The sequence below is a fragment of the Mycobacterium sp. NGS49 genome (assembly GCF_059812565.1).
Map to the genome: position 1 here is coordinate 57,479 of NZ_JCALCX010000018.1, position 57,671 is coordinate 115,149.

General features: G+C 68.1%; 43 protein-coding genes and 4 pseudogenes (2 of these 47 running past the window's edge). 22 read left to right on the top strand and 25 right to left on the bottom strand.

The window, feature by feature from the left end; all coding sequences use genetic code 11:
* Together AC5Y7D_RS19570 and nei2 are read left to right on the top strand one after the other, a co-directional pair.
* Positions 1–1,213 carry the final stretch of an ATP-dependent helicase gene (locus tag AC5Y7D_RS19570; RefSeq protein ID WP_499926852.1) on the top strand. It extends 3,344 nt beyond the left edge of the window, so 1,213 of the gene's 4,557 nt are visible here — the last part of the coding sequence; its start codon lies beyond the left edge, outside the window; the stop codon is at positions 1,211–1,213.
* Between the two features lie 3 nt (positions 1,214–1,216).
* Positions 1,217–1,966, top strand: coding sequence for an endonuclease VIII Nei2 (gene nei2 / locus AC5Y7D_RS19575; RefSeq protein ID WP_499926854.1), 750 nt, complete (start codon positions 1,217–1,219; stop codon positions 1,964–1,966).
* Positions 1,967–1,973: 7 nt separating this feature from the next.
* Here nei2 and AC5Y7D_RS19580 read toward each other — a convergent pair whose 3' ends face one another.
* The 4 genes from AC5Y7D_RS19580 to AC5Y7D_RS19595 form a co-directional block, all read right to left on the bottom strand.
* Positions 1,974–2,891 (bottom strand): extracellular catalytic domain type 1 short-chain-length polyhydroxyalkanoate depolymerase, encoded by a 918-nt coding sequence (locus AC5Y7D_RS19580; protein WP_499926856.1) that lies wholly within the window; start codon positions 2,889–2,891, stop codon positions 1,974–1,976.
* A 50-nt stretch (positions 2,892–2,941) separates the two neighbouring features.
* A complete protein-coding gene (locus AC5Y7D_RS19585) occupies positions 2,942–4,153 on the bottom strand; it encodes a PPE family protein (protein WP_499926858.1) in 1,212 nt (403 codons plus the stop codon).
* Between the two features lie 88 nt (positions 4,154–4,241).
* The gene (gene pstS, locus AC5Y7D_RS19590; protein WP_499926860.1) at positions 4,242–5,354 is read right to left on the bottom strand and encodes a phosphate ABC transporter substrate-binding protein PstS; all 1,113 of its coding nucleotides are present in this window, start codon (positions 5,352–5,354) and stop codon (positions 4,242–4,244) included.
* Positions 5,351–5,533, bottom strand: coding sequence for a hypothetical protein (locus AC5Y7D_RS19595; RefSeq protein WP_499926861.1), 183 nt, complete (start codon positions 5,531–5,533; stop codon positions 5,351–5,353). Before AC5Y7D_RS19595 ends, pstS begins: the two co-directional genes overlap by 4 nt.
* A 94-nt stretch (positions 5,534–5,627) precedes the next feature.
* On the opposite strand from AC5Y7D_RS19595, the gene AC5Y7D_RS19600 reads away from it, so the two are divergent.
* Positions 5,628–5,975, top strand: coding sequence for a DUF732 domain-containing protein (locus AC5Y7D_RS19600; protein ID WP_499926863.1), 348 nt, complete (start codon positions 5,628–5,630; stop codon positions 5,973–5,975).
* A gap of 80 nt (positions 5,976–6,055) precedes the next feature.
* Positions 6,056–6,265, top strand: coding sequence for a hypothetical protein (locus tag AC5Y7D_RS19605; RefSeq protein WP_499926864.1), 210 nt, complete (start codon positions 6,056–6,058; stop codon positions 6,263–6,265).
* Here AC5Y7D_RS19605 and AC5Y7D_RS19610 read toward each other — a convergent pair.
* Positions 6,262–9,165 carry a sulfatase-like hydrolase/transferase gene (locus tag AC5Y7D_RS19610; protein ID WP_499926866.1) on the bottom strand — a complete coding sequence of 968 codons (2,904 nt, stop codon included), beginning with the start codon at positions 9,163–9,165 and terminating at the stop codon, positions 6,262–6,264. The two genes, AC5Y7D_RS19605 and AC5Y7D_RS19610, sit on opposite strands and share 4 nt — an antisense overlap.
* Complete coding sequence (locus AC5Y7D_RS19615; protein ID WP_499926868.1) at positions 9,162–10,028, bottom strand: pseudouridine synthase; 867 nt, start codon at positions 10,026–10,028, stop codon at positions 9,162–9,164. The genes AC5Y7D_RS19610 and AC5Y7D_RS19615 overlap by 4 nt, the downstream gene beginning before the upstream one ends.
* Positions 10,029–10,340: 312 nt before the next feature.
* On the opposite strand from AC5Y7D_RS19615, the gene AC5Y7D_RS19620 reads away from it, so the two are divergent.
* Entirely contained in the window at positions 10,341–10,955 is a 615-nt protein-coding gene (locus tag AC5Y7D_RS19620; protein WP_499926870.1) for a DUF5994 family protein, read from the top strand.
* A 17-nt stretch (positions 10,956–10,972) separates the two neighbouring features.
* Here AC5Y7D_RS19620 and AC5Y7D_RS19625 read toward each other — a convergent pair whose 3' ends face one another.
* From AC5Y7D_RS19625 to AC5Y7D_RS19655, 7 genes and pseudogenes are all read right to left on the bottom strand, one after another.
* On the bottom strand, positions 10,973–13,537 hold the full coding sequence (locus AC5Y7D_RS19625; protein ID WP_499926872.1) for a PE family protein: 2,565 nt from the start codon (positions 13,535–13,537) through the stop codon (positions 10,973–10,975).
* 314 nt (positions 13,538–13,851) lie between these two features.
* The gene (locus AC5Y7D_RS19630) at positions 13,852–15,297 is read right to left on the bottom strand and encodes a gamma-aminobutyraldehyde dehydrogenase (RefSeq protein WP_499926874.1); all 1,446 of its coding nucleotides are present in this window, start codon (positions 15,295–15,297) and stop codon (positions 13,852–13,854) included.
* Between the two features lie 12 nt (positions 15,298–15,309).
* Positions 15,310–16,896: an APC family permease gene (locus tag AC5Y7D_RS19635; protein ID WP_499926876.1), complete on the bottom strand. Its 1,587-nt coding sequence runs from the start codon at positions 16,894–16,896 to the stop codon at positions 15,310–15,312.
* 17 nt (positions 16,897–16,913) lie between these two features.
* On the bottom strand, positions 16,914–18,860 hold the full coding sequence (locus AC5Y7D_RS19640; protein WP_499926944.1) for a primary-amine oxidase: 1,947 nt from the start codon (positions 18,858–18,860) through the stop codon (positions 16,914–16,916).
* A 1,080-nt stretch (positions 18,861–19,940) separates the two neighbouring features.
* Positions 19,941–21,461 (bottom strand): FMN-binding glutamate synthase family protein, encoded by a 1,521-nt coding sequence (locus AC5Y7D_RS19645; RefSeq protein WP_499926878.1) that lies wholly within the window; start codon positions 21,459–21,461, stop codon positions 19,941–19,943.
* A 78-nt stretch (positions 21,462–21,539) separates the two neighbouring features.
* The gene (locus tag AC5Y7D_RS19650) at positions 21,540–23,297 is read right to left on the bottom strand and encodes a glycerol-3-phosphate dehydrogenase/oxidase (RefSeq protein WP_499926880.1); all 1,758 of its coding nucleotides are present in this window, start codon (positions 23,295–23,297) and stop codon (positions 21,540–21,542) included.
* Between the two features lie 22 nt (positions 23,298–23,319).
* A pseudogene (locus AC5Y7D_RS19655) lies at positions 23,320–24,806 on the bottom strand (NAD(P)H-quinone dehydrogenase); the annotation flags it as partial.
* 58 nt (positions 24,807–24,864) lie between these two features.
* Here AC5Y7D_RS19655 and AC5Y7D_RS19660 point away from each other — a divergent pair.
* Entirely contained in the window at positions 24,865–25,350 is a 486-nt protein-coding gene (locus tag AC5Y7D_RS19660) for a gamma-glutamylcyclotransferase family protein (protein ID WP_499926882.1), read from the top strand.
* A gap of 92 nt (positions 25,351–25,442) precedes the next feature.
* Here AC5Y7D_RS19660 and AC5Y7D_RS19665 read toward each other — a convergent pair whose 3' ends face one another.
* From AC5Y7D_RS19665 to AC5Y7D_RS19680, 4 genes are all read right to left on the bottom strand, one after another.
* Positions 25,443–26,327, bottom strand: coding sequence for an endonuclease domain-containing protein (locus AC5Y7D_RS19665; RefSeq protein WP_499926884.1), 885 nt, complete (start codon positions 26,325–26,327; stop codon positions 25,443–25,445).
* Positions 26,328–26,450: 123 nt separating this feature from the next.
* Positions 26,451–27,620, bottom strand: coding sequence for a M20 family metallopeptidase (locus AC5Y7D_RS19670; protein WP_499926887.1), 1,170 nt, complete (start codon positions 27,618–27,620; stop codon positions 26,451–26,453).
* The gene (locus tag AC5Y7D_RS19675) at positions 27,617–28,801 is read right to left on the bottom strand and encodes a M20 family metallopeptidase (protein ID WP_499926889.1); all 1,185 of its coding nucleotides are present in this window, start codon (positions 28,799–28,801) and stop codon (positions 27,617–27,619) included. The genes AC5Y7D_RS19670 and AC5Y7D_RS19675 overlap by 4 nt, the downstream gene beginning before the upstream one ends.
* Before the next feature lie 22 nt (positions 28,802–28,823).
* On the bottom strand, positions 28,824–29,426 hold the full coding sequence (locus AC5Y7D_RS19680) for a cutinase family protein (RefSeq protein ID WP_499926945.1): 603 nt from the start codon (positions 29,424–29,426) through the stop codon (positions 28,824–28,826).
* Positions 29,427–29,555: 129 nt separating this feature from the next.
* Here AC5Y7D_RS19680 and AC5Y7D_RS19685 point away from each other — a divergent pair, with 129 nt between their 5' ends.
* Together AC5Y7D_RS19685 and AC5Y7D_RS19690 are read left to right on the top strand one after the other, a co-directional pair.
* On the top strand, positions 29,556–30,344 hold the full coding sequence (locus tag AC5Y7D_RS19685; protein ID WP_499926890.1) for a purine-nucleoside phosphorylase: 789 nt from the start codon (positions 29,556–29,558) through the stop codon (positions 30,342–30,344).
* A gap of 3 nt (positions 30,345–30,347) precedes the next feature.
* Positions 30,348–31,919 (top strand): phospho-sugar mutase, encoded by a 1,572-nt coding sequence (locus AC5Y7D_RS19690; protein WP_499926892.1) that lies wholly within the window; start codon positions 30,348–30,350, stop codon positions 31,917–31,919.
* A gap of 1 nt (position 31,920) precedes the next feature.
* Here AC5Y7D_RS19690 and upp read toward each other — a convergent pair whose 3' ends face one another.
* Positions 31,921–32,544, bottom strand: a complete 624-nt coding sequence (gene upp / locus AC5Y7D_RS19695; RefSeq protein WP_499926894.1) for a uracil phosphoribosyltransferase — start codon at positions 32,542–32,544, stop codon at positions 31,921–31,923.
* A 91-nt stretch (positions 32,545–32,635) separates the two neighbouring features.
* Between upp and AC5Y7D_RS19700 the strand changes: the two genes are divergently transcribed.
* The 5 genes and pseudogenes from AC5Y7D_RS19700 to AC5Y7D_RS19720 all read left to right on the top strand — a co-directional run bounded on the left by AC5Y7D_RS19700 (position 32,636) and on the right by AC5Y7D_RS19720 (position 38,686).
* Positions 32,636–33,499, top strand: coding sequence for an alkaline phosphatase family protein (locus AC5Y7D_RS19700; protein WP_499926896.1), 864 nt, complete (start codon positions 32,636–32,638; stop codon positions 33,497–33,499).
* Positions 33,500–33,532: 33 nt separating this feature from the next.
* Entirely contained in the window at positions 33,533–34,837 is a 1,305-nt protein-coding gene (gene satS / locus AC5Y7D_RS19705; RefSeq protein WP_499926898.1) for a protein export chaperone SatS, read from the top strand.
* Between the two features lie 448 nt (positions 34,838–35,285).
* Positions 35,286–35,756 (top strand): annotated as a pseudogene (locus AC5Y7D_RS19710) (PE family protein); the annotation flags it as partial.
* A 1,113-nt stretch (positions 35,757–36,869) separates the two neighbouring features.
* A pseudogene (locus tag AC5Y7D_RS19715) lies at positions 36,870–37,079 on the top strand (PGRS repeat-containing protein); the annotation flags it as partial.
* A gap of 1,136 nt (positions 37,080–38,215) precedes the next feature.
* Complete coding sequence (locus AC5Y7D_RS19720) at positions 38,216–38,686, top strand: PE family protein (RefSeq protein ID WP_499926900.1); 471 nt, start codon at positions 38,216–38,218, stop codon at positions 38,684–38,686.
* Here AC5Y7D_RS19720 and AC5Y7D_RS19725 read toward each other — a convergent pair.
* Together AC5Y7D_RS19725 and AC5Y7D_RS19730 are read right to left on the bottom strand one after the other, a co-directional pair.
* On the bottom strand, positions 38,683–39,573 hold the full coding sequence (locus AC5Y7D_RS19725; RefSeq protein ID WP_499926902.1) for an alpha/beta fold hydrolase: 891 nt from the start codon (positions 39,571–39,573) through the stop codon (positions 38,683–38,685). The genes AC5Y7D_RS19720 and AC5Y7D_RS19725 overlap by 4 nt on opposite strands.
* A 15-nt stretch (positions 39,574–39,588) precedes the next feature.
* Positions 39,589–39,738 carry a hypothetical protein gene (locus AC5Y7D_RS19730; RefSeq protein WP_499926904.1) on the bottom strand — a complete coding sequence of 50 codons (150 nt, stop codon included), beginning with the start codon at positions 39,736–39,738 and terminating at the stop codon, positions 39,589–39,591.
* Positions 39,739–39,981: 243 nt separating this feature from the next.
* On the opposite strand from AC5Y7D_RS19730, the gene AC5Y7D_RS19735 reads away from it, so the two are divergent.
* Both AC5Y7D_RS19735 and AC5Y7D_RS19740 read left to right on the top strand, forming a co-directional pair.
* Positions 39,982–43,224 (top strand): helix-turn-helix transcriptional regulator, encoded by a 3,243-nt coding sequence (locus tag AC5Y7D_RS19735; RefSeq protein WP_499926906.1) that lies wholly within the window; start codon positions 39,982–39,984, stop codon positions 43,222–43,224.
* Between the two features lie 67 nt (positions 43,225–43,291).
* On the top strand, positions 43,292–45,178 hold the full coding sequence (locus tag AC5Y7D_RS19740; RefSeq protein WP_499926907.1) for a PE family protein: 1,887 nt from the start codon (positions 43,292–43,294) through the stop codon (positions 45,176–45,178).
* 21 nt (positions 45,179–45,199) lie between these two features.
* Here AC5Y7D_RS19740 and AC5Y7D_RS19745 read toward each other — a convergent pair whose 3' ends face one another.
* Genes AC5Y7D_RS19745 through AC5Y7D_RS19755 form a run of 3 tightly spaced genes read right to left on the bottom strand, consistent with a single transcriptional unit; the run spans position 45,200 to position 47,975 of the window.
* On the bottom strand, positions 45,200–46,282 hold the full coding sequence (locus AC5Y7D_RS19745; RefSeq protein ID WP_499926908.1) for an adenosine deaminase: 1,083 nt from the start codon (positions 46,280–46,282) through the stop codon (positions 45,200–45,202).
* Entirely contained in the window at positions 46,279–47,565 is a 1,287-nt protein-coding gene (locus AC5Y7D_RS19750; RefSeq protein WP_499926910.1) for a thymidine phosphorylase, read from the bottom strand. Before AC5Y7D_RS19750 ends, AC5Y7D_RS19745 begins: the two co-directional genes overlap by 4 nt.
* Positions 47,562–47,975, bottom strand: a complete 414-nt coding sequence (locus AC5Y7D_RS19755; protein ID WP_499926911.1) for a cytidine deaminase — start codon at positions 47,973–47,975, stop codon at positions 47,562–47,564. The genes AC5Y7D_RS19750 and AC5Y7D_RS19755 overlap by 4 nt, the downstream gene beginning before the upstream one ends.
* A gap of 262 nt (positions 47,976–48,237) precedes the next feature.
* Here AC5Y7D_RS19755 and sdhC point away from each other — a divergent pair, with 262 nt between their 5' ends.
* From sdhC to AC5Y7D_RS19775, 4 genes are read left to right on the top strand one after another with little or no spacing between them, the layout of a single operon-like run.
* Positions 48,238–48,576 (top strand): succinate dehydrogenase, cytochrome b556 subunit, encoded by a 339-nt coding sequence (gene sdhC / locus AC5Y7D_RS19760; RefSeq protein WP_499926947.1) that lies wholly within the window; start codon positions 48,238–48,240, stop codon positions 48,574–48,576.
* On the top strand, positions 48,573–49,052 hold the full coding sequence (locus AC5Y7D_RS19765) for a succinate dehydrogenase hydrophobic membrane anchor subunit (protein WP_499926913.1): 480 nt from the start codon (positions 48,573–48,575) through the stop codon (positions 49,050–49,052). Before sdhC ends, AC5Y7D_RS19765 begins: the two co-directional genes overlap by 4 nt.
* An 11-nt stretch (positions 49,053–49,063) precedes the next feature.
* A complete protein-coding gene (gene sdhA / locus AC5Y7D_RS19770; RefSeq protein ID WP_499926914.1) occupies positions 49,064–50,818 on the top strand; it encodes a succinate dehydrogenase flavoprotein subunit in 1,755 nt (584 codons plus the stop codon).
* A complete protein-coding gene (locus tag AC5Y7D_RS19775) occupies positions 50,818–51,609 on the top strand; it encodes a succinate dehydrogenase iron-sulfur subunit (protein ID WP_499926915.1) in 792 nt (263 codons plus the stop codon). Before sdhA ends, AC5Y7D_RS19775 begins: the two co-directional genes overlap by 1 nt.
* 23 nt (positions 51,610–51,632) lie before the next feature.
* Here AC5Y7D_RS19775 and AC5Y7D_RS19780 read toward each other — a convergent pair whose 3' ends face one another.
* Positions 51,633–54,137 carry a serine/threonine-protein kinase PknD gene (locus AC5Y7D_RS19780; protein ID WP_499926916.1) on the bottom strand — a complete coding sequence of 835 codons (2,505 nt, stop codon included), beginning with the start codon at positions 54,135–54,137 and terminating at the stop codon, positions 51,633–51,635.
* 42 nt (positions 54,138–54,179) lie between these two features.
* Between AC5Y7D_RS19780 and AC5Y7D_RS19785 the strand changes: the two genes are divergently transcribed.
* Positions 54,180–55,046, top strand: coding sequence for an SCO6745 family protein (locus AC5Y7D_RS19785; RefSeq protein ID WP_499926918.1), 867 nt, complete (start codon positions 54,180–54,182; stop codon positions 55,044–55,046).
* Here the strand turns inward: AC5Y7D_RS19785 and AC5Y7D_RS19790 are convergent.
* Positions 54,952–55,509: a condensation domain-containing protein gene (locus AC5Y7D_RS19790; protein WP_499926919.1), complete on the bottom strand. Its 558-nt coding sequence runs from the start codon at positions 55,507–55,509 to the stop codon at positions 54,952–54,954. The two genes, AC5Y7D_RS19785 and AC5Y7D_RS19790, sit on opposite strands and share 95 nt — an antisense overlap.
* Positions 55,510–55,568: 59 nt before the next feature.
* Here AC5Y7D_RS19790 and AC5Y7D_RS19795 point away from each other — a divergent pair.
* Together AC5Y7D_RS19795 and AC5Y7D_RS19800 are read left to right on the top strand one after the other, a co-directional pair.
* A pseudogene (locus tag AC5Y7D_RS19795) lies at positions 55,569–56,186 on the top strand (carboxymuconolactone decarboxylase family protein); the annotation flags it as partial.
* Between the two features lie 107 nt (positions 56,187–56,293).
* Positions 56,294–57,671, top strand: partial view of a PE domain-containing protein gene (locus AC5Y7D_RS19800; protein ID WP_499926920.1) — the 5' portion only. Its footprint extends 44 nt past the window's final position; the window shows 1,378 of its 1,422 coding nt (coding positions 1–1,378); its start codon is at positions 56,294–56,296; the stop codon falls past the right edge of the window.

Genomic DNA, 57,671 nt, shown 5'->3' on the forward strand with positions numbered 1-57,671 from the left:
CGGGGTCGACCGGTTGGCGGCGGTCGTCGATCAGCTGGCCGGGGTGCGGATACCGGCGTCGGCGCTGGAACCGCTGGTCCTGGCACCACGTGTGCGCGACTACTCCCCCGCCATGCTTGACGAGTTGCTGGCCACCGGCGAAATCACCTGGTCGGGCGCGGGGTCGATCTCGGGCAGCGACGGCTGGATCGCGCTGCACCCAGCCGACTCCGCGCCGCTGACGCTGACACCGCCCGCAGAGATCGAGTTCACCGACGTGCACCGGGGCATCTTGGACGCCCTGTCCGGAGGCGGCGCGTACTTCTTCCGCCAGCTCGCCGGGGCCGGCGGCTCCGAGTCTGAGCTGAAAGCAGCCCTGTGGGAACTCGTCTGGGCCGGTTGGGTCACCGGCGACACCTTCGCCCCGGTGCGCGCGCTGCTGGGCGGCAGCACGGGACCGCGCAGGCGCTCGGCGCCGGCGCATCGCACGCAGCGGCCGCCGCGGCTGAGCCGCTACAGCGTCGCCCACGCTCAGGCACGTGCCGCCGATCCGAGCGTGGCCGGCCGGTGGTCGGCGCTGCCCGCGCCGGAGCCGGACTCCACGGTGCGAGCCCACTTCCAGGCCGAGTTGCTCTTGAACCGGCATGGGGTGCTGACCAAGGGGGCGGTGGCCGCCGAAGGCGTGCCCGGCGGTTTCGCCACGCTCTACAAAGTGCTGAGCGCGTTCGAAGACGCCGGCCGGTGCCAGCGCGGCTACTTCGTCGAGTCGCTGGGCGGCGCTCAGTTCGCGGTCGCCTCCACCGTGGATCGGCTGCGCAGCTACCTCGACGGCGTGGATCCGCAGCGGCCGGATTACCGCGCGATGGTGCTGGCCGCAACCGACCCGGCCAACCCGTACGGCGCAGCGCTGCCGTGGCCGGCCTCGGTGGTCGAAGGGTCGGCGCGTCCGGGCCGCAAGGCCGGTGCACTGGTGGTGCTGGTGGACGGGGAATTGTGCTGGTTCTCCGAACGCGGTGGACGCTCGCTACTGACATTCACCGACAACCCGGACGCCAGCCGCGCGGCGGCCGTCGCACTGGCCGAGCTGGTCGCCAGCCGGCGAGTGGCCTCGCTGCTGATCGAGCGGGCCAACGGGGTGTCGGTGCTGGCGCCGGACGGGCCGGCACCCGCGGCGCTGGGCGCGCTGGTCGATGCCGGCTTCTCCCGCACGCCACGCGGATTGCGGCTGCGATAGCCGATGCCCGAAGGCGACACCGTCTGGCACACCGCAGCCACGCTGCGAGAGCACCTGGCCGGCCGGACCCTGACGCGTTGCGATGTCCGGGTGCCCAAATACGCCACCGTCGACCTCACCGGCCAAGTGGTGGACGAGGTGATCAGCCGGGGCAAGCACCTGTTCATCAGGGTGGGGTCGGCAAGCATCCACTCCCATCTGAAAATGGACGGCAGCTGGCGGGTCGGTCCTCAGCGCGTGGATCACCGCGCCCGAATCATTCTGGAGGCCGGTGACGTGCGTGCCGTCGGCATCGATCTGGGCGTGCTGGAGATACTCGACCGCGAGCACGACGACACCGTCGTCGCGCATCTGGGACCCGATCTGCTGGGTGCGGACTGGGACGCGCACGTTGCGGCAGCCAACCTGGTGGCGGACCCGGACCGCCCGATCTCCGCCGCGCTGCTGGACCAGCGCGTGATGGCCGGCATCGGCAACGTGTACAGCAACGAGCTGTGCTTTGTCTTCGGCCATCTGCCGACCGCACCGGTAAGCGCCATCACCGATCCGTTACGAATCACCTCACGCGCCCGGGAGATGTTGTGGGCCAACCGGTCTCGCCGGAATCGCACCACCACCGGTGACACCCGGGCGGGCCGGCAGGTGTGGGTGTACGGGCGAGCCGGGCAGCCATGCCGGCGGTGCGGAACACCCATCGCCTACGACCAAGACGCGCAGCGGGTGCAGTACTGGTGCCCTTCCTGCCAGCGGTGAGCGGCGTTCAGTCGCGGCCGTGCGTGAGGAAGAACTCCGCGACCACCTGCGAGCCGTCGAACACCTGGGTGGTCGCCCCGATGACGGTCCGCGGCAGATACTGCTTGCCGCCCGGCCAGGTGTGCCCGCCCTTTTCGATCCGGTAGAGCACCACTTCAGTGTTTTCGGCACACGCTCCGGAGTCGTAGCGGCGTACCACGGTCCCGTCGTTGACAGGTGGCAGCTCCTCCACCGACGGCGGACCCTGACACCGATCGACCGCCCGCCACCGGTCGAGCAGGCTGCCTACCGAGATCGCGTGGCTGAGCCCGCCCCTGCCGCGGACGTCACCGCCGTTGTAGGGCACCACCGGATCGCCGGTGCCGTGCGCGTCCAGCACCGAGACCGGCTGGGACGGGTTGCACGCCACCCCGACGCCCAGCGTGCCGGAAATGGGTGCGATCGCCGCGAAAATGTCGGCGCGCTCGCAGGCGAGGCGGTTGGACATGAATCCACCATTGGACATGCCGGTGGCGAATACATGCCCGGGGGGAACCTTGTATTCGTCGCGCAGTTTGATCACCAGTGAGACCAGGAAACCTACGTCATCGAGACGTTTGCGGTCGGCCGGCGCCGCACCCCGCCCGTCGGCCCAACTCTTGTCATAGCCGTCGGGATAGACCACCAGCAAGCCGTTGGCGTCGGCGACGGAGTCGAACCCCGTCAGCCCGCGCTGGCCGGCGCCGGTCCCGCCGCCGCCGTGCAGGTTCAGTACCAGGCCGACGGGCGGGCCCGGCGGTAGGTGGACCAGGTAGGTCCGGTTCAGCCCGTTATAGGAGAAGGTTCCGGCCTGATCCCGCGCGCGTGCCGCCGCGATCTGCCGCTCGTTGCACCCGACCAGACAGACGAGCACAACGGCCAGCAAGAGCATTCGCGCCCACGGCATGCCGTCAAACGTACCGATAGCTCTGGCTTGATCGACCCCGGCGCCTGCGCTCACCCCGCTGAGGGCGGACGGGTCATGAAAGTGCCCTTCAGCTCAAGACCCATTGCGAGGTCTTCGTACTTCGGCTCCTTGCGCTTGCGCCAGCCGCTACCCGCCGAAATGGGTGGCGCCATCAGGGGCGGCAGCATCGGGAACCCGTCGCCAGCAACATCTGCCGCGGGCAGCGGCGACGCCGCCGACGCCAGTTGCACCGGCATGTGCGCGCCGGTCAGCACCGCGGTAGCGGCCGGCGGCGCCGACAGGTTTCCCATCGACACCGCAACACCCATCGCCGCTGCCGGTTCGGCCGCGCCCAGGCTCGCCGCGGTGTCCGACAGGCTGTCCGCTGCCGCTCCCAGCGCCGATTCGCCCTCCGAGAGCCCCGCGGCGATGTCGGGAGCCACGGACTGCAGCGCCTGGGCGGAACTGAACTGCGCGAAGTAGCTCAGCAGATTGATCGGGAAGCCCGACGAGATCCACTGGTTCATATAGGTGTTGGCCAACCCGAACCAACCCTGGTTGGGGTCGAAGGTGACGCCGATCGCCTGCAGGATCGTGTCGACCGGGGACACTGGTGGCGCAATGGCGTCAGCGGGTGCCGCCGCGGCGCCAGCATTGGCGAGCGCGGACGTCACGCCGGTCGACGTGGCCGAGGCCGACGCGGTGTGCACGGCTTCGGCCTGTGCCGCGGGTCCTTCCGGCGTGCTGATCAGCGGCGGCGACGTGAATGCCGGCAACTGCAGGGCCTGCGCCGACGCCGCCTGGTAGCGATACATCGCCGCGGCGTTACTCACCCACATGCGCTCGTACTGCGCCTCGGTTTCGGCGATCGCCCCGAGGTTCTTGCCCAGGCCGTTGCTGGCCAGCAGTCGCGCAAGCTGCAGCCGGTTGGCGCTGACCACCGACGGGTGCACCACCGCGGCCTGCACCGACCCGAAGGCTCCCGCGGCGGCGCGCGCCGACGAACCCATCGCCAGACACTGCTGCGCGGTAGCACCCAGCCAGGTCAGGTAGGTACCCACCGCCTGGACCATCGCGGTCGACGCCGGGCCGTGCCAGGCTTCGGTCACCGATGCCAGCACAGGCCGGTAGGCGCGAATAGACTCCTCGAGGTCGTACCCCAGTTGCTGCCAGGCGTACGAGGCCTCGATGAGTGGTTCCGCGCCGGGGCCCGAGTGGATCAGCGCGGAGCTGACCTCAGGTGGCAGGCCGATGAAATCCATGCCATACACAATGTCAACTCAGGTGAATTTTTGCGAAACGGCGCGTTGACGAGGAAGGGAAATACCCAGGAACATTGGGCGTCGGCGACTATGAGATCGCATTGACCGCGGTCGCCAGGCGCGACCGGAACTCGTCGGGCACCGACACGTAGCCGTTGTCGGCAAGACCGCTCTGACCCGCCCCGGTGGCGCTTTGCAGGAACGCCTTGACGGCGGCGCCGACCTGCGCATCCGGGTACTTCGAGCACACGATCTCATACGTGGCGAGCACGATCGGATAGGCGCCGGGCAGGTTCGGCCGATAGAACGAGATGGTGTCGAAGGCCAGGTCGTTGCCCTCCCTGGCGAACCAGGCGGCCGAGATCGTCTTGCCCACCGAGCCGGTGTCGATGCCGACCGGGTCCGGACCCGCCGATGTGACGACGTTGGCCACGTTCAGGCGCTGCGCCAGCGCGAAGGACCATTCCACATAGGTGACCGAGCCTTCTGCCCGGGAGACGGCCCCAGCCACTCCGTCACTGCCGGCCGCGCCCTCTCCGACGCCGCCGTTGAACACCTTTCCGGCGCCCCGGCCCCAGGCGTCACCGGCGGCGGTATCGAGATACCTCTGAAAGTTGTCCGACGTTCCGGACTGGTCGCTGCGGAACACCACCCGGATCGGCTCGGCGGGCAGCGCAACACCGGGATTCAGCGTCTGGATCGCGGGATCGTTCCAGCCGGTGATCGCGCCGTTGAAGACTTTGGCCGCGGTCGGAGCGTCCAGGTTCAGCGACGTCACTCCGCTGATGTGGTAGGCGATGGCGATCGGCCCGAAAACCACCGGAAGATTCCATACCGGTGACCCACAGCGCTGTTGCGCCCCGGCGTAATCGTTCTTGCCCAGCGGGGAATCCGATCCGGCGAAATCGGTTTGGCCGCCCAGGAATTCGCTGATTCCGGCGCCGGACCCGTTGGCGGTGTAGTTGAGCGTGTGGCCCGGGCAGGCTTGTTCGAACACCTTGACGAACCGGGCCATCGCGTTGGCCTGCGCGGTGGAACCGCTGGCCTTCAGGGTAGGCCGGCCAGGGCAGTCCGCCGTCGCCGCCGGGGTTGGGGAGGAGTCGCTCTTGGACGCGGAGCCATTGTCCCCGGCGCACGCCGACACCGTCGCGGCGACGACGGCCAGGATCGCCAAAGCGGCGCCGAACCGATTGTGAGTCAATTCAATTCCTTGACGGGTACCGCCGAAACCGCGGTCTGCTGCGCAATCATGCGGCATCGTAACAAGTTCGGATCGTCGGGATTTGTTGTCGACTGCGGCTCAACCTGTTCGGATTTGATGATTTCAACTGCAGTTTCCGCCGGGTTCACGGTCCGGACAGATCGCGCCACCAGCGTCACGCACTTGATAGGGATGCGCTTCGTACGGTGTCGTTACGTGCGATGATCCCCCGGTAAGCATCTTGTTACGTCTCGACCGCCAGGAGGTGCCGGCATGGCCAGCCGCTGCCTGCGTAAGCCCGGCCCGCGGACACCCGCGATCGGTGCCGGACTGGTGGTCGGGTTACTCGGCCTCATGACGGCGTTGCCGGCACCTGCGGCTTTCGCCGATGCCGTCGACAGCCAGTTCCTCAATGCCCTGCAGGCGCACAACATCAACTTCGGGTCGCCCAACGCCGCCATTCTCGCCGCCCACCAGGTCTGCAACGAACTCGACGGCGGCAGGCAGAAGGCCGATGTCGCCAACGACATCACCAGTAGCAGCAATCTGGACGGCTATCACGCGGGCTACTTCGTCGGCGTCAGCATCGCCGCGTACTGCCCCCGGCACCACTCCTCCTAGCCAACATTTACGGAGTCGTAACGCGGGTGCCGGCTTGGCCCGCATACACTTTCGGGACGCATATCACGGAGAGTGATTCATTGATCGCGAAAGTAGTGTTCGGCCTTGTGTTGGCGCTGAGTGCCTCGGTGTTCGCCGCCGCTCCGGCCGGCGCCGACCCCAACCCGTTCAGTGTCCTCAACTGCAATTGCGAGGGCGGCGCCATGTTCCAGCCCCGCGGCACCCCGCACGAACAGATCGATACGGGTATCCAGAACGGGCTGAGCGACCTGCTGGGCAGCCCGGGCTAACCGGCCGCCCCCTGCCCCACTGCCTGGATCGAGGCGTGTTCGTGTAACGCCTGCTCGGTTTCGATCGCGACGGGCATGAGGTCGAAGACGACTTCCCGGACGGTCCCGGTGAACGCATACGGCGCCTTGTCCTCGTAGTCGCGGTCGACGACGAGCCCGTTGTCGCGGCCGACGTCCAAGCCCGCGTAGGAGGTGAATGACAGGCTCACGGTCTGGGGCAGTTCCCCCTCGCCGATCTGGCGGTCACCGGCCCACAAGGTCACCCGGCCACCCGATCCGACGACGGGCTGTTCCGACTCGAACATCATCCTCACGGTGACCTCGCCGGTAGGGATCGGTTCGGTGGACACCTGGCGATAGGTCTCGACGCCCAGGAAGGAGTAGGTATGGCACAGCCGGCGCTGCTCGTCCACCCACAGGGCAAACCCGCCCATGAAATCGGCGTTGGCGACTACCACCCCCTGCGCATCCTCCGGGACACTGACCCGGGCCTCGATCGCATAGGAGCGGCCGTAGATGCGTGGGACCATGCCGCGCTGGATGTTCTGTACGCCGCCTTGGAAGGTGAACCGGGTGGTGGTGGGCAGCGGTGGCAGGTCGCCGAACATCACCGCGAGACCACCCAGCAGCGGCAGCACCCGGTTGCGCTCGGCTTCCTCCCACCACAGTTGCTGCAGTTCGGCGAGCTTGTCCGGGTGTTCGGCGGCAAGGTCTTTGGCCTGCGAGAAATCCTCGGGTAGGTAATAGAGCTCCCAGGTGTCCTGGTCCGGATCGTAGTTGCCGGGGGCGAAACGCTGCATGGTTTCCGGTGACAGATCCCACGGCGCCCGGTCCAGCCGGGCGGACGCCCACCACCCGTCCTGGTAGATGGCGCGGCTGCCGAACATCTCGAAATATTGCACGGTGCGGTGCTCTTCGGCCGCCGGGTCGTCGAATGTCTGCAGGAAACTCGTGCCGTCCATCGGCTCCTGCTCCACCCCGTCCACACTGGTCGGCACCGGTAATCCGATGGCTTCCAACACCGTTGGCGCGATGTCGATGCAGTGGGTGAACTGGGCGCGCGGCTTGCCGTCGGGCCGGATGCGGCTCGGCCAGGCGATGACCATCGGGTCACGGGTGCCGCCCAGGTGGCTGGCCATCTGCTTGCCCCACTGGAATGGGGTGTTGTTGGCATGTGCCCATCCCGAGGCGAAATGCGGCGCGGTGAACTCGTCGCCGAGTGCCTCGATCCCGCCGTATTGCTCGATCAGCGCCAACTGCTGGTCGGCGTCCAGGTCCAGTCCGTTGAGGAACGTCATCTCGTTGAACGAACCGGTGTTGGTGCCTTCCATACTGGCGCCGTTGTCACCCCAGATGTAGATGACCAGCGTGTTGTCGGACTCGCCGAGATCGTCGATCGCATCGAGCAGGCGGCCGACGTTGTAGTCGGCATTCTCGGAGAACCCGGCGAACACCTCCATCTGGCGCGCATAGAGCTTGCGCTGGCTGTCGGTGAGGCTGTCCCAGGCCGGGAACAGGTCCGGCCGCTCGGTGAGCTCCGCATCCGGCGGGATGATACCCAGCTGCTTCTGCCGTTCGAATGTCTTTTGCCGGTAGACATCCCAGCCTTCGTCGAACTGGCCCCGGTACTTGTCGGCCCACTCTTTGAACACGTGGTGCGGGGCGTGGGTGGCCCCGGTCGAGTAGTAGATCATCCACGGTTTGGTGGGGTTCTGGGCCCGCACCGTATGCAGCCATTCGACGGCCTTGTCGGTGAGGTCGTCGGGGAAGAAGTACGGCCGGTCGCCCGACGGAGCCTCCGGGATGCCGATGACCGTGTTGTCCTGCGTGATGATCGGGTCGTACTGTCCGGCGGCACCGCTCGGGAAGCCCCAGAAGTGGTCGAATCCCCACCCCAGCGGCCAGTTGTCGAACGGGCCGGCCGCACCTTGGACGTTATCCGGGGTCAGGTGCCACTTGCCGAAAGCCCCTGTCACATAACCGTTGTCGCGCAGGATGCGCGGCAACGCCGCGCAACTGCGGGGCAGGACCGTCGCATAGCCCGGGTACGGACCGGGAAACTCGCAAACGGACCCGAAGCCGACCCGGTGGTGGTTGCGCCCGGTCAACAGCGCCGCGCGGGTAGGCGAGCACACGGCGGTGACATGAAAACGGTTGTAGGCCAGGCCGTTCTCGGCCACCCGAGACAGTGCCGGGGTGCTGATGCCACCGCCGAAGGTGTCGGGACCGCCGAAACCGGCATCGTCGATCAGGACGATCAGCACGTTTGGCGCGTTGTCCGGCGCGGCGGCGCCCGGAACGATGGTCCAGTCCCCGACCGACTCGGCGACGGTGCGGCCGACGGTACCGCCGAAAGTGCGTTGCGGGATGGGCAGCCTGGTGCGATCGGGATTGAACTTGCCCATCGCCTCCTCCAGCGCCGAACCCAGCGCCCGCAGCGTCGAACGACTCAGCTCGGCAACCGATTTCATCGGTGACCCGGACAGCGTCTGTTCCACCGGAAGCCGGCCGGTTGCCGGCGTCACCGCGATGATCAATGCGCTGCCCGCCGACAGCGCCGCACCGATCTCGTCGGCAAGCCCGCTCTTGATCCGGTGATTGGCGAAGGTGCCGGCCAGCGCGCCGGCCATGGCCCCGAAGGCGGCGGTGGCCAGCAACGCCGGGGAGAACAGGCCCACGGCCAGGCCGGCGCCCGCGCCCCACGCAGCGCCGCGGCGACCTAGCTTGTTGCCGGTGTCCAACAGCACGCCGTTGCCCTCGGCGTCCTTGCCGACCAGCACCGCACCCTGCAACGGCAGGGTCTTGGCGTTGGCGCGGCCGGTGAGGTTCTCGAAGTCGCTACGCGCTGTCTCGATGTCCTGATACCCGGCGACGATGACGAGTGCGTTGTCTTCGGTCATGACCAGAATTCCTCTCGGCGGCTGATGAACTCACGGTGCGACCCGGTTACCGGGTCAGGGAACTCGATGCGCTGGGCCAGCAATTGCAGTGGCGTGCTGAAGTCGTGATCCGCGACGTCGATTACGTTGGGATACAACGGGTCTCCGGTGATCGGTACGCCGAGCGCGGCCATGTGCACCCGCAGTTGATGGGTGCGGCCGGTGCGCGGCGTCAGCCGGTAGAGGCCGTCGCGCGACAACAATTCCACCAACGTCTCGGCGTTGACCGGTCCGGGTTCTGTCACGGCCTGCAAACGCCCGCGTCGCTTGACTATTCGGCTCCGGATCACCTGCGGCAGCGCCAGCGCGGGGTCTACCGCAGCCCGGGCCAGATACGTCTTGCGCACCACCCCGCGTGCGAAAAGTGTTTGGTAGGAGCCCCTGAGCGCGCGGCGGGTGGTGAACAGCAACACCCCGGCGGTCAACCGGTCCAGGCGGTGGGCCGGACTCAGCTCGGGCAGGCCGAGATGGCAGCGCAACCGCACCAGCGCGGTTTGGGCCACGTGCCGGCCGCGCGGCATGGTGGCCAGAAAGTGCGGCTTGTCGACGACCACGATGTCGTCGTCGCGATAGAGCACCGGAATGTCGAAGGGCACCGGCACCTCGTCGGGCAGATCCCGGTAGAGGTAGACGCTCGAGCCGGCGGGCAACACCGTTGTGCGGTCGACCACCCCGCCGGCGGCGTCCACAACTTCACCGGCCAGCACCTTCGCACCGGCCCGGGGCCCGAACCGACCGACGAGTTCGGCCAGTACCGGTCCGCCATGCACGCGCACCCGCGCCGGCCCCAAGGCCTCACGAACGCTAATCAGTGCGGGCTCCATCGGGTGCAGACTATCCACCGCCAACCGCTTGCGGGCTGCTTTCACCAGACATGGTGGTGGCGGCGCACCGGGTGCGGCGGGCGATTGCACGAGTCGCCGCAAGTGCAGGCGGCCGCGGCAACGTGCTTTGCGGTCACCGGTGCGCGGATTGTCGACGACAACGCCGTAGGGTCGCGCGCCTTGCTCGACTTCTCAAGTGATGCAAGCGCTTAACCGAAAGTTCGCCCGTTGTTCGACCGCTGCGCTCGCGGGCTATTCGTGACAACCGTACCGTGGGGTCACTCAGGGCACTCACTGGACAGGCGGTAACCGATGCAACGCCCAACTCGGTTGAAAGTCAAGCCATTTCGGCCGGTTTCCGAGCACACCGACGGAGCCTGGTGGCCGCGCTCGACGCGGCTGGCCGACGAGCTACCGGGCCTGGTGGCGTCGCTGGCCGAACGGCTGGGGCCGATCGCGATGGTGGGCTACCACCACAACAGCTGGGACGACGCACCCCGCGTGCTCGAGGTGGCCGGGCACGCCGTCGAACTGCTGGGCTTCAGCGGTGACGAGCCGGACAGCGTCATCCTGATCGGAGAAGACGGTCATCACCTGACCCTGAACGTCATCTCACCGGACGCCAGCGACGAGGGCGGCCAACAGGCCCTCGAAGAGGCCCGCGCCGACGACGACGTCGCCGCCGCCGCGACCCGTTCCCTGGTCGCCCGATCGGTGGCCGACGTCGCAGAGAAATTGGCTCAGCACGAAGGCCGAGGCGACGAACAGCTCACTACCAGACTCCGGCCGCAGATCCTGCAGTGGTGTGAAGACGCCGCCCAACGGTTCGTGGACGCTCCCGTGCAGCAATTCGTCCCGATTCTCGTCGAGCACCTGGTGCGCAACCGCCTGCTGGAGTCGCGGGCGGCGGCTGGGTCGGGTCATTAAGGCGTCAGCACCGCGGCTCAGCCGCCGTCGGGTCCAGGGACGCCGTTGAGTCCGGACGCGCCGGCATTTCCCGGTCCCACCGGGCCGGCACTCGGTCCGCCGGCCCCGCCGGCGGCGCCCAGTCCGCCGGCTCCGCCGTCGCCGACGAGCCCGGCGGCCCCGCCGTTACCGCCGCTACCGCCGTTACCTCCGGAATGGCCGGCCTCATAGGAGTTGCCGCCGGTCCCGCCGGCCCCGCCGACGCCGCCGTTGTTGGGGCTGCCGCCGTTGCCGGCGGCACCGCCCGCGCCGCCGGGACCGCCGTCGCCGTACCCGCCTCCGGCCTCGCCACTGCCGCCCATGCCGCCCGCTCCACCGGCTCCGCCGGTCCCGAAGAGCAATGCCCCCAACCCGCCGGTGCCGCCGGTGCCGCCCGCCCCGCCGCTGACCAACCCGCTGACCCCCCCGGCCCCGCCGGGCCCGCCGTCGCCGCCCGGCCCGAACAACCCGGCCACACCTCCGACGCCGCCGGCACCGCCCACCCCGCCATGCAAACCGCCGGCGGTGGCATTACCGCCACCTCCGGCCCCACCTGCGCCACCGGCTCCCGAAATCCCATACAGCAACCCGGCACCGCCTCCGACGCCGCCGGCACCGCCACTGCCGCCGGCAACGCCGGTGACCAGTGTCGTGGCGTTCTGACCGCCGGCAGCTCCACCCTGGCCGCCCCGGCCGCCGGCCCCGCCGTCCCCGAACAGCCCGGCCCTGCCTCCGGCCCCACCGGTTCCGCCATTAGCCCCGTTGAAGCCCACCGCCCCCGGCGCGGCGATCCCGCCGGCCCCGCCCGCCCCGCCGGTGCCGAACAGGTAGCCGCCATGGCCACCCGCCCCACCGGCGCCACCCAACCAACCGGAGCCGCCGGCCCCGCCGGACCCGATCAATCCCGCCGCACCCCCCGCTCCACCGGCCCGACTCGTAGTGCCGCCGGTGAAGCTGAACCCTGCACCGCCATTGCCGTACAACAGCCCCCCGGGTTGCCCGTCGGGACTCGAGGCCGTCCCGGCGGCACCGTCACCGATCAACGGCCGCCCCAACAACGCCTCGGTCGGGGAGTTCAGCGCCCCCAGCACACCTTGTTGCAGCGAGGAACCGGAGGCGCGCCAGGTGCCGGCGAGCGCGGCGGGGTCGCCGAACGCCAGCCCGGTGGTTCCGGGGACGCCGTCGAGTCCACCCGCGCCGGCGTTTCCCTGTCCTACCAAGCCTGCGGCCGGTCCGCCGGCCCCGCCGGTGGCGCCCAGTCCACCGGGGCCGCCGGTGCCGATCAGCCTGGCGGCCCCACCGTTACCGCCGCTTCCGCCGTTACCTCCGGAATGGCCCGGTTCGTAGGAGTCGCCGCCGGTGCCGCCGGTCCCGCCGGCACCACCATTGCCATAGGACCAGCCCCCGGCCCCGCCAGCGCCTCCGGCGCCACCGGCCCCGCCATCGCCGGACCCGCCGATAACGCTGCCACTGCCGCCCGTGCCACCCACTCCGCCGGTCCCGCCGGTCCCGAACAGCAACGCCCCGGTTCCACCGGTGCCGCCCGTGCCGCCGGCTCCGCCACTCACCAGCCCACTGGCCCCGCCGGCCCCACCGGTGCCGCCGTCGCCGCCCGGCCCGACCAACAACCCGCCGACACCGCCCAGCCCGCCGACGCCGCCCGTCCCGCCATAGCGACCTCCGGCGGCGGCGTTACCGTCGCCCCCGCTCCCACCGGCGCCACCGGCTCCCGAAGCGCCATACAGAAACCCGCCGGCGCCACCGGTCCCGCCGGCACCGCCACTGCCGCCGGCCGTGCCGCTGACCAGTGTCGTGGCGTTCTGACCGCCCGCGGCCCCACCGTGGCCACCGCGCCCGCCGACCCCGCCGTCCCCGAACAACCCGGCCCGGCCCGCGGCCCCGCCGGTCCCGCCGTTGGCGCCGTTGAAACCCACCGCCCCCGGCGCTCCGCTCCCGCCGGCCCCACCGGCACCGCCGGTGCCGAACAGGTAACCGCCATGGCCCCCGGCGCCACCGGCGCCACCCAGCCAGCCGGCCCCGCCGGCCCCGCCGGCCCCGATCAGCCCCGCCGCACCCCCCGCACCACCGGTCTGAGTCGTGGTGCCGCCGGTATAGCTGAATCCCGCACCGCCGTTGCCGTACAACAACCCCCCGGGTTGCCCGTTGGGACTCGACGCCGTCCCGGCAGCACCATCACCGATCAACGGCCGCCCCAAGAACGCCTCGGCCGGAGCATTCAGCGCCCCCAACACGAATCGTTCTGCCGCCTGCAACGGCGAGGCGCCGGCGGACTCGGCAGCCGCATACGATGCCCCGGCGGCGGCCAGAGTCTGGACGAACTGCTGGTGGAACCGCGCGGCTTGCGCGCCGAACTGTTGATAGGCCTGCCCATAGGAGCCGAACAACGCGGCGATCGCCAGCGAAACCTCATCCTGGGCCGCGACAATCACGCTGGTGGTCGGTAGCGCCGCGGCGGCACGGGCCGCATTGATCGCCGAGCCGATGCCGGCCACATCCACCGCCGCACCCGCCAAGACTTCGGGCGCCGCAACTACCTGCGACATGTGCCTCCATCGGGTCTGGTACCGGACAGCGGGAGAACAGGTTCGGGCGGCGGGTTCCGGCTCGCGAGCCGAGTGGGCTCATCATAGCGATCGCCAGGTGACGTCGGCGTCGGTTCCGCGGCCTGGGCCGGCCGGGGTCCTGGAAGGCGTCTGCTGGCGACATCCACGTCTGCCGGCGCGGCCACCGTGCGCTCCGACGAGACCCGAGGCCACCCCGGACCCAACCGCATCCCGAAACCACCAACGCATCCGCCGAGCCGAGCGCCAAGGAGATAACACTCGACGTGACCTCGCAGGTGATGATCCGGGCCGGATCAGCCCGTAAATCCGTGATAGTGCATCACGTGTTTGATGCGGGTGTAGTCCTCGAAGCCGTACATCGAGAGGTCTTTCCCATAGCCGGAATGTTTGAATCCACCATGGGGCATCTCGGCCACCAGAGGTATGTGAGTGTTGAGCCACACACACCCGAAGTCCAGCTGGGCGGTCATCCGGGCCGCCGTATCGACATTGCTGGTCCACACCGAGGACGCCAGACCGTAAACCGTGCCGTTCGCGAACGCGACGGCCTGCTTCTCGTCGCAGAATCGCTGCGCCGTAACGACCGGTCCGAAAATCTCGGTCTGGATCAACTCGTCGTCCTGTTCCAGGTCGGCGATCAGGGTTGGTTCATAGAAGAAGCCGGCGCCGTCAATCGCTCGGCCGCCGGCCAAGATTCGCGCATGAGCCGGGGTGCGCGACACCAAGCCGGCAATATGTTGCATCTGATTATTGTTGTTGATCGGGCCGTAGAGAATATCGCTGTCGGCCGAATCGTATCCGGTCTTGGTGGTGGCCACCGACTCAGTCATCGCCGCCAGGAAGTCATCGTAGATGCCGTCCTGAATGATGATCCGGGTGGCAGCGGTGCAGTCCTGGCCACCATTGAAATATCCTGCCACCGTGAGCGCTTCGACGGCAGCCGGGATGTCGGCGTCATCGAAGATGATCACCGGCGCCTTGCCGCCAAGTTCCAGGTGGGGCCGTTTGATACCTTCCGCCGCCCGAGCTGCGACAGCCATGCCGGCCCTGGTCGACCCGGTGATCGAGACCATCTGCGGCACCGGGTGGGCAACTAATTCCGCACCGGTTTCGCGATCGCCGCATACCAGATTGCACACTCCAGGCGGAAAGATCTCCTGCATCTTGTTCACCATCCAAAAGGACGACGCCGGAGTGGTATCCGAGGGTTTGAGCACTACGGTGCAACCGGCAGCCAGCGCGGGAGCGAGCTTCCACACGGCCATCATCATCGGGTAGTTCCACGGCGCAACCTGGGCAACCGGACCGACCGGCTCGCGTCGAATCGAGGAAGTGTAGCCGCGCATGTACTCCCCCTGCGATCTACCCTCCAAAACCCTTGCGGCCCCGGCGAAAAACCGGATCTGATCGACCATGGCCGGTATCTCTTCGGACATGGTGAGACCGACTGGCTTTCCGGTGTTCTCGCTCTCGATCGCGACGAGTTCTGTGGCATGGTCCTCGATGGCGTCCGCGAGCTTGAGTAACGCGCGTTGCCGTTCGCCCGGCGTGGACCAGCGCCAGGTCTCGAACGCTTTCGCGGCGCAGGTGAAGGCATCATCCACGTCGCGCGCGGTGGAATTGGGCGCTGACGCGTAGACCTGTCCGGTCGACGGATTCACGATGTCCATAGCCTGGCCATCGGCGGCGGCCCTCACTTCGCCGTTGATGATGTTGAGGAATCTATTCTTGTCAGACATCTCGTCACCTCTTCAGTTGTCTTGCGATTCATCGTTTTTCCGGCCGAGACTGTCGCAGGGCCGAGACTCGGTGCCCCGTGTCAAAGTGCGGCCGAGGAAAAAATCGGGCTGACGGGCTCGCATCACGACCATCAGGGCGGCCCCGAGCAACAAGATGCCGCATCCCAGGAAGAACACCAGACCGATACCGTCGATCGAAGCACCGCTGCCGTGGCGGGGATCGGTGCTCTGGATGATCGAAATCACGAACACCAGAGCCAGCAGTGATCCGCCCAGCAGCGGGAACAGCAACTTGAACACGACATTGTGCAGACTGTCGAGCAGCACCGAGCGGAAGTACCAGACGCAGGCGAACGCGGTGATTCCGTAGTACCAGCACACCAGAATGCCCAGTGTCGCAATCGTATCCAGTAGCGTCCGCGCCGACAACAACCGCGCCAGTCCATAGAAGGCGCTGGTGGCAACACAGGCTACAACGGTGCCATGCAAGGGCACGGATCGGGAACTGACCTTGGCCAGCCGCTGCGGAAACGCTTTGTAAGCGCCCATAGCGAGCATGCAACGCGCCGCGGGCAGGAAGGTTGTCTGCAGACTGGCCGCCGAGGATGCCAGGATCGCCAGGAACAGCAGCTGGCTCCCCCAGCGACCGAGTACCGGCTCCGCGAGGGCGCCGAAAGCGTTGTCGGCGTTTGCCGGGTTCCCCAAGCCGAGCCCCTGTGACCCCACCCCGGCGTACATCATCATCGCCGTGCTGACCAGCAGGTAGGTCAGCAGGATTGTGATCACGCAGAGCATCCCGGCTCGGCCCGGCACCTCCTGCGGATCCTTGCATTCCTCGCCAAGGGTCAGACAGGTATCCCAACCCCAGAAGGCGAAGACAGAGCCGGTCACTCCCAGCGCCACGGCGCCGACACCGATGCCGCCGAACGGATTGAACCATTCGGCGCTGAAGTGAACGGCGACCGGCGCGTGTCCACGGTTGACGGACAGGCCGGCAGCGACCGCAAAGCCTAGAACCACGGCCATCTGGAAGCACACCAGCACCCACTGCAAGCGTTCGCTGGTTTCGATACCACGACACGACACCCACGCGGCCAACCCGAGCAGCGACACCGTGGTCGCGATGTCAACCCACTTGTTGGCCGCCAACGCGGTGAGGGCAGCATCATGAAACAAGGCGCCGAGAAACAAGTACAAGAAGTTCGCCGCCACCGCGGCCAGGTTGGACAACACGATGATCGTCGCAGTCACCATGCCCCAGCCGCACATCCACCCGACATAGGGCCCGAACGCTTTGGTGGACCAGGTGAACGAAGCACCACAGTCTGGGGTGTCCGCATTGAGTTCCCGGTACGCGAACGCAGTGAGGAACATCGGGATGAAGCCACCGATGAAGATGGCCGGCATCTTGAGCCCGACGGTGGCCACGATCAAGCCGATGCTGGCCGTCAGCGTGTAACCGGGTGCCACACAAGCGATTCCCAGGATCGCCCCGGAGAAGGTGCCCACGGTTCCTGAGGCGAGTCCTTTGCTATTGCAGCCCTCGGGCGACGCCGCGACCCCATCTTCGGAACCGGGCACGGCGACCTCTGCCGACATGATTCGGGTCGCCGGAATCACTGAACGCCGGGATGACACGACGCCGGTGACGTCGGCGCGACATCCAAGGCTGGATTGCGATCGAAGAATCCCACCGGCTTGAGCCAGAACGACACCACGTCGGCCGGCATGACAGGCCAGTCCTCCGGGCGCGGAATATGATGGATCCCGAAGGTATACCAGAGCACCACGTCGGTGTTGTCGATCGAGCGGTTGGTCGCCGTCCACTCGGGTAGGCCCCGACCGGGTCCACTCTGATTAACGAATTCTCCTGCGGGCCAACGCTCATCGGGTCGGTTCGGCGTCACCCAGACGGTGTGAGCGATTACTTCCGCGCGCCGCAACACCGCCGAATCGCGGTCAAACATCGACGGGATCACAGCGCCGGGGACCAGCTTGTACGACGGGTGTGTGCCAAGGCCGTTCATGACATTCTCATTGACCACCCGCCAGGCCCGCTGAGTCTCCCAGTTGTAATCCTGCTTGCCCTCCTCTTCGTTGCGCAAAGCGGTGTTTCGCTGCCGAAGTGACAAGCCGTACGGATTGTCCGGCCCGGTCGGCACCACCTCGGTTTCACTGACGTAGACGGTGTTCTCCGCTCCGTCAATGTCGAGATCCAGTCGCGCAGTGAGGAAATGCTGATGGTAGGGCGCGTAGGTCAACCGATCCACCAGAGTTCCATGCGGATGTGGCTCACCCTCGGCAAGATGAGTGGTCACCATAAGGCCGGTCGCCCGAACTTCGCACTCGATGCTGCCGTCCTGGTAGAAGCGCCAGTACACGAGGTATTCGTAATTGGCGACCGTGACGTGGAAAGAGACGGTCAAGCGGCGCATCCGCCTGACCTCGGAACCACTTTCGTGGTCGACGTGTTTCCACAGAACAGCGTTGTCTTCTTCGTGGATGCAGATGGCGTTCTTGATCGTGTACGGTTCGCCCTTGCTGTTGTGCAGAACCGCATCCAGATAACGGATCTCACCCAGGCAATCACAACCCAGCGCCAGTGAGGTCGTCATGAACCCCAGACCCCACTCGCCGATGTCGAACGCGGTACGCCGGTAGTGGTCGTCACTGTGGTCCCGGTACGGCACCACCATCTCAGCGAAAGACATACGGTGAGCAATGCGACGCACGCGGCCGTTGTCGTTGTAGGTGACCGTGTGCAGCGTCAAGCCCTCCCGATAGTTGAAACCGATTCGCAGAGACCAGTTTTGCCACTGCAGAAGGTTGCCGGCGAGGGTGAACGACGGTCCGTCCGGTTGAACTATCTCCAGCTTCTTCAATGATGTTCTCGCACTGGATACCAGTACCCGATCGGGAACATGTTCGGGCAGGTATTCACCCATGACTTCCGGGAACTCTAACGGCGTGCCTTCCTCAATCTTCAGTAGCTGCATGGCGTTCAGGTCGACGATGCAGTGGAAACCCCTGAGGTGGTGCGCGTAGTAATTCGCTCCACCGGGCGCTTTGACCCAAGTGTCGGACCAGGCGATGCGACGGTCACGGAAGGCTTCGGGAATCAGAGCCTCGCCATAGGTCCATATGTCCATCAGGACGCTGCTGACGTCAGTGACGCCGCGGCGGCCCAGAGCGGCCAGGACATCCGGGTGATTGAGGAGCAGCTGCCCTGCCTCGTTCCATTCATCAACGGTGCAGTTCGGCTGGACGCCGGGCAGATACGTCCACGACAGGACTGTGTCGTCGGACAGCGAGACGCGCGCCTTATACGTCTGGTTGGTCTCACGGTTGAATACAACGGCCACCGCGCGACGGTCGGGAGCATTCCCGCCGTCCTCGAACAACGCAAGTTCCTTCTTGCCGGGCTCGTCCAATTCGATCGAGGCGAATCTCCACCGCTGACCATCGACGTCCTGGTCGCGGCGCAGGACTGCTACGGTCCTGTCGAATTCGGTCTCATCGAGCGGGTCCAGCGGATGATGGATCTGTCTGTCCGTGTCGCTCATCGAGACTCCCGTCTTCACCGGGGCGCGCAGCCTCTTGCCGGCCAATCCGGTGCCAGCACCCCGGAACTAGTTTTCACCGTTTGCTGCCCTACCATTACCAACAACGACATCGACGGCAAATACGTTGCGCGGCACCTTTGCCTGGCAGCACGGCTGTGATGTGTCGGAAAGGTGGCTATGTTGCCACATCCGACTGAAAAGTGTATCCAACACGTACCACGTTGGGAGGGAAGGATCGAAGATTTGATCTGTTCGACACAAAGTCGAGCACGCCCGGCCAATGCAATTTTCGATATGGCCCTATAGTCGAAACGACTGATCTCTCGCTCAGTTGCCAACGTCGCCTCATTATGATCCGTGTCACACACCGGTGGCAGAGGCTGACGTTAGTTGGGTTGAAGCGGTGCCGCGTGACCGAGAAGCTGTGTGCAAACTCGTTTGAACAAGTGTTCTCATTCTGGACAAGCTCGTCAACGTCCAGGTTAGAGGCCCAATGCGCTGGCAGCGCTGCCTCCAAGACGGCTCCGCTGGTTGACTTCGCTACTTCTGCGTAGCCCAGTGAGTAGCGGGAAAGTCAAACAACAAAGCTGTTGCGTTGGAATCAAATGAGGCCGGCAATTATCGCCGCCGTGGGTTTGGCGAGGCTGCAAACCGACACTGATTTGAGTACTTATTACGGGGCCAGGTTCTGCTTCGGCGCGGTCGCCGTGTCCCGATAGCCGACCTCGTCGATCACCTGTGCAGGCCAGCGGTCAAGCGGCGGGAAATCGGGAACTCCCGTTCACACGTCTGATCGGCAGGAGATCCGACAGTCTGTAGCGATTCGCAGCGCGTCCCCCTTTCAGTATGGGACGAATATCCATCCTTGACGGGGTATTGCCCGGTGAACTATCGGAGAAGGGTCCGGAACCGATTCCTCGGGTGACAACAATCGAGCGGAAAATCACCGCCTGAAACTCCTCCCCGTCCACGGTACTTCACGCTGCTAATGCTGATGGAAGGCGTTGACGTCGCGGGTCCCTACCCTGAAGCCCGGTATCGCAAGCTGTTCACGCCGTCGATCTCGGCGCGCGGCGTGGATCAGCGCAGCCCGGTGTCGACCAAGCCGGACGGTCCGGGCAGACCCCAATCGGGCTGGTAGCCGAACAACACGTCTGCCCGGACCGACTGCAGGTCGACGTCAAGCATCTCGATGGCGTTCAGCGGAACCAGGGCGGGGTGCGGGTAACCGCACGCCCGGGCCAGGGACAACAGCTCGAAGCGCAAGGTGGCCAGATAGTTGGCGCAGCGCACCGACTTGAGCGCCGGATCAAGGCCGTGTTGCAGCCACGCCGACTGGGTGGCGACTCCGGTCGGGCAGCGCCCGGTGTGACAGCGCTGAGCCTGAATGCACCCGATGGCGAACATCGCGGTGCGGCCGACATTGACCATGTCGCAGCCCAGCGCCAGCGCCAGCAGGGCGTTCTCCGGGATTCCGAGCTTGCCCGAGCCGATGAACACCACGTCGTGGTGCAGGTCCTGTTCGGCGAAGGCCCGGTAGACCCGGGGGAACGCCCACTTGAACGGCAACGCGACGTGGTCGCTGAAAACCAGCGGCGCGGCGCCGGTGCCGCCCTCGCCCCCGTCGACGGTGACGAAGTCGACGCCCCTGCCGGTTTGCGCCATCCGCGCCGCCAACTCGGGCCAGAACGCGTCTTCTCCGACCGCCGACTTGATGCCCACCGGCAGCCCGGTGGCATCGGCGATGGTTTCGACGAACTCCAGCAGGCCGTCGACGTCACCGAACGCCGAGTGCCCGGCCGGGCTCTTGCAGTCGACCCCGACCGGGATGCCGCGGATCTGGGCGATCTCTTCGGTGACCTTGGCACCGGGCAGCATGCCGCCCAACCCCGGCTTGGCGCCCTGGCTCAGCTTGATCTCGATCGCCCGGATCGACGGGGTGGCGGCCACCCGGGCCACCAGTCGGGGCAGGCTGAAGGTGCCGTCGCCATTGCGGCAGCCGAAATACCCGGTGCCGATCTGCCAGATCAGGTCGCCACCGCACAGGTGATACGGCGACACCCCGCCCTCACCGGTGCTCTGCATGGCACCGGCCAGCGCCACGCCCTGGTTCAGCGCGGTGATGGCCGCGCCCCCGAGCGCCCCGAAGCTCATCCCCGACACGTTGATCAAGGACGACGGACGAAAAGCCTTGGCGCGCTTGCGCGCCCCCCCGAGCACCTTGGCCGCCGGCAACGGCAGCTTCGGATCGGGGTGGCTGGGCTCACCGTCCGGGGCCGAGACCGGGAACGCCGCATGCTTGATGATCGGGTAGTTGTGGACGCGTTCCAGATCGTTGTCGGTGCCGAAGCCGAAGTACCGGTTGCTCATCTTCGACGACGTGTACACCCAGCGACGCTGATCGCGGCTGAACGGCCGTTCGGCGTTGTTGTCGGTGACGATGTACTGCCGCAGCTCGGGCCCGACCGCCTCGAGGACGAAACGCAGGTGGCCCACGATCGGGTAGTTGCGCAGGATGGTGTGGCGGCGCTGCCATAGGTCCCAACCCGCCAAACCAGCCAGGCCCGATCCCAGGACAGCGCTCACGGAACGTCGTTTCACGCCCTCATGCTGACCCTGGCCACCGACCGACCGCTAGTGACCTCGGTCCTCGAAGGTCCTGGGAAGGTCCTCAATTGCTCAGTTGAGTGGCACCGGTTCGAGGATCTCGGCGCGCGCCTCGGGTGCACTGGCCCGCAACTCGTCGGCCGACACGTCGTCCGGCTGAGCCTGCGACAACACTTCGGCCTCGACCCGCGCCTTGTAGTTGGCGACCTCGCGGTCGATGTCGTCAGCGCTCCAGCCGAGCACCGGCGCCACCAGCTCGGCCACCTCGCGGGCACAGTCGACGCCGCGGTGTGAGTACTCGATGGAGATGCGCATCCGGCGGGCCAGGATGTCCTCGAGGTGCAGCGCACCCTCGGCCGCGGCGGCGTAAACGGCTTCCACCTTCAGATAGCCGGGCGCGTCCTTGATCGGGCCGAGCAGATCGGGATTGCCGGCTGCCATACCCAGCACACCGCCGATCAGCGAACCGTAGCGGTCCAGCAGATGGCGCACCCGGTAGGGGTGCAGCCCCTGCAGCGAACCGACATTCTCGGTCTGGTTGACCAGGGCGAAGTAGCCCTCGGCGCCCATCAGCGGCACCTTCTCGGTGATGGACGGCGCCACCCGCGCCGGGATGAATTCGGCCGCCGCGTCGATCGCGTCGGCTGCCATCACCCGGTACGTGGTGTATTTGCCGCCGGCGATGGCGACCAGACCGGCCGCCGGCACCGCCACCGCGTGCTCGCGCGACAGCTTGGAGGTGTCATCGCTTTCCCCCGCGAGCAACGGGCGCAGCCCGGCATAGACGCCGTCGATGTCGGCATGCGTCAACGGGGTGGCCAGCACCTCGTTGACGGTGGTGAGGATGTAGTCGATGTCAGCCTTGGTGGCGGCCGGGTGGGCCAAATCGAGATTCCAGTCGGTGTCGGTGGTGCCGATGATCCAGTGGTTGCCCCACGGGATGATGAACATCACCGACTTCTCGGTTCGCAGGATCATCGCGACGTCACTGACGATGCGGTCGCGGGGCACCACCACGTGCACGCCCTTGGATGCGCGCACCTTGAACCGCCCGCGCTGCTTGGACAACGCCTGAATCTCGTCGGTCCAGACTCCGGTCGCGTTGACCACCACGTGCCCACGGACTTCGGTCACCGACCCGTCCTCGGAGTCGCGCACCCGCACCCCGGTCACCCGGTCGCCCTCGCGCAGCAGTGCGACGACCTGGGTGGAACACCGCACCACGGCGCCGTAGTGTGCGGCGGTGCGCGCGACGGTCATGGTGTGGCGGGCGTCGTCGACCACGGTGTCGTAGTAGCGGATGCCGCCGATCAGGGAGCTGCGCTTGAGTCCGGGGCTCAGCCGCAGGGCACCGGCGCGGGTCAGATGCTTCTGCGCGGGAACCGATTTCGCTCCGCCGAGGGTGTCGTAGAGGAAGATTCCGGCCGCCATGTAGGGACGCTCCCACCAGCGCTTGGTCAGCGGGAACAGGAACGGCAACGGCTTGACCAGATGCGGTGCCAGCGTGGTCAGCGACAGCTCGCGTTCGAAGAGCGCCTCGCGCACCAGCCCGAACTCGAGTTGCTCGAGATAGCGCAGGCCCCCGTGGAACATCTTCGACGACCGGCTGGAGGTGCCCGACGCGAAGTCACGGGCTTCGACGAGCGCGACCTTGAGGCCGCGGGTGGCCGCGTCGAGCGCGCATCCGGAGCCCACCACACCGCCGCCGACCACCACCACGTCGAACTGCTCGGCACCCAGTCGCTCCCAGGCCAACGCACGTTGCTGAGGCCCCAGCGAGGAAGCCACCCAGGTCTGAGCGCTCTCCGGTGCTTGAATCGGGTTGCTCACGACGATGGACTCCTGTCGGTTTACTTGTCGGTGGGCGTTCGCCCAACCAGGCTAGTTCGTCGGCGGCTGTTGAGTCGGGCTTCAGTCCAGATCGTCATGCGCCATCAGGCGGCGGGCGGCCTCGGTGATCGAACCGGATAACGACGGGTAAACGGCAAGCGTCTGGGCCAACTCGTTGACCGTGATCCGGTTGGTCACGGCCACCGCGATCGGCAGGATCAGCTCTGAGGCGATGGGCGCGACCACCACGCCGCCGATCACCACGCCGGTGGACTTGCGACAGAAGATCTTGACGAAGCCCTGCCTCAGACCGGACATCTTCGCCCGGGCATTGGTGTGCAGCGGCAGCATGATGGTGCGCGCGCTGAACGAGCCGTCGTCGATGGCAGACTGCGGGACACCGACCGCGGCGATCTCGGGCCGGGTGAACACGGTCGCCGCCACCGTGCGCAGCCGGATCGGGTTCACGCCCTCGCCCAGAGCGTGGTACATCGCGATGCGGCCCTGCATGGCCGCCACCGAGGCCAGCAGCAGCAGGCCGGTGCAGTCCCCGGCCGCGTAGATGCCGGGCACCGACGTTCGCGAGACCCGGTCGACCTTGAGATAGTCGCCGGGCCCCAGGTCGATGCCGACGCGTTCCAGGCCCAGGCCGCCGGTGTTGGGCACCGAGCCGATGGTCATCAGCGCGTGGCTGCCCTCGATGGTGCGGCCGTCGGTCATCGTCACCAACACGCCTTGACCAGTCGCATTGCCGGTCCTGGTGACCGACTCGGCCCGTGCGTTCTTGACAAGATTGACGCCGCGTTCGGCGAACGACTCTTCCAGCACGGCGGCGGCGTCGGCGTCTTCGTAGGGCAGTACCCGGTCACGGCTGGCCGCCACCGTCACCGGCACTCCCAACTCGGTGTAGGCGTGTGCGAATTCGGCGCCGGTGACCCCGGAGCCGACCACGATGAGGTGCTCCGGCAACTCCTCGAGGTCGTAGAGCTGGCGCCAGGTGAGGATGCGCTCACCGTCGGGTTGCGCGGACGGCATGATCCGTGGGCTGGCACCGGTGGCGATGAGCACGAAGTCGGCGTCGTGCTCGGTGACGGTCCCGTCCGGAGCGGTCGCCCGCAGCCGGTGCCTGGCCAGGCCAGGAGTGGGATCGATGAGTTCGCCGCGTGCGTGAACCAACTGCACGCCCACCCTGCGCAGCTGGTCGGCAATGTCCGCCGACTGCTCCGCGGCAAGGTTGCGGACCCGGTCGTGGATCTGCGGCAGCAGGATCTTGGCGTCGTCGATGTCGATCTCGAAACCCAGCCGTGGCGCGCGACGCAGCTCGGTGCGCAGCCAGGTGGACGCGATGAAGGTCTTGGACGGCACACAGTCATCCAGCACGGCCGCGCCGCCGATGCCGTCGGAATCGATGATGGTGACATCCACCGAGCCGGGTTGCGCGTTGGCCGCCACCAGGGCCGCTTCGTAGCCGGCCGGGCCTCCACCGAGGATCACGATGCGGGTCACCACAGCCCATAACCTAGTCCGGCGGCGATGCTCTTTGCAGCGGGGCGTTTAAGCTTTCCCCGTGCCGCTCTACGCCGCCTACGGGTCGAACATGCATCCCGAGCAGATGCTCAAGCGTGCACCGCACTCGCCGATGGCCGGAACTGGCTGGTTGCCGGGGTGGCGGCTGACATTCGGCGGCGAGGACATCGGCTGGGAAGGCGCGCTGGCCACCATCGTCGAAGACCCGGGCTCGCGGGTGTTCGTCGTGCTCTACGACATGACACCGGCCGACGAGATGAACCTCGACCGGTGGGAGGGATCGGAGTTCGGCGTCCACAAGAAGATCCGCTGCCGGGTGGAGCGCGAATCGTCGGACACCGACATCGACCCGGTGCTCGCCTGGCTGTACGTACTGGACGGCTGGGAGGGTGGTCTCCCGTCGGCCCAGTATCTGGGTGTGATGGCCGACGCCGCCGAAATCGCCGGGGCGCCCGCCGATTACGTGCACGACCTGCGCACCCGGCCGGCCCGCAATATCGGCCCGGGGCCCAGCACCCAGGAGTAGTGCTGCTGCTCGCCTGCTCTCGCTCGCGAGCGTGCACAGTTGTACAGCGACACGCCGCCGCGACTGGCATTCTGCGCACGCTCGCGCTCAGGTTAAGCGGCTTTCGCGCGCTCGAGTCGCGACTCGATCCGGCGAACGAGTTGTGCGGGTTGATGCCTGACATCCGCGGCAATGATCGGGACGACTAACCAGCCCAGATCCTGCAGAGCCCCCGCACGCATGCGGTCTCGACGGAATGCGTCGGGGCTGCTGTGCCAGTCGACGCCGTCGTATTCGGCTGCGACGCAGAACTCGGGCCAGGCGAAATCCAGCCGCCAGACCCGGCGGTTCAGGTCCACGATTTCGTACTGCAGCACCGGCGGCGGCAATCCGCCGTCGAGCATGACCAACCGGGCCTCGCTCTCCATCGGCGACTCGGCCAATGGCGAAGCGAGAGCCAGCATTTCGCGGGCAGTGATGATGCCGCGACGGCCGCGTTGCAGGTCAAGGGTCCGGATCAGGCGCTGGCGGCTACAAGTCTTACTGCGCAGGGCGGCATCCAGGGTTGCGAGTGCCCGGGACCGGCGCAATCCGCGGGCTACCTCGATTGCCGTCCACTCGGGCGTCGTCGCCGGACGTCCCGCGAACACCGTCAGCGGCGCACCCTCGCGACGATGCACCACCAGGCCCTTGACCGATCGCAATTGTCGACCGTCGGGGTTGAGCACGTGCAGGTCCGCGGTCCGCTCGGTGTCGAAACCGTAGGCCGCCGCCGCGGTACCCATGCAGGCCGCTACGGTCGTGCCGGTGACCAAGTCCAGGCCGCGCAGACGGATGGCCGCGGTGTCGTCGCGGGCGTAGATTCCGTACCAAAGCCGCTGCAGTGCACCGCCCTTCAGGTGCGTGTCGAGCCCGCGGCGGGTAAGAAGCGTCAACGCCTGAGCAGCAGTCACGACGCCACCCTGCGCCTCCAGCAGGCGGTCGAGTTCGGTACTCATGCGAGTTATCGTCAGGGTGCCACCGGTCGGGCACAATTCAGTTGCCGAGGGCGCGCAAAGTGCCAGCCAGCGCCGCGTGTCGCCGTACAACTGTGCACGTTCGCGGCGGGGTCGGCCCGCGGCTCAGAAAGCCGCGGACTGCTCGATGATGTTGACCATCACCCGCACGCCGATGGCCAGCGCGCGCTCGTCGAGGTCGAACGTCGGCTGGTGCAGGTCAAGTTGCGGCCCGTCGCCCGACCACACGCCCAGCCGTGCCATCGCCCCGGGCACTTCTTCGAGGTACCAGGAGAAGTCCTCGCCGCCACCGGACTGCCGGGTATCGGCCAGCACATCGGGGCCGACGGCTTCGATGGCGTGAGTGAGGATGCGGGTCGAGACGTCCTCGTTGACCACCGGCGGCACCCCACGCCGGTACTGCAGCGTGTGCTCGATGGCCAGCGGCGCCAACAGGCCGGCGACGGCTTCCCGAATGATTGCCTCCAGGTCGATCCAGGTCTGCCGACTGGCCGTGCGCACGGTGCCGGCCAGCACACCGGACTGCGGAATCGCGTTGGGTGCCACGCCCGCATTGACCGCGCCCCACACCAGCACCGTGCTGTTGCGGGGGTCGATGCGACGGGACAGCACACCGGGCAGCCCGGTGATCACGGTGCCCAGCCCGTAGACCAGATCCGCGGTCAGGTGCGGGCGTGAGGTGTGCCCGCCGGGGGAATACAGCGTGATCTCGAGCTGGTCGGCCGCCGAGGTGATGGGCCCCAGCCGCACGGCAACCTTGCCGACCTCGAGCCGGGGATCGCAGTGCAGTGCGAAGATCCGCGACACCCCGGTGAGCGCGCCGGCCGCGATCGCGTCGATCGCACCGCCGGGCATCAGCTCCTCGGCAGCCTGGAAGATCAACCGCACCCCGACCGGCAGTTCGGGCACCGACGCCAGTGCCAGCGCGGTTCCCAACAGGATCGCGGTGTGCGCATCGTGACCGCAGGCGTGGGCGATGTTGGGCATCGTCGAGGCGTACGGCGCGCCGGTCCGCTCGGCCATCGGCAGCGCGTCCATGTCGGCACGCAACGCAATGCGCGGCTGATGCTCGGGGCCGAAATCGCAGGTCAGTCCCGTTCCTCCGGGTAGCACCTTCGGGTTCAGCCCGGCATCGGCCAGCCGCTCGGCGACGAACTGGGTGGTGGCGAACTCCTGACGCCCCAGCTCGGGATAACGGTGGATGTGCCGGCGCCAGTCGACGAGGTCGTCGTAGTGGGCGGCCAGCCACGATTCAGCGCTGTCGACCAGGCTCACGATGCGGCCACCCTGCGCTGCGCAGCCGCCAGCACCCGGTCCCGCTCACCCGGATCAGCGGCGAGCGCGACCACCGTGCGGGCCAGCATGATCGCTCCCTCGACCACCGCCCGGTCGGCGCTGGGCCCCGCCGCCGCGGCCGCGAAGGCGCGCTGGTGCACGGTCGCGCCACCGGCGTCGACCCCGATCACCGGATGGATACCGGGCAGCACGTGGGTCACGTTACCCATGTCGGTGCTGCCCAACGGCAGCGCCGCCTCCACCGCGGCCGGCACCGGTTCACGTCCGAGCCTGCGCATCTCCTCGCGGCACACGTCGGCCAGCCATTGGTCGGGCCGCAGCTCCGCGTACGGGGGCCCGGCCTCCTCGATCTCGTACTCGCAGCCGGCGGCCAGCGCGCCCGCGGAGAAGCAGGCATACATCCTGCCCTCCAGCTCGCGCAGCGAGTCGGACTCAACCGCGCGCATCGCGTACTTCAGCGCCGCCTGCCCCGGAATGACGTTGACCGCCTGGCCGCCCTCGGTGACGATGCCGTGCGTCATCTGCCCGGGCGCCAGGTGCTGACGCAGCAGTCCGATGGCCACCTGCGCGACCGTCACCGCGTCGGCGGCGTTGCGGCCCAGGTGCGGTGCAACCGCGGCGTGCGACTCCTTGCCCCGGTAGCGCACGTTGACTTCCGACAGCGCCAGCGACCGGGCCCCGGCGATGTCGGTGGGCCCCGGGTGCACCATCACGGCCACCGCGACGTCGTCGAACGTTCCGGCCCGCAGCATCAGCGCTTTGCCGCCGCCGGATTCCTCGGCGGGAGTGCCCAGCAGGGCCACGGTCAGCCCCAGTTCGTCGGCCACCTCGGCCAGCGCCAGGGCGGTTCCCACCGCCGCGGCCGCGATGATGTTGTGGCCGCAGGCGTGGCCGATCTCGGGCAGCGCGTCGTATTCGGCACATATGCCGACGACCAGCGGCCCGCTGCCGAAGTCGGCGCGGAACGCGGTCTCCAGACCGGCGACCGGGGACAGCTCGAAACCGCGTTGCGTAACAAGCTCTTTCGTCTTGGCGCAGCTGCGATATTCGCCGAATGCCAGCTCGGGATGCGCGTGGATGGCGTGGGACAGCTCGACCAGGTCACCACCGCGGCGCCGTGCTGTTGCCTCGACGCTGTCCAGTGGGCTGAGGGCGGGCATCCACGCAGTATCTCACCGCGGGTCAAACCCGTCCGGCGATGAACCCGGCCGCCTGTCCGGGGTACGGCGGCTCCTCGTAATCCCGGTGCGCAAGCCGGTCGCGGCCGCCGACGGTGCAGACCGGGTCACCGGGGCTGCACAGGTCGATCGCGCGGCCGGCGAACTGGCCGGTCGACGACAAGGGGACACCGAAGCGGATGCCGGGATTCCCGAACACCGCGACCGCGGCGATTCTGTCCGCGAGCACCGGATCGAGCTGCGGCGCCGACCCGAAGTCACCGACGCTGTTGCCCAGCGGCGGCACCCCTGCCAGCATCGATACCGCGGCGGCGCCCTGCGAGAAGCCGCCCAGCACGATCCGTGTTTTCGGGCACTGGTCGGCCATCCAGCCGATGTGGTCGCGCGCGTCGTTGGCCGCGTCGGCGGTGGTCAGGAAGTTGTAACTGGCCGCATAGTTCACCGGGTACACGCCCAGGCTGCGGGCGCCCAGGGCCGGCCGCAGCGCGGCCTCCAGCGCGTCGCCGACCCGGCCCATACCGGGCGGTTCAGCGGTTCCGCGAGCGAAGACGAGCTCGACATTGGGACAATCGTCTGCCTGCGCCTTCGGCATCGGCCCGCCGAGCATCGCGGCGGCCGCCAGCACGCCGGCCAAGACGGCAGCCGCGCCGGAAAGGAAAGGCGATTTGTAGTGCCGCACAGCGCAGATCATCACACACGCCGGGCGGCGCCGCCCCGGCAAGTAGTCTCGCCCAGTGTGACCAGCGACCTCGCAGCCCAGGCGGCCGGTGTCATCGCCGAACGCACCGGAATCGCCGAGCACGACGTCGCGGTGGTGCTGGGGTCGGGGTGGTCACCGGCCGTCGCCGCGCTGGGTTCCCCGACCGCCGTGTTGCCCCAGGCCGAGGTCCCCGGGTTCGCACCACCCAGGGCGGCGGGGCATGCCGGGGAGATCTTGTCGGTGCCGGCCGGCGGTCACCGGGTGCTGGTGCTGGCCGGGCGCATCCACGCCTACGAGGGGCATGACCTGCAGCACGTGGTGCACCCGGTCCGGGCGGCCTGCGCGGCCGGGGCACGCATCGTCGTGCTCACCAACGCCGCGGGCGGCCTGCGCACCGACATGCAGGTCGGACAACCGGTGCTGATCAGTGACCACCTGAACCTGACGGCCCGGTCGCCGCTGGTGGGAGCGCAGTTCGTCGACCTGACCGACGCGTACGCGCCGCGCCTGCGCGCGCTGGCCCGCGCCTGCGACCCGGGGCTGGCCGAAGGCGTGTACGCCGGCCTGCCGGGACCGCATTACGAGACGCCCGCCGAGATCCGGATGCTGCGTGTGTTGGGCGCCGACCTGGTGGGCATGTCGACGGTGCACGAGACCATCGCCGCGCGGGCCGCCGGCGCCGAGGTGCTGGGGGTATCGCTGGTGACCAACCTGGCGGCCGGCATGACCGGTGAACCGCTGAGCCATGCCGAGGTGCTGGCCGCCGGCGCCGCATCCGCCGCCCGGATGGGCTCGCTGCTGGCCGACGTGATCGCCCGGTTCTGATCCGTGGATCCGCAGGACTGGATCGCCCACGACCCCGATCCACAGACGGCCGCCGAACTCGCCGCGCTGGATCCCGCTGAACTCGCGGCCCGGTTCGCGCGCCCACTGACGTTCGGCACCGCGGGCCTGCGCGGCCCGGTGCGCGGCGGGCCGGACGCGATGAACCTGGCCGTGGTGTTGCGGGCCAGCTGGGCGCTGGGCCGGGTACTGGGGCCCCCCGCGGCGGTGATCGTGGGTCGCGACGCCCGCCACGGCTCAACCGAATTCGCGACGGCTACGGCAGAAGTGCTTGTTGCACAGGGGTTTTCGGTGACATTCCTGCCCGATCCGGTGCCCACGCCGGTGCTCGCCTTCGCGGTGCGCGCCACCGGGGCGGCGGCGGGCGTACAGATCACCGCGTCGCACAATCCCGCGATCGACAACGGTTACAAGGTGTATCTCGACGGCGGCATCCAGATCGTCTCGCCCACCGACCGCCAGATCGAGGCCGCCATGAAGACCGCTCCCCCGGCCGACCAGATTCCCCGGACCGCCATCGCACCGGCCGACACCGATCTGGTCGAGCGGTACATCCGCCGCGCGGCGGGGGTGCGGCGCGGCGCCGGTTCGGTCCGGGTGGCCCTGACGGCGATGCACGGCGTGGGCGGCGCGATAGCTTTCGAGACCTTGCACCGGGCCGGATTCGACGACGTGCACGTGGTCGGCGCGCAGTTCGCGCCGGACCCCGACTTCCCGACCGTCGCATTCCCCAATCCCGAGGAACCCGGCGCCGCCGACGCGCTGCTCGCCCTGGCCGCCGACGTCGGCGCCGATGTCGCCATCGCGCTGGATCCCGACGCCGACCGGTGCGCGGTGGGGATACCGACCGCATCGGGCTGGCGAATGTTATCGGGCGACGAAACCGGTTGGCTGCTGGGCGATTACATCCTGTCGCAGGCGCGGGGCGGGCCACCGGCCCGCAACAGAATCGTGGCCAGCACGGTGGTGTCCTCCCGCATGCTGGCCGCGATCGCCGCGCACCACGGCGCGGTGCACGTCGAGACCCTCACCGGGTTCAAATGGCTGGCGCGCGCGGACGCAGAGCGTCCCGGGACATTGGTCTACGCCTACGAGGAAGCGATCGGGCACTGTGTCGACCCGCAGGCGGTGCGGGACAAGGACGGCATCAGCGCCGCGGTGTTGGTGTGTGACCTGGTGGCCTCGCTGGACAGCGGTTCGGTGCCTGAGCTGCTGGACGAACTGGCCCGGCGTTACGGCGTGCACGAGGTTGCCGCGGTACCGCGCCGCGTCGCCGACGCGGAGGAGGCGGCGGCCGTGCTGCGCCGGTTGCGCCGGGCGCCGCCGGATCGGCTGGCCGGTTTCGCCGCCACCCAGGCCGACATCGCCGACGCCCTGATCCTCACCGGCGGTGACGACGACACGACGGTGCGCGTGGTCGTGCGACCCTCGGGCACCGAACCAAAGGTGAAGTGCTACGTGGAGGTTCGGTGCGCGGTGCACGAAGGTTTGGCTGCCGCCCGGCAGCGGGCCGCAGCGCTGCGCGCGGAGCTGGTCACGACGATTCGACAGTGGTGAGTCAGCGCGGCCCGAACTGACGGTCGCCCGCGTCGCCCAGCCCGGGCACGATGAAGGCGGTCTCGTTGAGTCCGTCGTCGATCGCCGCGGTGTAGAGCCGCGCGTTCGGCGCCACCTTCTCTACGGCGGCGATGCCTTCCGGCGCCACGCACACACACAGCAGGATGATGTCGGTGGCCCCCCGGGCCACCAGCAGACCGATCGTGTAGACCATCGACCCGCCGGTGGCCAGCATCGGGTCCAGAATCATCACCGGCAGATCGGCGAGGTCGTCGGGCAGCGACTCGAGATACGGCACGGGCTGATGCGTCTTCTCGTCGCGGGCCACGCCGACAAAGCCGACGTGCGCCTCTGGCAGCGCCGCGTGCGCCTCGTTGACCATGCCGAGCCCGGCCCGCAGCACCGGCACCAACAGCGGCGGCTTGGCGAGGCGCACCCCGGCGGTCTCGCCGACGGGCGTGCGAATCGCGACCGGCACGGTGGGCGCATCACCGGTGGCTTCGTAGAGCAGTACCAGCGTCAGCTCTCGCAACGCGGCCCGGAAGGCGGCGTTGTCGGTGCGCTCATCACGCAGCACGGTCAGCCGCGCCGCTGCCAAGGGATGGTCGATGACGTGGATGTCCACTGGGTGACTCTATATAACAATCGGATCCAGTCCTGCTGACACGCGCCTTTCGGCGGCGCCGGCGGGTCCGGACCACCCATATACTCCCGGCATGCGGGGGCTCGGACGGCATCTGACCAGGCTGTTTTGCGCCTTGGCGGCATTGTGCACGGCGCTGGCGCCGGCTCCCCGCGTGACGCCGGCCGCGGCGGCGCTGCCGGCGTATACGCACGTGGTGGTAGTGGTGGAGGAGAACCGCTCGCAGGCCAACATCATCGGCAACAAGGCGGCGCCGTTCATCAACGCACTGGCCGCCGGCGGCGCCATGATGGCGCAGTCGTTCGCCGAGACGCATCCGAGCGAACCGAACTATCTGGCCCTGTTCGCCGGCAACACCTTCGGGCTGACCAACGACAGTTGCCCGGTCAACGTCGGCGCCCAACCGAACCTGGCTTCAGAGCTGCTGGCCACCGGCCATACCTTCGGCGGCTACTCCGAGGACCTGCCTGCGGTCGGCTCGACGGCCTGCAGCGCCGGAAAGTACGCACGCAAGCATGTGCCCTGGGTCAACTTCAGCAACGTCCCCCCTACGGTTTCGGTGCCGTTCTCCGCCTTCCCGCAGCCGAACAATTACCCGAGCCTGCCGACCGTGTCATTCGTCATCCCCAACAACGACAACAACATGCACGACGGCTCGATCGCCCAGGGCGACGCCTGGCTGAACAGCCGGATGTCGGCATACGCGACCTGGGCGAAGGCCAACAACAGCCTGCTGATCGTCACGTGGGACGAGGACGACGGCGGCCCGCGCAATCAGATCCCCACGGTGTTCTACGGTGCGCACGTGCGGCCCGGCAGCTCGAACGAAACCATCAGCCACTACAACGTGCTTTCGACGCTGGAGGAGATGTACGGGCTGCCCAAAACGGGCTACGCAGCGAATGCTCCGGTGATCGCAAGTATTTGGGGCGGGTAAGCACCGACAGGCCGGGTCGCTATTGTGTGCCGCATGGCTGCTGACCTCGTGCCCATCCGCCTGAGCCTGTCCGAAGGTGACCGCTACACGTTGTGGGCGCCGCGCTGGCGCGACTCCGGGGACGAGTGGGAGGCGTTCCTGGGCAAGGACGAAGACCTGTACGTCTTCGACAGTGTTGCGGACCTGGTCGCGTTCGTCCGCAGCGATGACGACAACGATCTGGTCGACCACCCCAGCTGGAAGGACATCAAGGAGGCGCACGCACACAAACTGGACCCGGCGCAGGACAGACTGTTCGATCTGGTGGCCGTCGAGGAGCTGGTGGCCGAAAAACCCAACGAGGAGTCGGTGACCGCGCTGGCCGGGACGCTGGCGATCGTGTCGTCCATCGGGTCGGTGTGCGAGCTGCCGGCGGTATCGAAGTTCTTCAACGGCAACCCCACCCTGGGCACCGTGTCCGGCGGTATCGAGCACTTCACCGGCAGGGCCGGGCAGAAACGGTGGGATGCCATCGCCGAGATCATCGGACGCAGCTGGGATGACGTGCTCAAGGCCATCGACGACGTGGTCAGCACGCCCGAGGTGGACGAGAAGCTGTCCGAGCGCGCCGCCGAAGAGCTCGAGGAGGAAGTCGAGCAAGACGAGGTCGAGGAGACCGACGAGGCCGAAGACAGCGCTGAGGAGTCCGCCGAGGAAGCGGACGACAGCGAGGGAGACGACGAAGAAGACGAGGACGCGGAAGACGAGGAAGAGGACCGCGCCGAGGGCGACACCGTCGTGCTGGGCACTGACGAAGACTTCTGGGCGCAGGTGGGCATCGACCCGATCCGGATCATGACCGGCGCCGGCACCTTCTACACGCTGCGCTGCTACCTCGACGACCGTCCGATCTTCCTCGGCCGCAACGGCCGCATCAGCGTGTTCACCTCCGAGCGGGCACTTGCCCGCTACCTTGCCGACGAGCACGACCACGACCTGTCGGATCTGGCGACCTACGACGACATCCGCACCGCCGCCACTGACGGCTCGCTCAAGATCGACATCACCGACGAGAATGTCTACGTGCTCAGCGGGCTGGCCGACGACTTCGCCGACGGCCCCGAGGCGGTTGACCGCGAGCAGCTCGAACTGGCCGTCGAACTGCTGCGCGACATCGGCGACTATTCCGAGGAGAGCACCGTCGAGAAGTCGCTGGACAAGGGCAAGCCGCTGGGCAAGCTGATCACCTACGTGCTCGAGCCCGACTCGGTGAGCAAGCCCGCGGGGCCATACGCCTCGGCGGTGCGGGCCTGGGAGAAGCTGGAAAGCTTTGTGGAGTCGCGGCTCAGGCGCGAATAGCGCGCGAGCCGGCTGCGAGCCGCGGATTGACCACGACGGACCCGTGACCGGGCTGCCGCTGCTGCCATCCCGTCGCTGGACCAGATTTTCAACTCCGCGACGGACAACCTGACTCCCTGCGGTAGAAGTCACGCGCTTCGTTACCTCGTTTTTGTGCTGCTTCCGATCACGAGGCACTCACGATTCATCTGCCATTCACATTGGGTGCGATATTCGGCGCCTCGCCGACTCACACGCCACACCCGCTAGAATCGCGTTGCAATCTTCCGATATTGAATATGGTCGGCGATAACATCCCCCATTGGGCGGAAATTCCATTCCTTGGCAATGAGTCTGCCCAATTGAGCAACGCACCAGGCGACGCAGCTATACGATTCGCCTCGGCCTTTTCGCGGGTACTCAAGAAATGCGAGGCACGATGCACTTTGTGATCACCGCGCCAGAGTTTATGGCGGACGCTGCTGTTGATCTGGCGGAACTAGGAGCGACGATCAACGGTGCCAATGCCGCAGCGGTCGCCCCGACGACGAAATTGGCAGCCGCGGCAGCCGATGAGGTTTCCACCCAGATCGCCGCGCTTTTTGCCGCACACTCGAGGCAATACCAGTCGCTCAGCGCGCGGGCGGCGGCATTTCATGTCGAGTTCGTGCAGGCCTTGGCCGCGGGGGCCCGCTCTTATGCCGGCGCCGAGGCGGCCAACGTCACGCCGCTGCAGCCGGTGCTCGACATCGTCAACGCGCCCACGCAGACATTATTGGGACGTCCACTCATCGGCAACGGCGCAGACGGCACAGCACCGGGCCAGGCCGGCGGCGCCGGCGGGTTGTTGTACGGCAATGGCGGCAATGGCGCGGCCGGCGTCAATCCCGGCGTGGCGGGCGGTGCCGGAGGCGCCGCCGGCCTGATCGGCAACGGCGGATGGGGCGGTGTCGGCGGGCCGGGGGCAGCCGGCGGAGCCGGCGGAGCCGGGGGTTGGCTGTACGGCAATGGCGGTGCCGGGGCGGCCGGCGGGAACGGCGCCGCAGGCCTGCCGGGCTTCAACGGCTCCAACGGCGGCAACGGTGGCAGTGGTGGGGCTGCCGGCTGGTGGGGCATCGGCGGGGCGGGCGGGGCCGGGGGCACCGGGGGCACCGCCGGTGGAGACCCCGGCGCTACCGGGGTCATCGGCCTGAACGGCGGCACCGGCGGCATTGGCGGAAGCGGCGGGGCCGGCGGGTGGCTCTTCGGCGACGCCGGATCCGGTGGTCACGGCGGGTTAGGCGGCGACGGCAATTTTGCGAATGGCGGCGGGTGGAGTGGCCGCGGTGGCGACGGTGGTTCCGGTGGTGCTGCCGGGCTGTTCGGTGCCGGCGGGGCGGGCGGGACGGGTGGCGCCGGCGGCCCCAGCGGCGCCCAGGGTGGGGGTGACGGCGGTAATGGCGGCAACGGCGGCCGCGGTGGCTGGCTGAGCGGAGTCGCGGGTACCGGCGGCGACGCCGGAATCGGTGGCGGCGCCGACAGTGCCTCGTATGGCTTTTTCCCCGGCAGCGGCGGGACTGGCGGCAACGGCGGTGCCGCCGGTTTGTTCGGTAACGGCGCGGCCGGTGGTGCCGGCGGAGCGGGTGCAGCAACCTATTTCTACACGAGCCGAGGTGGTGCCGGCGGTGCCGGCGGGGCCGGCGGATGGTTAATCGGCAACGGCGGAGTGGGCGGGCACGGCGGAGACGCCGGCGTCTCCCTCGGCACCTCGGTGGGACCGGGCAACGGAGGCAATGGCGGTTCCGGCGGTATCGGTGGTGGCATCTTCGGCAACGGCGGAGCGGGTGGCGCCGGCGGCGCGGGGGGTGCAGCTACCGGTGGTAGCTACACCGGCGGCAATGGCGGCCAGGGCGGCAATGGCGGATCAGCCCAGCTGATCGGCGCCGGCGGTATCGGCGGAACTGGCGGGACTGCCGGTTCCAACACGTTCGGTGGGCTGCCCGGATGGGCTGGCGGCGCCGGCAGCGCGGGCGCCGGTGGGCGGCTGTATGGCGGTGGCCCCGTTCCAGACATTCTCGGCCGCCCACTGATCGGTGACGGAGCCGCTGGGGCGCCGGGCACCGGCCAGGACGGCGGCGACGGCGGATGGTTGTTCGGCAACGGTGGCGCCGGTGGGTCCGGCGCACCGGGGCAGGCTGGTGGTGCCGGTGGTGCTGCCGGACTGATCGGCAACGGCGGAGTCGGCGGAGCCGGCGGCGTGGGGGCCAATGGCGGAACCGGCGGTGCCGGCGGGTGGTGGTACGGCAACGGCGGGGCGGGCGGCAACGGCGGCGCCGGCGCACCGGGCGTCCCGGGCACCAACGGGACCAACGGCGGCAACGGGGGGGCCGGAGGCGCCGCCAGGTTCTGGGGCACCGGAGGGGTCGGCGGACAAGGCGGGACCGGCGGACCGGGCGGCGGGTCCAACACGACGGACCCGAATCTATTCGGTTTCAACGGCGGCAACGGCGGCACGGGCGGTGACGGCGGGGCCGGCGGCTGGCTGTTCGGCAACGCGGGCGGTGGCGGACAAGGCGGACTCGGCGGAGACGCGAGTGACGCGACGTTCGGTTACTACGCCGGTGCCGGCGGTGCCGGCGGCCACGGTGGCGCAGCCGGGCTGTTCGGCGCAGGCGGGGCGGGTGCGGTCGGCGGCATCGGCGGCGAAGGCTACCTGAACGGCGGCTACGGCGGCAGGGGCGGCAATGGCGGATCTGGCGGGTGGTTCACCGGCGCCGCGGGAGTGAGCGGGGTCGGCGGGACCGGTGGCTATGGAGGCTACATCGGCGGCTACGGCGGCAGCGGGGGCACGGGCGGCATCGTCGCGTTGATCGGTGATGGCCAGGCCGGCGGGGCCGGCGGCGCCGGCGGCGGAAGCCTCTACTACATCGGCGGTACCGGCGGCAGCGGAGGCACCGGGAGCGCCGGCGGATTGCTCATCGGTAGCGGCGGGGCTGGCGGGAGTGGAGGGATTGGCGGTACCACGACGTCACCCGGCGGGTTCACTGGCGGCACCGGCGGAGCCGGCGGCAGCGGCGGAGCGGCCGGCTGGCTCTACGGGACCGGCGGTAATGGCGGCGGCGGTGGTGCAGGCAACCCCGGCTATGCCGGCGGCGCATCCGGCGGCAACGGCGGCAACGGCGGCTACGGCGGCGCCGCGGCGCTGATCGGCGCCGCCGGATCCGGTGGCACCGGCGGGGTCGGCGGTGCCGCGGGTACGGATGGGTTGCTATAGCGGCAGTACAGCGGGCTACAAGGCCGACAACCCCCGGCGTCTCGAAGAGATGTCGATTGGACCACGACTGAGCGGCGCACAGGTGCTGCACTTGCCCCGATCGGCTCGGCACTGTTTGCATGATCGCCATGTCCGCGGTAGTCGCCGTGCCGGACCTGCTCGCCCAGGCCGCAACCCAGGTGGCGACCATTGGTCACGCGCTCGGCGCGGCGAACGAGACGACAGCCGCCGCCACCCAAGCGGTGCTGCCCGCGGCCGCCGATGAGGTGTCAGCGTCCGTCGCGCAGCTGTTTTCCCGCTTCGGCCAGGACTATCAAACTGCGGCCGGGCAAGCCGCGGCTTACCAGCAACAGTTCGTCCAGCATCTCACCGCGGCAGCGAATTCGTACGCCGCCGCCGATGCCGCCAACGCGTCGTTGTTGCAGCCCGCGACCGCCGCCGCAATCCCCTCATTCGACCAATTGCTCTCATCGCTGATCGACACGGTGACGGGGTTGTTCTGGCAAACGTTGGCCTTTCTCTATTATTTGGGTTTTCTGCTGCTCATCCCGATTTATGCCGCGCTGGCGTTGTGGCTGCCGGTCGCCTTTGTGGGTTCGCTTTTCGGACTGACCTAGATCTCGGCCGCGCAGGCGGCAAGAATCGCGTCCCCGTCCTCGATGTTGAAATGGCCCTTCCCTTCGGCCCAGTGCAGATCCACGTTGGGGATGGCCTGCTCGAGGTAATGCCCCATCGCACGCGGAATGAAGGAGTCGCGGTCACCCTGCCAGATATGGGTGGGCACGGCGATCTCGCCGACCCCGAAGTTCCACGGCCGGTACTCGAGGAACGATTCGTAGGCAGCGCCGCGACCGCCTTGCCGGAACGCTTCGAGTTGGACGGCGCGGAAGTGCCTCAGGAAGAGTTCGTCTTGCAGGCGCTGCCTGTCCACCTCGGGCAGCGACGCCGTCACCAGCCGGCAGAACAACCCTGGCCAGTACTTGGCGCACCAGCCCAGCGGGGCGAATGCCGCGTTGAACGTCCAGGATCCGCGCCGCGCGAGGTAGCTGTAGCAGCGGTCGGCCGTGTTGAGGGCGCTCACGATCTCGGGCGTTGCCAGTGGCCCCCACGGCCCGAGCGCGCCGACGAACCGCAGCCGCGACGGCGGGATCAGTGCACCGCAGGCGAACAAGTGCGGTCCGGCGCCCGAGTGCCCGACGACACCGAATTCGTCCGTCCCGAGGGCATCAGCCAGCGCGCACACGTCGGCCGGCCAATCGGCGAAGGTGCGTCCCCGCTGGAATGTCGAACGCCCGAATCCGGGGCGGTCGACCGCGATCAGCCGGAAGCCGGTGCGCTGCGCGGCGCGGTCGGCGAACGCACCTTCGAGTCGAGAGCTGGGCGTGCCGTGGAAGTAGAACGCGGGATACCCGGTGGCGTCGCCCCACTCCAGGTAGGCCAGCTCACGGCCGTCGGGCAGAAGATGCAGTTGTGCCTCGCCGGTGCGAATGCGCTCGGGCAGCACACCGACGATGATATTTCAGAAACGGTCCATCGCGCGGGACATGCTCGAGGACTCGAGGAACGCGTAACGCTTCGGCTGGGACTGCCGCTTGGCGGCGCGCCTCGGGGTCGGGCCCTCACCGTCGAGACCGAGGATGGCGGTGGCGCGGGTGCGGATCTTGCTCACTGGTGTTTCCTTCGTTGGTCGGCTCGAATGGCTCGAAAGGTTCGATGAACCAACTGTCGCGTGTGCGAACCGTCCACAGCATCGGCTGTTCTACGTATTTCGGTTTGCGGGGGTCGTAGGTTTTGCGGGGGTGCGAGCCCGCCATACGTACTTCCGCTCAGATCTGGTGCCCGGAGCGGTCCAACCTGGCTACCATGAGCGGGACCCACTCTCTCCGCGACGGGCCAACGGGAGCGTGACGAGTTGCTGACCGGTACGGTGACGCTGCTGGTAGCCGATATTCAGGGTGCGACGCGGGCGCAACCGGGGCAGCCTGCCCAGGCAATGCGCGCCTTCGAGCTGCTGGACCGCACCCTGACGGAGCTGATCACCACCTACGGCGCCGCCCGGCCGATCGGGCATTGCGAAGATCACCGCTTCGTAGTCGCCTTCGGGCGAGCCGGCGACGCGGTGGCCTGCGCGCTGCAGTTGCAGTTGACGGAGCTGGACCCGATTCGGTTGCATATCGGCCTGCACACCGGCGATGCGCAGTTGAGCGAGGACGCCACCGGTTATGTCGGCACCACCCTCACCCGGGCCGGCCGGCTGCGGGACCTGGCCCACGGTGGGCAAACGCTGCTGTCGTCCATCACCGCCGACATGGTCGCCGAACAGCTTCCGGCCAAGGCCTGGCTGCGCGACTGCGGCGCACACCAGCTGCGCGACCTGGCCGCCGCGGAACCGGTCCACCAGCTGTGCCATCCGGACCTGCACAACGACTTCCCGCCGCTGTGCACGGCGCACAGCGGCGGGCCGGCCCCACTTCCGGTGCACCTGACCAACTTCGTTGGCCGCAACCGCGAGACGGCCGAGGTGACCGCGATCCTGCAGAACAGCCGGCTGGTGACCCTGATCGGCGCGGGCGGCATCGGCAAGAGCCGCCTTGCCGTCCAGGTCGCTGCCCAGTCGGCGTCGGCGTTCCCCGACGGCATGTACTACGTCGACCTCGAGCCGGTAGCCAGTCTGGACTTTGCACCGGCCGCGGTGACGCGAGCTCTTGGAGTCCCGGACCAGTCCGGTCGCTCGGTGGACGAAGCGGTGCTAAGTCACCTTGGCCAGCGCCGGGTGTTGATTGTCTTGGACAATTGCGAGCACCTGCTCGACAGCGCCGCCCGGCGGATCGGAGGGCTGCTGCGCTCCTGCACCGGGGTGACGATGCTCGCCACCAGCCGCGAGCCACTGGCGGTGGCCGGCGAAGTGATATGGCGGGTACCGCCGCTGTCCTACGACGACAGCATCGCCTTCTTCGCCGACCGGGCACGCATCGCCCGGCCCGAATTCGTCATCACCGACGACGACGCAGCCCTGGTCGGCGAGATCTGCCGGAGGCTGGACGGAATACCGCTGGGGATCGAGCTCGCGGCCGCGCGGGTGCGCTCACTTTCCCTCCCCGAGATCGTATCGGGCCTCGAGGACAAGATCCGGCTGCTCACCGGTGGTGCGCGCACCGGGCTGCGTCGCCACCAGACGTTGCGGGCGTCGATAGCCTGGTCGCACGGACTGTGCAGCGATGCCGAACAAGTGCTGTTTCGTCGGCTGGGGGTTTTCGGCGGCACCTTCGACCTCGATGCGGCGCACGCCGTCGCCGGCTCGCCGGACATGTCGCGTTATCAGGTGCTCGACGGCTTGTCATCGTTGGTCGACAAGTCGCTAATTGCGGCGGAGAGTTCGCCCGGCCGCACCCGTTACCGGCGGTTCGAGGGAATCGGTCAGTTCGCGATGGAGCGGCTCGCCGAGGCAGGAGAAGTCGAAGCCACGCGTACGCGTCACGCCGCGCACTACCTATCCATGGCGGTGGTGCTCGACAGTCCCGGACGCAGCGACTACCTGGGCCTGCTGCACGGCATCGAGACCGAAATCGACAACCTGCGTGCCGCGCTGGCCTGGTATCGGGACAGTTCCGAAATCGAATCGGCGTTCATGCTGGCGTCGGCCCTGCAGCCGTGGTGGCTTGCCGGGGGGCGCATCGCAGAGGGTCGTCAATGGTTCGAATCCCTTATGGCACAGGCAGATACGGACGGCATCGAGGTGGCTGCCGCGGTGCGGGCCCGCGCGCTGGCCGACAAGGCCGTTCTGGGCATGTTCGCGGACGCCCCCGCCAGCATCGTGGAGGCTCAACAATCGCTGAAGATCGCCCGCGAACTCGACGACGCGGCGTTGACCGCCCGTGCCCTCACGGCGTGCGGCCTGACCGCCGGCTTCAACTACCAAACCGATTCGGTCCAGACCTATTTCGGCGAGGCGGCCCGCGTCGCTCGCCTCCTGGGAGACCGCTGGCGGCTCAGCCAGATCCTGAGCTGGCAAAGCAGCGCGGCGATCGTCGCCGGCGACGCCAACGCGGCGCACGCGCTGGGCAGCGAGGGGCGGGATCTGGGTGACCTGATCGGGGATCGGATCGGGTCGCGTCAGTGTCGCTTGGCGGTGGCCTATGCACAGTTGTGGCAGGGCGACCTAGCCGGAGCGGCCGCACAGTTCGGCGACCTCGTCGAAGACGGCCCCGAGGCGGACGTTTTCACCTCGCTGAGCCTCAAAGGCCTGGGCGATGCCCTGGCCTACCAGGGCGACGTGAGTGGCGCCCGGGCGGCCAGCGAGGCCGCCATCGATGCAGCCGCCGAACTCGGCGAATACTTTGTGGGACTCGGCTATTCGACGCTGGCGCTGGCCGCTCTGGCCAGTGGCGACGTGGGCACGGCGAGCGAGGCGGACAACAAGACCTGGCAGAACCTCAACGTTCAACCCCAAACCGCAAACTTCTGGCGCGCCATCCGGGCCGAGGTCCAACTGGCATGCGGAGACATCGCGGCCGCCCGCCAGTGTGTTGACGAGGGCGTGGCAACAACCTCGGGCTGGCACCTGTCGTTGGCGCTGACGACACGCTGCCGCGTAGCGATGGCACAGAATGAACCCGACCAGGCCCGGCGCGACGCGTACGACGCACTGTCGCGCGCCGCCGAATCCGGGGCCCACAACTGTGTTCCGGCAATCCTCGAGTGCCTGGCGCGTCTGGCCCTCGACGACGCCGACCACCGCGAGGCGGCCCGCCTGTTCGGTGCGGCCGACGCGCATCGGCGGCGTACCGGTTCGCTGCGTCTGAAGATCTACGACGGCGACTACGAGTCGTCGCTGGATGCCCTGCGAGCCGCCCTGGGCGACGACGAGATGGCCGGCGCCTGGGCTGAAGGGGCTGAGCTGTCCACTTCCGACGCGATCACCCACGCGCAACGCGGCCGGAGTGAACGCAGGCGAGCAACCAGTGGCTGGCCATCATTGACCCGCGCCGAGTTGGACGTGATACACCTTGTCAAGGAAGGGCTTTCGAACCGGGACATTGCCGAGCGGCTCTTCGTTTCACCACGTACCGTGCAGACCCACCTCACCCACGTCTACACCAAGCTCGGTTTCAGCTCCCGGGTCCAGCTCGCCCAGGAGGCGGTCCGGCAGTCCTGACGGCGGGCGGCCGTGCTGTACGATTCCGGTTCTTCTGATGCTCACCGTCGGGGGTGGGAGGTAGGCCATGTCTTTTGTGCTCGCCGCTGCTGAGGGTCTGACCGCAGCGGTTTCCGATTTCGCCGGCATCGGTTCGATGATCAACTCGGCCAACGCCGCAGTGGCCGTGCCAACGCAGGTGATCGCAGCTGCGGAGGACGACGTGTCCCGGCAGATCGCTGCTCTGTTCAGCGCGCACTCGCAGGCCTACCAATCGCTCAGTGTCGAAGCCGCGGCGTTTCATGCGCACTTCGTGCGCACGCTGACAGCAGGCGCCGCGGCGTACGCCGCCGCGGAGGCCGCGAACGCTTCGCCGCTACAGATCGTCCGGCAGCAAGTGCTCGACGCCGTCAACGCACCCACGCAGACCCTGCTGGGTCGCCCCTTGATCGGCGACGGCGCAAACGGCCAGACGGTCAACGGAATCGGTCAACCCGGCGGCGCCGGCGGCATCTTGTACGGCAACGGCGGCAACGGCGGTACCAGTACTGCCGCCGGGGTGGGAGGCGGCGCCGGAGGGGCCGCCGGCCTGTGGGGCCACGGTGGCTCGGGCGGAACCGGCGGAGCCGGCTCAGCGGGCGGCAGCGGCGGAACGGGCGGGTGGCTCTACGGCAATGGCGGCGCCGGGGGCGCCGGTGGGGCCGCAGCGGGTGGCATTAACGGCGGCAACGCCGGGATCGGCGGTAACGGCGGTGCTGCCGTGGGACTGTTCGGCAATGGCGGGGCCGGGGGGATCGGTGGCACCGGCCTGAACGGGGCAAACGCCGTCAACCCCACGCCCGGTCCTACCGCTGGAACCGGTGCCCATGGCCAAGATCAGATCGCCCAGAGCGGCTATGTGATCGGCGGCGACGGCGGCGACGGCGCCAACGCGGGGGCCGCCGAAACTGGCGGGACAGGCGGTAAGGGCGGCATCGGCGGCATCAGCGACCTGGTCGGCAAAGGGTACGCCGTCGGCGGTGCCGGCGGCGACGGGGGCACCGGCGGCACCGGCGGCGCGGGCGGTGCCGGCGGTTTGGGTTCCAGCGCCAGCGGCACCGGGGTCGGTGGCGCAGGCGGTCACGGGGCTGACGGCGGAGTTCCCGGTGGCGCCGGCGGCCCCGGTGGCCATGGCGGGCCCGCCTTTGGCAACGATGTCGCTATCGGCGGGGTGGGCGGTAATGGCGGTGACGGCGCGTCCGGCGCGTCGGGCGGTCCCGGCGGTGCCGGCGGTGCCGGCGGCAATGGCGGATCCGGAGGGCTGCTGGCGGGCAACGGCGGTGCTGGCGGCGCTGGCGGTGCGGGCGGTGCGGGCGGCACGGGCGGCTCCGGCGGCAGCGGTGGCGCGGGCGGGGGCCAACACGTCCCGGATACCGCGACCAGCGACGGCGGAAGCTACAGTCTGGGCACTACCGGCGGTGCCGGCGGTGCCGGCGACGACGGCGGTGGCGGCGGTGCGGGTGGTCGCGGTGGTGCCGGTGGCGCTGGCGGTGCTGCCTCACGGCTCTTCGGCACCGGCGGCGACGGCGGCGTCGGCGGCAATGCCGGCACCGGCGGCGACGGGGGAAGCGGCGGCTCCGGCGGCGCGGGTGGGACGGGCGGCGGCGCAAAAACCGGTGCGTTGTCGACGGCACCCGTTGCCGGCGGCGACGGCGGTGACGGCGGTGACGGCGGCAACGGAGGCGGCGGCGGTGACGGCGGTGCGGGAGGCGACGGCGGTGCCGGTGGAGCCGGAGGGTTGTTGGCGGGCCAGGCGGGTAACCGCGGCGCTACCGGCACCGGCGGAGGCGGCGGCGCTGGCGGCAGCGCCGGCACCGGCGGCAGCGGCGGCGCTGGCGGCCACGCTCTGGTGAACGGCTTCGGACCGCATGTGGACGGGTCGCACGGCGTCAGCGGGGAAGACGGCGCACCGGGCACCGACGGCGCACCGGGTTAGCCTGGATCAGCCCCTTGGGTGCTACCCGATCAGCACCGCATACCGCGGCTTGATCACCTCGTCGATGATGGCCAGCCGCTCGTCGAAGTGAATGAAGGCCGACTTCATCGCGTTGATGGTGAAGCGCTGCAGGTCGGCCCAGCCGTAGCCGAACGCCTCCACCAGCCGGTGCATCTCCTGACTCATGGTGGTGTCGCTCATCAACCGGTTGTCGGTGTTGACGGTCACCCGAAAACGGCTGCGCGCCAAAAGATCGAATGGATGCTCGGCGATGCTGGCCACAGCGCCGGTCTGCACATTGGAACTCGGGCACATCTCCAGCGGAACCCGCTTGTCCCGCAGGATGGCCGCCAGTCTGCCCAGCGCGACGGCACCGTCCGGGCCCACCTCGATGTCGTCGACGATGCGCACCCCGTGACCGAGCCGGTCGGCGCCGCAGAACGCGATCGCCTCGTGGATGGACGGCAGGCCGAACGCCTCGCCCGCGTGAATCGTGAAGCGCGCGTTGTGATCTCGCATATACTCGAAGGCGTCCAGGTGCCGGGTCGGCGGGTATCCGGCCTCGGCGCCGGCGATGTCGAATCCCACCACGCCCTTGTCCCGGAACCGGATTGCCAGCTCGGCGATCTCCCGCGACATGGCGGCGTGGCGCATCGCGGTCACCAGGCAGCGGACCTTGGTCGGAGTTCCGTCGGCGGCACAGGCCTTCTCCCCCGCCGCGAAACCGGCCAGCACCGCGTCGACCACCTCGTCGAACGACAGGCCACGGTTGATGTGCAACTCAGGCGCGAACCGGATCTCGGCGTATACCACCGCATCGGCCGCCAGGTCCTGCACGCACTCGTAGGCCACCCGGTACAGCGCGTCGGAAGTCTGCATCACCGCCACCGTGTGCGAAAACGGCTCGAGGTAGCGCTCCAGCGAACCGCTGTGCGAGCGGGTGCGGAACCAGGTGGCCAGTTCCTCGGCATCGGTGGCGGGCAACTCGTCGTAGCCGATATCCCCGGCGATCTCCAGCACGGTGGCCGGGCGCAGCCCGCCGTCCAGGTGATCGTGCAGCAGCGCCTTGGGCGCCTGCCGGATCTGCTCGAGGGTCAGGTTCATCGCATGATCCGATCGATGATCAACGGCCGGGGCGCGGGCGGCTGGTCTCCCACGCTGAAGGCACCGTCCAACTCCGCCAGCGCGGGTCCGAAGCGCTCCGGGGTCTCGGTGTAGAGCGTGAACAACGTCTCGCCCGCCGCGACCGGCTCGCCCGGACGCCGATGGATTCTGATGCCGGCGCCGTGTTGCACCCGCGCCCCCGGCCGGGATCTGCCCGCACCGAGGCGCCACGCCGCCAGCCCCACCGCCATCGCGTCAATGTCGCCCATTGTGCCGCCCCGGGTGGCTGTGACGGTTTCCGAATGCCCACCAATCGGCAACGGTTTCGACAAATCCCCGCCCTGGGCGGCCACCAGCCGGGTGAACCGGTCCATCGCGGTGCCGTCGCGCAAAGTCTGCGCGGGGTCCACGCCGTCGATCCCGGCCAGCTCCAGCATCTCGGCGGCCAGCCGCAGGGTCAGCTCCACGACGTCGGGCGGTCCACCGCCGGCCAGCACCTCCAGCGCCTCCTGCACCTCGACCGAGTTTCCGACGGTCGCGCCCAGCGGGCACTGCATGTCGGTGAGCAGTGCGCGCGTCGGCACCCCGTGCGCGGTGCCCAGCTCGACCATGGTCTCGGCCAGTTCCCGGGATCGCGATTCCGGCTTCAGGTAAGCCCCGGACCCGACTTTGACGTCGAGCACCAGCGCAGCGGCCCCTTCGGCCAGCTTCTTGCTCATGATCGAACTGGCAATCAACGGCAGCGACTCGACGGTGCCGGTGATGTCGCGCAGCGCGTAGAGCTTGGCGTCGGCCGGCGCCAGCTCGCCGGCCGCGAAGATGGCCGCGCCGATGTCGCAAAGTTGCTGCCGCACCTGGTGATTGGACAGATTTGCGGTGAACCCCGGGATGGCTTCGAGTTTGTCCAGGGTACCCCCGGCGTGCCCCAGTCCGCGCCCGGCCGCTTGCGGTACCGCCGCACCGCAAGCCGCGACCACGGGCACCAACGGCAGCGTGATCTTGTCGCCGACACCGCCGGTGGAGTGCTTGTCGACGGTCTTGGCGGCCAGGTCGGTGAAATCCATCCGGGGGCCGGAGGCCAGCATCGCGGCCGTCCAGCGGGCGATCTCGGCCCTATCCATGCCACGCAGGAAGATCGCCATCAACAGGGCCGACATCTGTTCGGGTGCGACCGCCCCCTCGGTGTAGGCCGCGATCACCCAGTCGATGGCCGCATCGGACAGCCGGCCACCGTCCCGCTTGGTGCGGATCACGGTCGGCGCATCGAACACGATGTCGGTCAAGAGTTTTCCCCGCTTTGCTGCCCGGCCAGGTCGTCGGGGCCGAACGCATCCGGCAGCAGGTCTCCGAGCGCCCGCGCGCCGGCCGGGTGGTCGATCAACATCCCGGGACCGCCGTGTTCGAGCAGCACCTGACGACACCTGCCGCACGGCATCAACGGCGACCCGTTCCCGTCCACGCACGCCAGCGCGACCAGCCGGCCGCCACCGGTGGAATACAGCGCACACACCACGCCGCATTCGGCGCAGAGACCAAGGCCATATGAGACATTCTCCACATTGCAACCGGTCACAATCCGGCCGTCGTCCACCAATGCGGCCGCGCCCACCCGCAACCTCGAATAGGGTGCATAAGCACCCGAGGAAGCATCAATCGCCTTGTCCCGCAGCGTATTCCAATCAACGACAGACATTTCGCGACCCCCCTTCCAGCTGGGCTGACCCGAACCAGTTCACCCTAGCCCCGCCGCGACCGGGCAGGTCGATCGCATTGTGCTGCTATCGCGGGCAACTTCCCCGAGCTAAGCTCGGAAGCCCGGCTGTAGCCCTTCAGCAGCCGGTTTCTCAACGGCGTGAATGAGGTGGTACTCAGTGGTCGTCAAGACGACAACCGTCAAGCCGGAATCGTCACGCAAGCGCAAGCCACCACGGACCCTGTACCGCGGCGACCCCGGTATGTGGGCGTGGGTGCTGCACCGTATCAGCGGGGCAACAATCTTCTTCTTCCTGTTCGTCCACGTCCTGGACTCGGCGGTGCTGCGGGTCAGCCCGCAGGCGTACAACACCGTGCTGGCCGACTACAAGACACCGGTTGTCGGCCTGATGGAATACGGCCTTATCGCCGCGGTGGGCTTTCACGCGTTGAACGGGATCCGGGTCATCCTGATCGACTTCTGGTCCGAAGGCCCCCGCTACCAGCGGCGGATGCTGTGGATCGTCGCCGTGACGTTCCTGGTGATGTTGGTGATGGCCGGCGTGGTAACCGGCATCCACATGTGGGAGCACTTCCGATGAGCAACCCGGACCTTCAACTCGGACCTCGAAAAGGCGCAAGCCAGACGGCCCCGGTGAAGCAACGCGCCTACTACCGCCCGGCCAGCCTGGACAACCCGCGTTCGCCGCGCCGGCGGGCGGGCATTCCGAACTTCGAGAAGTTCGCGTGGCTGTTCATGCGGTTCTCCGGAATCGCCCTGGTATTCCTGGCGGTCGGACACATCTTCATCATGCTGATGTGGGACAACGGCGTGTACCGCCTGGACTTCAACTTCGTCGCACAGCGGTGGGCCTCACCGTTCTGGCAGGTGTGGGACCTGCTGCTGCTGTGGCTGGCACAGTTGCACGGCGGCAACGGCATTCGCACCATCATCGACGACTACAGCCGCAAGAACATCACCCGATTCTGGCTGAATGCGCTGCTGACCGTGTCGATGGTGTTCACGCTGATGCTCGGCACCTATGTGTTGATGACGTTCAATCCCAATATTTCCTGAAAGGCGACCGGGTGATCGAGCAACACCGATATGACGTGGTCATCGTCGGCGCCGGCGGCGCCGGCATGCGTGCCGCGGTGGAGGCCGGCCCTGCGGTCCGCACCGCGGTGCTCACCAAGCTCTACCCCACCCGCAGCCACACCGGTGCGGCCCAGGGTGGCATGTGCGCGGCACTGGCCAACGTCGAAGAGGACAACTGGGAGTGGCACACGTTCGACACCGTCAAGGGCGGCGACTACCTCGCCGACCAGGACGCGGTCGAGATCATGTGCAAGGAGGCGATCGACGCCGTCCTGGACCTCGAGAAGATGGGGATGCCGTTCAACCGCACCCCCGAGGGCCGCATCGACCAGCGCCGCTTCGGCGGACACACGCGCGACCACGGCAAGGCCCCGGTCCGCCGGGCCTGCTACGCGGCCGACCGCACCGGCCACATGATCCTGCAGACGCTGTACCAGAACTGCGTCAAGCACGACGTGCAGTTCTTCAACGAGTTCTACGCACTGGACCTGGCGCTCACCCAGACCCCGACCGGCCCGGTGGCAACCGGAGTGGTGGCTTACGAACTGGCCACCGGCACCATCCACGTCTTCCACGCCAAGGCGATCGTGCTGGCAACCGGCGGATCGGGCCGGATGTACAAGACCACATCCAACGCGCATACCCTGACCGGAGACGGCATCGGCATCGTGTTCCGCAAGGGACTTCCGCTGGAAGACATGGAGTTTCACCAGTTCCACCCGACCGGGCTGGCCGGGCTGGGCATCCTGATCTCCGAAGCGGTGCGCGGCGAGGGCGGCCGGCTGCTCAACGCCGACGGCGAACGCTTCATGGAGCGCTACGCTCCCACGATCGTCGACCTGGCGCCCCGTGACATCGTTGCCCGGTCGATGGTGCTCGAGGTGCTGGAAGGCCGCGGCGCTGGACCCAACAAGGACTACGTCTACATCGACGTCCGCCACCTCGGCGAGGAGGTGCTGGAAGCCAAGCTGCCCGACATCACCGAGTTCGCCCGCACCTACCTCGGGGTGGACCCGGTGCACGAGCTGGTGCCGGTCTATCCGACGTGTCACTACGTGATGGGCGGCATCCCGACCACGGTCACCGGACAGGTGTTGCGCGACAACACCAACACGGTGCCGGGCCTGTTCGCCGCGGGCGAGTGCGCCTGCGTGTCGGTGCACGGCGCCAACCGGCTGGGCACCAACTCGCTGCTGGACATCAACGTGTTCGGACGTCGCGCCGGGATTGCCGCCGCCCGCTACGCCCGCAGCCACGACTTCGCCGACATGCCGCCGGAGCCGGCGGCGATGGTGGTCGGTTGGGTCCGCGACATCCTCTCCGAACACGGCAACGAACGCGTCGCCGACATCCGCAGCGCCCTGCAGCAGTCCATGGACAACAACGCCGCGGTGTTCCGCACCGAGGAGACGTTGAAGCAGGCACTCACCGACATTCACGCACTCAAAGAGCGTTACTCCCGAATCACGGTGCACGACAAGGGAAAACGCTTCAACAGCGACCTGCTGGAGGCAATCGAGCTGGGCTTCCTGCTGGAGCTGGCCGAGGTCACCGTGGTGGGCGCGCTGAATCGCAAGGAATCCCGCGGCGGCCACGCCCGCGAGGACTACCCCAACCGCGACGATGTCAACTACATGCGCCACACCATGGCATACAAGGAGGGGACCGACCTGCTCAGCGACATCAGGCTGGACTTCAAACCCGTCGTGCAGACCCGCTACGAACCGAAGGAGCGGAAGTACTGATGAGCGTGGACACCGAGGTTGCGACGGCGGAGCCACCCCTACCGCCGGTTCCCGAGGGCGCCGTGATGGTGACGTTGAAAATCGCCCGGTTCGACCCCGATGACCCCGACAAATTCGCGGCCACCGGTGGCTGGCAGAGCTTCCGGGTGCCCTGCCTGCCCAGCGACCGGTTGCTCAACCTGCTGCTCTACATCAAGGGTTATCTGGATGGGACGCTGACCTTCCGGCGCTCCTGCGCGCACGGCGTATGTGGCTCGGACGCCATGCGGATCAACGGACTGAACCGGCTGGCCTGCAAGGTGCTGATGCGCGACCTGCTGCCGAAAAAACCGGGCAAGAAACTGACCATCACGGTCGAGCCGATCCGCGGGCTGCCCGTGGAAAAGGACCTGGTGGTCGACATGGAACCGTTCTTCGACGCCTACCGCGCGATCAAGCCGTACCTGATCACCACCGGCAATCCGCCCACCCGCGAACGCATTCAGAGTCCCACCGACCGCGCCCGCTACGACGACACCACCAAGTGCATCCTGTGCGCCTGCTGCACCACCAGCTGCCCGGTGTTCTGGTATGAGGGCAGCTACTTCGGCCCGGCCGCGATCGTCAACGCCCACCGCTTCATCTTCGACAGCCGCGACGAGGCCGCCGCGCAGCGACTCGACATCCTCAACGAGGTGGACGGCGTATGGCGCTGCCGCACCACGTTCAACTGCACCGAATCCTGCCCCCGCGGCATCCAGGTGACCAAGGCCATCCAGGAGGTCAAGCGCGCGGTGATGTTCTCGCGCTGAGGGGTTGCCCGTGCGCGCGAGCGCTAGTTTGGCGGCAGCTTCAGTACCCGATTGTTGCCGGCGTCCGCGACGTACACATTGCCCGCGGAATCGACCGCGACCCCCTGCGGACCCTTAAGTCCTTTGAACGGCAACGTGATTGACGTGTTCGAATCCTTGAGCAGCTTCATCACCCGATTGTCGCGGCTATCGGTCACGTACAAGTTGTCGGTGTGGTCGACTGCCACGAAATCCGGGCGGCCCACCGCATACGGCAAAACGGTGGCAACCGACGCGGTCCAGGGCAGCTTCAGAACCCGCTCGTTCTCCCGGTCCACGACGAAAAGGCCACCGTCGCCGCCGACCGCCACGCCCGAGGGACCGTCCAGGCCGGTGAAGGGCAACTCCCTCTGGTCCGATGAATGCGCGCTCAGTGTCAGCACTCTGTCGTGCCCGGAGTCGGTGACGACGATCCGGTCGGTGCCGGGGCTGCGCGTGTAGAGGGCCACCCCCGCGGGCCCGGCGAGGTCGGTCAACGGCACCACGGTCTGTTCGGTCGATCCCGCAGCCAGTTCGATCACCCGGTTGTTCGCCGGCTCGGTGATCGCCAGGTTGCCCTGGTCGTCGACGGCTATACCGCCGGGACGGTTCAAGCCGGAGAACGGTTCGACGGTCTGGGTGGTCGAGTTCACGGCGAGCTTCAGCACCCGGCTGTTGCCGGTGTCGGTGACGTAGACGTTGCCGGCGGCGTCCACAGCTACCCCGAGCGGCCCGCTGAGGCCGGTGAACGGCAAGACCAGCTGAGTCTGAGATTCCTTGGAGTAGAACGGGAATCGATGGGTGAACCCCAGGAATGCGGCACCGGCGATCAGCCCGACCACGACTGCGACAACGCCGGCCAGCAGGGCGCGGCGACGAGTGCGCGACGGCGGCGGCACGGTGTAGGCATCCTGCGTGGAGTCGACGGCGTCGGCGACGACGGAAGGCTTCGCGGGTTTGCTGTTCAGGGCCGCGCGGGCCGCCACAGCCAGTTCGTGTGCCGACTGGTATCGGTCGTCCGGCTGCTTGGCCATGCCGCGCGCAATCACCTCATCGAACCCGGCGGGTATCGCCGGGTCGAAGCGGCTGGGTTTGGGTGGTTCGTCGAACAGATGCGCGGCGGTCAACCCCTCCACCCCACCACTGAACGGCGGCCGGGCGGTCAAGCACTCGTAAAGCACACAGGCCAGCGAGTACACATCGGCACGAGCGTCGGCGATGGTGCCGGTCTTGAACCGTTCCGGAGCCATATACGCCGGACTTCCGGGAGCGATGTTCGTGCGCGTCAAGCGGGTGGCAGCGGCCTCGTGCACGAGCCCGAAATCGATGAGGTACACGAATTCTTCCCCGACCATCAACAGGTTCGACGGCTTCACATCGCGATGCACCAACCCCGACTTGTGAGCTGTGTCCAGTGCCGCGGCTACCTGTTCGACGACTCGCACCGCCTGCTGCGGGCTCAGCGGTCCGCCATTGTCGAGCACGTGGTGCAGATCGACGCCGTCGACGATCGGCATCACCAGATACAGGCAGCCGTCGACCTCACCGGCCTCATAGATCGGGATGATGTGCGGGCTGGCCAGTCTGCCCGCGGCATAGGCTTCACGCCGGAAACGCTCCTGATAGCCGTGCTCGGCGGCCAGTTCGGGCCGCAGCACCTTGACGGCCACGTCGCGGCTCAGCGCCGTGTCGTGGGCGCGATACACCGAGCCCATGCCGCCCGCCCCGAGCAATTCGAACAGCCGGTACCGACCGAAGTCCCTTTCCCCGGCCGTCACCGCCGCCGTGGCCGCGGGTGGCTCGAGCGCTTCCCGGGCGGCGACGGCCAGCTCGCGGGCGGTTTGATAGCGGTCGTCGGGGTCTGTGGCCATCCCGCGCGCGATCACCTCGTCGAATCCGACCGGGTTGGTGAAGTGGACTTCGCTGGGTTTGGGGGGTTGCCCCCAACGGTCCGCCGTTGCCGCCGGCTGCCCGGTCAGGCACTCGTAGAGCACGCACGTCAACGCATAGATATCGCTGCGCGGATCGGCAGGTGTGCCGGTGCCGGCGGTGAGGCCGAAGTCGAGCAGATAGACGAATTCGCCGCCGACCACGAGGATGTTCGACGGCGTGATGTCACCGTGCACCAGGCCGGAAGGGTGCGCGGCCTCCAGCGCCGCGGCCGCCTGCTCGATCACTCGCACGGCCAGCTTCGGGTTCAGCGGGCCGTCGCGACGCAACATGGTCTGCAAGTCGATGCCGTCCACGACCGGCATCACCAGATACAGGCGCCCGTCGATTTCGCCGGCCTCGTAGATCGGGATGATGTTGGGATTGTTCAGCCGCGCCGCGATCGACACCCCGTGCCGAAACCGATCGAGGTAGGTCGGCTCGGCGGCAATCATCTTGATTGCCACTTCCCGTGTCATCATCGTGTCGCGGGCCCGGTAGACCGTGCCGACGCCGCCCCAGCGAAGCACCTCGAGCAGCCGGTAGCGCCCGAAAGCCTCCCCGTCCAGGTCCCCCGTCACCAAGCCTCCTCCGAAGCGTTTCTGGATGCTATCAACGCAGGTATGCAACGCACCCCCGCGCTCGCCCGGCAGTTCTACGACCGCTTCGAGCCGATCCATGCCCTGACCTACTTCGCACCCGAGGTGCGTGCGGCGCTCGACGGCCTCGGGTACCGCGGCTTCTGGATGGGATACTTCGCCGCCCGGTCGGCGCCGCTCGGTGCGGTGCCGCCGGAGGTGGTGACCGCGGTGTTCTACAACTTCGCGCCGGCTCGGGTGGCCAAGTCACTGCCGGCGGCGTGGGCGGTCGCCGGGCCGTCGGTGGCGCTGCAGGCCCGGCTGGACTCGGCGGTTTCGGCACTGCACCGCTGCGGCGTGCGGCCTGATGAAAATGTCACTGCCGCAGCGGAACTGGGTTGTCGCGCCGCGCGGGCGGCGGCGGTGGGCGGTCGCGCGTTGTTCGCCGCCAACGTCGCGCAGCCGGTGCCGTCGGAGCCGGTGGCCGCGCTGTGGCACGCGACGACGCTGCTGCGCGAACATCGCGGCGACGGGCACGTGGCGGCACTGGTGGCCGCGGGCATCTCCGGGCGCGAGTCGAACGTGTTCCATACCGCCGCCAGCGCGGTGTCCGAGGAGTTCATGAAGCGTTCGCGCCACTACGACGACGACGAGTGGGATGCCTGCCGGGAGAGCCTCGCCGACCGCGGGCTGATGGACGGCAGCGGCCGTCTGACCGCGGCTGGACGCGACCTCGAGGATCACCTCGAAGCCACCACCGATGCGCTGGCACTGCGGGTGTTCGACGGTCTGGACGACAGCGAACTGCAGACGTTGTTCAGCGCGCTGACCCCGGTCGCGAAGACGGTGATCGGCGCCGGCGATTTGCCCGCCGCCACCCCCATGAGTGTCCGGCTCGACCTCTTGCGCTGAACTCGGCGTCCGGCGCCAGGGTGGCGCCTTCTTTGGACGCCGCATAGGCCGAGACGAGACTGGCGACGACGGCGTTCCACGAGTCCTCGTCCACGCACAGCCGGCTCGCCGTGAGCACCAACCGATCGGGACTCCCGGGCAGCAGCGATACCGCGAACAACCGGCCGGTACGCATGTCGTAGCCGGCGCGTTGCCGGGAGATCACTTCCGAGACCGGCACGCCGGGGGGCTCCACCGCCCAGCTCCAGCTGCCACCGGGGCGCGACAGCCAGCGGTCGCGGCTGGGTTCGAACACCGCACCCAGGGTCGGGTTGGCTTCGAAGACCGCGTCCACCGCGGCGCGGATACCCGGCTGGTCCAGTCGCGAGTCGGCGATCAGGACTTCTTCATACGCCCGGTCCTCGAGATCGTTCAGCTGGGGGAATTCGGTGACCGCCCAGTACGACGACGTTGCGTGTTCCACCGACCAAGAGTCGGGTACGGCACTTGGAGGATTCTTGGGGAATTCTTGCCGCAACCCTGTCACATGTCGGGGGGCTGCCTCGTCTGAGTGGCATGACACCGAAAACCCGCATCGAACCCGTTCCTCCCCAGCGCGCCGGACTGCTGGTGCGCGCCATGTACCGAGTCGCCAGGCGGCGGTTCGGCGAGGTGCCCGAACCGTTCACCGTCGCCGCCCACCATCCGCGGTTGCTGGTCGCCAACGCCGTACACGAAACGATGCTGCAGAACGCATCGCGGACACTGCCGGCCAGCGTGCGAGAGTTGGCGGTCTTCTGGACCGCACGGACCATCGGCTGCTCGTGGTGCGTGGATTTCGGCAAGATGTTGCAGCGGCTGGACGGCTTGGACATCGACCGGCTCAAGCAGATCGACAGCTACGCGACGTCACCGGCCTTCTCCGCTGACGAGCGTGCCGCGATCGCCTACGCCGACGCGATGACCACCGACCCCCATACAGTGACCGACGAGCAGGTCGAGGATCTGCGGGCCCGCTTCGGCGACGCCGGCCTGATCGAGCTGACCTACCAGATCGGCATCGAGAACATGCGGGCACGCATGTACTCGGCGCTGGGCATCACCGAGCAGGGCTTCAACTCCGGCGACGCGTGCCGGGTGCCGTGGGCCGACACGGCCTAGTGCTAAAAATCCGGCCGAATCGTTCAATTACTGAACTAAATAATTCTGACCTCGTAAAATTTGGCTGATCCCGAGGTTGTCGGGCCACCGGGGAAGGGGAGCCATCGATGTCGTCGTACGTGATCGCAGCACCGGAGGCCCTTGCACAGGCGTCGGGACAACTGACCGGCATCCGGCAAGCGATCGAAGAAGCCGCCGCGGCGGCGGCTCCCTCGACGACGGGGATCGCCGCGGCGGCGGCCGATGAGGTGTCGGCGGCCGTCGCAACTTTCTTCGGCAGCTACGCCGACGAGTTGCAGGCGCTCACCGCGCGGACGACAACCCAGATCCAGTCGGCGTTCGAACGGGCAGTGAGCGCGGCCGGTGCCGCCTACGCGGCCGCCGAGGCCGCCAATGCGGCGCCGCTGCAGGGGCTGCTGCAACAGCTCGGCAGCGTGTGCGCGCCCCTGTCCACAAGTCCGCTGTTCAACGGCACGGGTGCCGCGACGGTGGGAGCGCTGCTCAACTTCGCTACAGATTCCGTAGGCCTGGGCAAATACATCAATTTCCCCTCCACGTTGCCCGTCACAGGCACAGGCGGAGTGACCGGCGTCCGAGTCGGCTTCTCGTTCCTGAAAATCCCGATCGGCCCAACCTCTTTCCTCGGGTTCCCTATTCCCCAGTTCAATTTCCCCGCCCCGGCGCTGTGGTACTTCCCGACGCAGGCGAACGGATCGGTGAACGCCAACGGCACGGTGTATTTCTCGCACGGCTTCGGCGCGTTCGGTTGGTTGTACCAGCCGCTTGCCATCGAGTTGGCAGGGCAGACCAACAGCGTCGTCGTGACTCCGACCGTGCCGTCGATTCCGTTGCCGTTGGGCCTGTGGATCGGCAGCCCAGAGATGCAGCAGGGCGTCGCGTCACTGTTCCAGGGGTCCCAGACCGCGCTTAACACCAGCGCACAACACGCCGGCTACGTCGGCACCCTGCCCCAGGATTTCATCCTGTCCGGCCACTCGGCCGGAGGCGGCCTCACCTCGATCGCCGCCGGCAACTACCTGGCGAATCTCGGTGGCGGCACCAACCACCTCAAGGGCGTGGTGATGTTCGACGGCGTCGCCAACAACAATGCGGTCTTCGGCGGCGCGGTCAACCAACTGCAGGCGGCGAATGTTCCGATCTACACGGTGGCGGCGCCACCGCAAGCGTGGAATGCCTTCGGCAACACCACGAGCCAGTTGGTCAGCCTGTACCCGAGCCAGTTCGTCGGCGCGGAGATCGCGGGCGGCTCCCATGTCGACTCGATGCTGGGCCGTGGCCCGCTGATCGACCTGGCCCTGCAGCTGATCACCCAGTTCTCTCCGCCCGGCGCCACCGCGGCCGTGTACACACTGTCGACGGGCTGGATCAACGATATGTGGAACGGACTGGGTCCGACCAGCCCCAGCCACGTCGGCATCTACGGGCCCGCGCCCAGTTACGACTATGTGGCGCCCGGTGGTCAGG

Coding starts and splice junctions, on each gene's coding strand:
- nei2 (WP_499926854.1), top strand. CDS start 1,217: ATGCCCGAAGGCGACACCGTCTGGCACACCGCAGCCACGCTGCGAGAG.
- AC5Y7D_RS19580 (WP_499926856.1), bottom strand. CDS start 2,891: ATGCCGTGGGCGCGAATGCTCTTGCTGGCCGTTGTGCTCGTCTGTCTG.
- AC5Y7D_RS19585 (WP_499926858.1), bottom strand. CDS start 4,153: ATGGATTTCATCGGCCTGCCACCTGAGGTCAGCTCCGCGCTGATCCAC.
- AC5Y7D_RS19600 (WP_499926863.1), top strand. CDS start 5,628: ATGGCCAGCCGCTGCCTGCGTAAGCCCGGCCCGCGGACACCCGCGATC.
- AC5Y7D_RS19610 (WP_499926866.1), bottom strand. CDS start 9,165: ATGACCGAAGACAACGCACTCGTCATCGTCGCCGGGTATCAGGACATC.
- AC5Y7D_RS19615 (WP_499926868.1), bottom strand. CDS start 10,028: ATGGAGCCCGCACTGATTAGCGTTCGTGAGGCCTTGGGGCCGGCGCGG.
- AC5Y7D_RS19620 (WP_499926870.1), top strand. CDS start 10,341: ATGCAACGCCCAACTCGGTTGAAAGTCAAGCCATTTCGGCCGGTTTCC.
- AC5Y7D_RS19625 (WP_499926872.1), bottom strand. CDS start 13,537: ATGTCGCAGGTAGTTGCGGCGCCCGAAGTCTTGGCGGGTGCGGCGGTG.
- AC5Y7D_RS19630 (WP_499926874.1), bottom strand. CDS start 15,297: ATGTCTGACAAGAATAGATTCCTCAACATCATCAACGGCGAAGTGAGG.
- AC5Y7D_RS19635 (WP_499926876.1), bottom strand. CDS start 16,896: ATGTCGGCAGAGGTCGCCGTGCCCGGTTCCGAAGATGGGGTCGCGGCG.
- AC5Y7D_RS19640 (WP_499926944.1), bottom strand. CDS start 18,860: ATGAGCGACACGGACAGACAGATCCATCATCCGCTGGACCCGCTCGAT.
- AC5Y7D_RS19665 (WP_499926884.1), bottom strand. CDS start 26,327: ATGAGTACCGAACTCGACCGCCTGCTGGAGGCGCAGGGTGGCGTCGTG.
- AC5Y7D_RS19675 (WP_499926889.1), bottom strand. CDS start 28,801: ATGCCCGCCCTCAGCCCACTGGACAGCGTCGAGGCAACAGCACGGCGC.
- AC5Y7D_RS19680 (WP_499926945.1), bottom strand. CDS start 29,426: ATGCTCGGCGGGCCGATGCCGAAGGCGCAGGCAGACGATTGTCCCAAT.
- AC5Y7D_RS19700 (WP_499926896.1), top strand. CDS start 32,636: ATGCGGGGGCTCGGACGGCATCTGACCAGGCTGTTTTGCGCCTTGGCG.
- satS (WP_499926898.1), top strand. CDS start 33,533: ATGGCTGCTGACCTCGTGCCCATCCGCCTGAGCCTGTCCGAAGGTGAC.
- AC5Y7D_RS19740 (WP_499926907.1), top strand. CDS start 43,292: ATGTCTTTTGTGCTCGCCGCTGCTGAGGGTCTGACCGCAGCGGTTTCC.
- AC5Y7D_RS19745 (WP_499926908.1), bottom strand. CDS start 46,282: ATGAACCTGACCCTCGAGCAGATCCGGCAGGCGCCCAAGGCGCTGCTG.
- AC5Y7D_RS19755 (WP_499926911.1), bottom strand. CDS start 47,975: ATGTCTGTCGTTGATTGGAATACGCTGCGGGACAAGGCGATTGATGCT.
- sdhC (WP_499926947.1), top strand. CDS start 48,238: ATGTGGGCGTGGGTGCTGCACCGTATCAGCGGGGCAACAATCTTCTTC.
- AC5Y7D_RS19765 (WP_499926913.1), top strand. CDS start 48,573: ATGAGCAACCCGGACCTTCAACTCGGACCTCGAAAAGGCGCAAGCCAG.
- AC5Y7D_RS19775 (WP_499926915.1), top strand. CDS start 50,818: ATGAGCGTGGACACCGAGGTTGCGACGGCGGAGCCACCCCTACCGCCG.
- AC5Y7D_RS19785 (WP_499926918.1), top strand. CDS start 54,180: ATGCAACGCACCCCCGCGCTCGCCCGGCAGTTCTACGACCGCTTCGAG.